Here is a 57,671-nt window from a genome sequence, read left to right on the forward strand (position 1 = left end):
CATTTCAGGGTCAAGTGCAGAAGTTGGTTCATCAAAGAGCATAATCTTAGGGTTTTTACACAAACTACGTGCTATTGCCACACGTTGTTGTTGTCCGCCTGAGAGTTGATTAGGGTATTTGTGTGCTTGATTGGCAATGCCTACACGCTCCAAATACTTCATAGCCATGGCTTCAGCTTCTTTACGCGGCATTTTTCTAACCCAAACAGGCGCTAAGGTAAGGTTATCTAAGATCGTTAAGTGTGGGAAGAGGTTAAAGTGTTGAAACACCATTGCCACTTCTTCACGAATTGCTTTTATCTTTTTAACATCATTGACAAGCTCGATGCCATCAACAATAATCTGTCCTTCTTGAAATTGCTCAAGATAATTGATACAACGAATAAGTGTTGATTTACCAGAACCGGATGGTCCACAGACAACAATGATTTCACCTTTATTGATTGTAAGGTTGATGTCTTTTAAGACATGGAAATCACCATACCACTTGTTTAAGTTTTTAATTTCTATGATTTCTTTTCTATCTTTCATCTTCTATCCTATCTCAAATTGGTATTAAAGCGTTTTTCAAGCTTTTGGCTAAAGTTAGACATCGAGTAACAAAAGAACCAAAAGATAAAGGTAACAAACACATAGCCTTCTGTCTCATAACCCAACCAATACGAATCAGCTGCACTCAAACGTACCATTGCAAGTAGGTCAAAGAGTCCAATAATAAGTACAAGTGTTGTATCTTGGAAGAGGGCAATGGAAACACCCACAAGGTTAGGAATAGCCACTTTTAGCGCTTGCGGTAAAATGACCAAAAACATTTTCTGCCAGTAAGAAAGTCCAATGGCATCAGCTGCTTCAAATTGACCTTTTGGAATGGACTGAAGTCCACCACGAATGTTCTCAGCGATATACGCTGATTCAAACAGTGCAATACCAATAAGAGCACGTAGCAACTTATCAAAAGACATACCCTCAGGGAAGAAGAGTGGCAAAATAATAGATGACATAAAGAGAATCGTAATAAGTGGAACACCACGAATAAACTCAATGTAAGTCACACTGATACTTTTAATAATAGGCAAGTGTGAAGCACGACCGAATGCTAAAAGAACACCCAATGGGAATGCCGCGACAATACCAACAGCTGCTACCATAATGGTAAGCATTAAGCCACCCCATTTATCAGTAGGCACTGCTTCCATTCCAAAAAAACCACCATAGACTAAGAAAAAACCAGCAATAAAATAGACATGCGCTAAGGCGATCTTTACGAACGGGCTTTTAAGGTATTTAAACGCTACAACCAAAACAAAAAAGAGTGCATAAACCGTATTGATTCTCCACCTAAGCTGTGAAGGATAAAAACCGTACATAAACATATCGATTTTCATACGTATAAAGACCCAACATGCACCTCCACTGACACAATCTTCACGTGTTGATCCTACAAAATTCGCATTGATGTATGCCCATTTGACAAAAGGAGGAATAATCCAAAAAAGGATCATGGCACCCAAGAGTGTTAAGGCGACATTGAGTGGCGTTGAAAAGAGGTTTTCTCTCAGCCAAAATGTCAATCCTTTTGTACTTGAAGGAGCTTTTCGTTCATTGATTTTGTTATAAATTGCCATCTTAACGCTCCTTAATCTTCATTTTATGGTTAAACCAGTTGAGTATAGCGGATACTACTAAACTGATGACGAGATAAACGAGCATTGTCATAGAGATAATCTCAATGGCTTGACCTACTTGGTTAAGTGAGGTTCCAGCAAAGACCGTAACAATCTCAGGATACCCAACAGCCGTAGCAAGTGAAGAGTTTTTAATGAGATTAAGATATTGATTAATAATCGGAGGAATTGCTATACGAATAGCTTGGGGTAAAACAACCAATTTTAAAGATTGATACGGACTAAAGCCCATAGAAGAAGCAGCTTCTTTTTGACCATGACTCACTGCTTCAATGCCCGAACGCACCGCTTCAGCAATAAATGTAGCCGTATAAATCGTTAGAGCAAAGGTAAGTGCTAAAAACTCAGGGGAAAGTGTTTTGCCCCCTTTAAAGTTAAAACCTCTAAGCTCTGGGAAACTAAAGTTAAGGTGTGCTCCACCTAGAAAATAAGCCAGTATCGGGAAGAGAATAAACATTCCCAAAACAAATGGAAGCACTGTAAAATCTTCTCCTGTTGTTTCTTTACGTCTATTCGCCCACATATTGAGAGCAATAGAAGCAAAAAGTGCGAGGAAAAGGCTTGCAAGCATCGTAAAAAAGGTTGCATTGTACTCAGGTAACGGAAAGTAAAGACCGCGATTGTTGATAAAAATAGTATCAAAAAAACTATAACTCTGTTTCGGACTTGGCATGGCACGAAGTACCACGTTATACCAAAAGAGTATTTGAAGTAGAAGCGGTATATTTCTAAAGAAATCGATATACGCTTTCGCCAATTTAGCAATGAGCCAGTTTTTTGAAAGCCTTAAAATACCTATAATAAGTCCTACAATCGTTGCTAATATAATACCTACAAAAGCAATGATAAGAGTATTGAGAAGTCCTACTATGAAAACGCGTCCATGGGTATCTTCTTCAGTATAAGAAATAGGGGATTGATCAATGCCAAAGCCTGCTGTTCCATTTAAAAAGCCAAAGCCAGTTTGAATACCTCTTTGTTCTATATTGGCAACAGTATTGGCTCCAATATACCACAAAAAAGCAACTAAGCCGATAACGGTCAATAATTGGAAAAGAATTCCTCTAATCTTTTGATTTCTCAAAAGTGCTAACATACGTGTCCTTTATGCTTTTAAGATTAAGGGCAGAGAGTTCTGCCCTCAGTGTTTTACTGTTTTTTAATCTACTATCTAAAAGGAGGTGCGTATTGTAATCCACCTTGATTCCAAAGAGCGTTATAACCTCTTTGAATTTTAAGCGGAGAACCTTCTCCTACAGTTTTTTCAAATGATTCACCGTAGTTACCAACTTGTTTGATGATGTTATAAGCAAAATCTTTTTTAAGACCTAAGTTTTCGCCCATTTGACCTTCAACACCTAAAAGACGTTTGATGTCTGGATTGTCAGATTTAAGCATTGCATCAACATTTTTGCTAGTCACTCCCGCTTCTTCTGCGGTTAACATTGCATAAGATACCCATCTTACGATATCAAACCATCTACCATCACCTTTACGAACGACTGGTCCTAAAGGCTCTTTAGAGATAACTTCAGGAAGAACGATAGAATCTTCAGGCTTCAATAATTTGATTCTCAAACCGTAAAGTTGTGATTGATCTGACGTTAAAACATCACATCTGCCACTCTCATAACCTTTCAATACTTGATCATTGGTATCGTAAGAGACGAGTTTATATTTCATTTTATTGGTTCTAAAGTAGTCGGCTACGTTAAGCTCTGTCGTTGTACCTGTTTGAAGACAAATAGAAGCGCCATCAAGCTCTTTTGCGCTTTTGACACCAAGCTTTTTAGTGACCATAAAGCCTTGACCATCATAATACGTTACGCCTGTAAAGTTTAGACCAAGAGAAGTATCTCTTGTTTCTGTCCATGTTGTATTGCGTGAGAGCATATCGATCTCACCTGATTGAAGAGCGGTAAGTCTCTCTTTTGCATTAAGCGCAATATATTTGACTTTTTTAGCATCACCTAGAACTGCTGCAGCAACTGCACGACATTGGTCAACGTCAATGCCTTTATAGACACCATCACTTCCTACTTCAGAAAAGCCTGGTAATCCACCATCAACACCACATTTAACAAAACCTTGTTTTTGTACTTCACTGAGTGTATCAGCACTAAGCGTTGAGCCTAAGCTCAAAACAGCAATTGTTGCTAAAGAGATTTTAGCGAGTTTAGATCGTAACATCATTATCTTCCTTTCAAAGTTGATATGCTTAGAATTCTAACACTAAATTTTCTTTTTTGGCGAAAAAACTGCCTATTTATTAATCAATATGTCACAGTGTGTAGAATCTTCATTCTTTTGTCGAATATTCGCTTTTTGCATATCAATTGGTCATTTTTTAATCACTTCTTGCATTGAAACCATTTTCACTTTTTTGTATAGTGATGCGTTGTTTTTTTAATATACAAAGCTTTAAATAAACGATTGTATAAGTGTTTTGTTTTAGTATCGCATATTCCTAAATTAGGGAAAATGTTGCTTTTATGTCACTTGAAACCTTAAAAATATTTTGGGGACATCTGGAAAAATCTAAAATACTTCTCTTTCCTGATTAAAAAACGACCAAATTAACATCTTGAGGAGCCTTCAATTGTTGTCATTTAAAGATAAGTTCATGATTTTGCCAAAATGGCTTAGAAATAAAACAATGCTCAGTGCTGTAGAAACTGCTTTTGATGGAATTGCGCAAACACGTAAGCGTATAATGATTGAATGGGCGAATGAAGTATGGCGAGAAGTGGAAAACACCGCAATTCTTTTAGAGCAAGAAGAGAGTGATGTACTTTCTATATTAAAAGAACAAGAAAAACTCAGCGAAGCAATCTTGGAGTATTATATTTTAGATACCGCTAAAAAAATGCTTTTTAGTTCGACCAAAAGAGTCCTTAAAGAGTATCGTTACGATGAAAGTGCTTTTGGTGAAGCTATTGACTATGTCTTTTTAGGTTCAACACAACTTCTATTTGGTCCTTATCTCGATGATGACACACTCTCCATCAAACCTAAAGCTTCGAGCTTTCATGATCGCGTGACTCTCTCTTTCATTAAAAGCTTTAAACAAAATGGCGAGAGTTATGTTCTGATAGCACGTGTTTCTAACGATACACTCAGCGATCTTATCCAGCGAGAGGCAGGGCATATCTTTAAAGAATCGGGCGATAATTACCTTTTTATGATCGAGCCTTATTTTAATAAAAACATTAAAACAGGTACAGCATTATCCCGTTCGCGTTTTGAAGACAATACGTTTAGCTTTGGTGAAAACCTCAAAGAAGGCGTGCATACAGAGCAGGGTATTATCTCTATTAAACAGCATACGGAATTTGAAATTGTTTTTAATGACCCAGCAACGAGTGCTCTCCACCCCGGTGTCGCCAATACAATTAAAAAAGGAACCAATCTCTTCTGTTCGTATCCAGGATACCCTGATTATCGTGGTATCCCTGTTATTGGTAAAGGAATTACCGTTACCCTTCCTTACAGCCTCGATAAATGGGGAATGATGTGTGAGGGTGATCTTTTAGAAGTTTATGACATTATGCAGTTTCGCCACAAAATCTATGCAAAAATGGGCTTGTTGATCGGTATTTTAATTCCAAGCAGTTATCTGCTTATCGCAACATTCCTGCCATTCTTAAGTCGCATACAAGAAGTTAGTGTTATTACCGTCGCTTCATTGTTGATGATTTTAGGAACTATAGGAAATGAGCTTTCTGAATTTTTTGGCAAATATGCTTCTTTGCGTGCTCTGTTGCAAGGCTTTGTTGAAGGGGATGGTGACATTACCAAGCGTGCCGACTTAAGTAGGTTTGCCAAAGATGAGAACAGGCGTACTGCCATCTGGATCAACAGTGTTATCGATATCTTTGATACGATTCTGAAAAAGACAAAAACATCGCTTCTGAACTTACTCAATCTTAACCAACACCTCACGAACACCATTGTGGTGACAGGTAAAAAGATAGAGCAGATTGGTGTGAGTATTCAAAACATCGTCACACACATTCAAATGCAAAACAACTCGATACAAAGTTCCGTCGATAAAGCGGATGCTATGAGTCAGAAAATCGCTCAAACGCAAACACAAGTAGCGCTAAGCCTTGGTAATGTAGAGTCTTCCATCGGCAATATTAAGTCAATCGCAGGAGAAACGACGCAGATTATCTTTACACTAGAGCAAAATGTAGCAGAAGTTTCATCGATGATTGAAACGATTAAAGATATCACCGATAAAACCAACCTTCTCTCCTTAAATGCTGCGGTAGAAGCAAGCAGGGCTGGAGAGCAAGGACGTGGTTTTGCTGTGGTTGCAGAAGAGGTAAGAAAGCTTGCTGATATGACCGATAAAGCAACCGTACGCATTGAATCAATCGTGAATAGCATCAATGGAAATGTCAATGAAGCGCTTTCCAGTATGCAAAATGTTAACAATACGGTTGATAAAGGCATCGAAATTTCAACGCAGTCTTTGCAGAGCATTGATGCGATTTTATGTGACCAAAAAGAGGTTATTTTGGCGATGAAAGATGATGTGTATAAAATCTATGAAGACTCTAAAAATACGATGACACACGCGAATGCCATCAGCAGTGAAGTTTGTGAGCTGACGCACCTTAACCATCAGGTTAAAACGATCTCAGACAGCGTAACACACCATGTTAATTCCCTGAGCAAAACTGTGGGGCAGTTTAAAACTTCATGAGCGTTCACAACCATTCAATTGTCTTTAAAGCCAATCGCATTATAATAAGTAAAAATTCAATTAAGGGTCATTTATGAGTTCTTGGACACGTGCATCATGGAGAGAAAAACCAATTAAGCAACAACCATTGTATACCAATCAAGAAATGCTGAAAAGTGTTGAGCAAGAACTGAGTAAATATCCACCTCTTGTTTTTGCAGGAGAAGTAAGACAACTCAAAGCCTCTTTGGCTGATGTTGTAGCCGGTAAAGCTTTTTTACTTCAAGGTGGAGATTGCGCGGAGAGTTTTGCAGAATTTAACGCTGTCAACATTCGTGATATGTTCAAAGTTATGCTTCAAATGGCGGTTGTTTTAACCTTTGCTGGAGGCTGTCCTATCGTTAAAGTGGGTCGTCTTGCGGGTCAATTTGCCAAACCACGATCATCGGATTATGAAGAGATGGATGGCGTTTCACTTCCAAGTTACCGTGGTGACATCATCAATGACATCGAATTTACAGAAGATTCGCGTATTCCAAACCCAAAACGTATGCTTAAAGCTTACAACCAATCCGCCGCAACCATGAACCTTCTACGCGCTTTTTCACGCGGTGGTTTGGCAGACCTACACCAAGTACACAAATGGACATTAGGTTTTGTTTCGGAGAGTCCTTTGGGGGAACGTTACCAACATCTTTGCGATCGTATCTCTGAGACATTGGCATTTATGGAGGCATGTGGCATCACTTCGGCAAATACTCCAAACATCAACGAAACAGTGGTTTATACTTCACATGAAGCGTTGCTCTTAAATTATGAAGAGGCACTTACGCGTCAAGACAGTATTACAAATGACTGGTATGACTGTTCAGCACACATGCTTTGGATTGGAGATCGTACACGTGATGTGGATGATGCACATGTTGAGTTCTTAACAGGTGTTAAAAACCCTATCGGCATTAAAGCAGGACCAACCATGACGGCTGAGGGTTTAATGAAGCTCATCAACAAACTCAATCCTGAAAATGAACCAGGACGTCTTAATATTATTGTGAGAATGGGTGCTGACAAAATCGAAAAAGAGTTCCCAAAATTGGTTCGTGCCGTCAAAGAAGCAGGTGCTAATGTTTTATGGAGCATTGACCCAATGCATGGCAATACCATCAAAGCATCGAATAACTACAAAACACGCTCATTTGATGAAGTGTTACGTGAAGTCAAAGGCTTCTTTAAAGTCCATGAGGAAGAGGGCACATTCCCTGGTGGCGTTCACCTCGAGATGACAGGTCAAGATGTGACAGAGTGCATCGGTGGAGCTCAAGACATTACCGAAGAAAAACTTGCTCATCGTTACCATACACAGTGTGACCCACGCCTCAATGCTAACCAAGCACTTGAACTTGCTTTCTTGATCGCTGACTCCCTAAAAGCCGCTCGTCAAAGATTTTTAACACACTAAAAACTTCTTTACATGTAAAGGTGAAAATCTTTACATGTAAAATATTTCTTCCTACATCATTAGCCTTTAAAGGATTTAAAAAATGTCAAAAAGTGTTAAAGCTGCATTATTTGCCAACGGTGTTATTGCAATTGCAAAAGGAATGGCAGCATTTTTCACAGGTTCAGCCTCTATGATGGCAGAAGCGATTCACAGCACGGCAGATTGCGGAAATCAAGCACTGGTAATGTTGGGTGAAAAGCAAGCCTCACGAGGACGCTCCGAATACCACTCTTTTGGGCAAGGAAAAGCAAACTTCTTTTGGTCTTTTGTCGTAGCGGTTGTTCTCTTTTTATTAGGTGGACTTTTTTCACTTTACGAAGGTTTTCATCGTATTCAAGATCCTCAACCCATTGAAAATCCTTTACTGATTTTAGGCATTATTGTTTTATCAATTTTACTGGAGTCAAGTGCTTTAAGGGTTGCCCTTAAAGAGAGTAATTCAAAATTAAAAGATATTTTCTCAACCATAAAACATAGCTCTTCATCGCATATCTTAGTTGTTCTTATTGAAGATTCTGGTGCATTGTTAGGTTTGATGATTTTGACATTAGGATTGGTTCTTTCAGAATTTGTTCATCCTATTTTTGATGGCATTGCAGCATTGATGATTGGCTCACTTTTGATAGGGTTATCTAGCATTTTATTTATTGAGCTCAAAAAACTGTTGATAGGCGAGAGTTTAGACAGACAAACTACCAAGCAGATCAAAGAGTTGATTAAAGAAGAATCAAATGTTTTGGTTCATATCAATGCTGTAAGAAGTATGTTTATAGGGTCTAACGAAGTTTTATTGATTATTTCAATGAATGTCAAAGACGATGCAACGGGACATGAAATAGAACAAGATATTAAAGAGCTAAAATACAAAATCCAGACAATGCTTAAAGAACATAAAATGCAAATTTATGTCGATGTTTTCGAGTTTTAAAAAGATGTTGATTATCTTCCGCTCAACCAATCGCTCTTAGAAAACGGATACTGTTTTTTAAACTCAGTCTCATCAAAATCAAACCGATAATTCTCAATATACGCTATGATTAAATGGTACGCATCGTTAATTTCTTGAAATTTAGCGGTGCTGCCATTTGGTGCGTCAGGGTGGAATTCTTTGGAAAGAGAGAGATAGAGTTTGTGAAGGGTTTTTTTATCGGTTTTGGCAACAACACCCAAGGTAAAAAGCGCTTTTTCAAAATCACTATACTCTAAACCTTGGGTCATCGTTGTTTCCTTTTACATCTTTTTGGCTTTTCGTTTGCGCTCTTTTTTCGCATGTAGCCAAAAATAGATAGCACCCGCAAAAACAATAAAAACAATCACAGCAATCGTGATAGTATGCAAATGCTCATTCAGCAACGCCTCGTTCTGACCAAAGAAATAGCCTAAAAACGTCAATATACTCACCCAAATACCTGCGCCAAAGCCTGTATAAAAACAAAAGATGCCAAGATTCATCCGAGCCAGCCCCGCAGGAAGTGAAATATAATGTCGAATGACAGGAATGAGCCTTCCCGTAAAGGTTGAAAACGAACCATGTGTTTTAAAGAATACTTCCACTTTTTCCAGTGTTTCAGGCGTAAAAAAGACATAATGTCCATACTTTAAAATGAGTTTTCGACCCAGCTTCACTGCTAAATAGTAATTCAGAAGCGCTCCCGCAATACTCCCAAATGTTCCAAGCGCAATGACAATCCATAACTCCATCTCGCCTTTAGCACACAAATACCCAGCAGGAATCATCACCACTTCGCTTGGAAGAGGGAAAATACTACTTTCAATAAGCATCATCACAAAAATACCAAGGTATCCTAAAGCACCAACCGTTTGTACAATCCAATCAATAATAGCGTGCATAAAACTCCAATTTTTTATTATTTAACAGTAACTTTCACTTCTTCGCCTTGCCACAAACCATGCTTGGTGCAGTAGCATTGAGCATTAAAATGGTACACATCTTTGTTCGGAACAATAGAAAATGCAACTTCTGCATTACCACGATGTTCATCCGCACTCACGATGCACGCGGCAAGTTCTACTTTAGCAAGCATATGTTCAGCGTCAAAGAGCGTAATGGTCGAAATATAATGGTTAAAATCATCAATATGCGCATGTTCACTTCCCACACGAACACGCACAAATACAGATACTCCTTTTTGAAGCACACCATCGCAGAAAATGTAAGGTGTATGTTTATCAATAAAATCTTTGCGAGCTTCACGCTCTTGCGGGCTAAATGTTTGCGATGTAAAAATTTTTGGCATAATTTATCCTTTTTTTTGCGTAAGGAAATCCTATAATGAATCCCTTTAAAAATTAAAGTATTTACGCTTTTAATTCAACCATTTTATCACTGCACCATGATGCTAAATTTTTATCGTGCGTGATGAGCAAAATGCCTACTTGGTCTAAAAACTGCATTAAAAGTTGCATGACATGTAAGCCTGTGATGTTGTCGAGTGCAGAGGTTGGCTCATCGGCTAAAAGAAGAGAAGGTTTCATCAACAAAGCTCTTAAAATGGAACATCTTTGAAGCTGTCCACCACTGAGTTGGTGGGGTTTTTGAGCCAAGACATCAGGATCAAGATCGAGCGCATGACAGAGTTGATGCAGATCATGCAAAGGAGCCACATCGCTGATTTGATTGATGATGGTGTAGGTTGGGTGAAACGATGTGTAAGGATCTTGAAAAATCTGTGAAAGTTTAGCCGCGGTTATCGTGCCACTTTTAGCTTTCAAATTTCCCGCCACAAGCTCAAAAAGCGTACTCTTCCCACTTCCACTTGCACCCAATATAGAAACAACTTCTCCCACCTTTACATGTAAAGAGAAATCATGGTACAAAAGCTTGGAATTTGGGTACCCAAATGTAAGGTTTTCTACGCGTAAAACCTCTTGGCTCATGCGCGAATCTGCCCTTTACCATAGACTTTAAACTTGTAGGTGGTCAGGTCATTGATGCCCATAGGTCCACGTGCATGAAGCTTGTTGGTACTGATGCCCACTTCCGCACCAAAGCCAAACTCGCCACCATCCGTAAAACGAGTTGATGCATTGACATAAACACACGCTGCATCCACTTCATTTAAGAAGCGCTCAGCTGTTGTGTAATTTTCACTTAAAATGGCTTCAGAGTGCGAAGATCCAAACTCGGCAATATGTGCAATCGCTTCAGCAACACTCTCAACGATCTTGATACTTAGAGCATTACTAAGATGCTCCGTGTGGTAATCTTCATCACTTGCAGGCTTTACATGTAAAAGTCTTTGCGTTTTTTCACAGCCTTTTATTTCTGCACCCGTAAGATCAAGCGCCTCTTTCATGCGTGGTAAAAAGCTTTTTGCAATTGCTTCGTGTACCAAAAGTGTTTCCAGTGAATTACATGCACTTGGGCGTTGGCATTTGGCATTGAGTACGATCTCAATCGCTTGCTCTAAATTCGCCTCTTTGTCCACATACGTATGGCAAACACCTTTGTCATGTTTTACCACAGGAACGGTTGCATTTTCGCTTACAAAGCGAATGAGTGCTTCTCCTCCACGAGGAATGATGAGATCGACGAATTTATCCATTTTAATAAGCTTCGCAACACCTTCACGACTGGAATCTGGCAGAAGCGAAATGATCTCTTTAGGAAGGTTGTGTTTTTCTAAAACCTCTTGCAAAAGAGAAGCGATGATGGCATTACTGTAAAATGCCTCTTTACCACCTTTAAGCACACACGCATTACCACTTTTAAAGCAGAGTGCAGCGGTGTCACTGGTGACGTTAGGACGACTCTCATAGATGATACCAACAACACCAATAGGAATGCTCACTTTTTCAATCCTGATGCCACTAGGAACAACCCAACCTTCAAGTACACGACCAACTGGCTCTTTCAAGCTCGCAATTTCGCGGATTGCATTTGCCATCTCAGAAATGCGTTTTGTATTGAGTAAAAGCCTGTCCACAAGGGCTGAACTTAGGTTGTTTTTCTTGGCTTCGTCTAAATCTTTTTGGTTTTCGGTTATGATGATGTCACAGTGTGCTTCCAAAGCATCTGCCATGTGTGCCAAAACATCTATTTTTGTTTTGGGATCAAGGGTCGCGATAATACGACTAGCAGATTTGGCAAGTTTGAGAAAAGTTTGCACGTTTCTTCCCTTAGAATGGAATTTAATGGGGATTTTACCACTTTTGTATTTAATATGTCATAAGTATGTTTGGAGTATAATCATTAGCATTAGAAGATAATCATACAAGGACATAAGAATGCAACAAATTTACGATTTAGTCATTATCGGTGGAGGACCTGGTGGTATTGGTGCAGCAGTTGAAGCTAAAGTGCTTGGTCTGCAACATATTATGATGATCGAAAAAGGCGAAAACCATTCCCAAACCATCCGAAAATTTTACAAAGATAACAAACGCGTTGATAAAAACTACAAGGGCCAAGAGATCGAGCTTAAAGGCTCTATCGATTTTAGAGATGGCACGAAAGAGAGTACGCTCAACTACTTTGATTCACTTTTAGATTCTGGTGAGATCGACTCAGCGTTTAACAGCGAAGTGGAGAGCATTACCAAAGAAGAGGGTGAATTTCACATCGTGACTACAAAAGCTGGATACCGCGCTAAAAACGTTGTTGTTGCTATCGGAACGATGGGCAAACCCAACAAACCTGACTACACACTTCCTATTTCCCTCAAAGAGCGCATCAACTTTAATCTTGATAAATGTTCACAAGGTGAAAAACTTCTCATCGTCGGTGGTGGAAATTCAGCGATTGAGTATGCGATTGAGCTATCAAAAAGCAATAACGTAACGGTTAATTACCGTCGCGATACCTTTAGCAGACTGAATGACATTAATCTTTCAATGATTCATGAATACAATGGAGAAGAAAAACTGCGTCTGCGCCTTGGCATGGATATTGTCTCTATTGAAAATGAAAATGGCTTGGTTAAAGTCAATTTTACCGATGGTTACCATACGATTTACGATCGCGTTGTGTATGCCATTGGCGGTACAACACCCGTTGATTTTCTTAAAAAATGTGGTATAACATTTGATGCTGATGCTAAACCAGAGTTTGATGAAAATTATGAGACTAAAACCAAAGGTTTATACTTAGCAGGTGACATTGCGGTTAAGAGTGGTGGTAGCATCGCTATTGCACTTAATCATGCGTACCAAATTATTTCACACATCTTAAATACAAAATAACGAAGGCATTTTATAAATGGCAAAAATTGCTCTCTCTTCTTCGCAGATTTTAAATATAGCACTTGGTATGGTCATTGTAGTGGGAAGTCTTGCAACAGCTCGATACGCTAATTTTGGTGGAGTCTCTTTTGATGAATTAGGCGAAAAATATATCAGCAAAAGTGATGTTAAATTTAGTGATCTTCCCCTTGATCTGCAAAAGCATTATATTGACAAAGAAGCGACCATTGAGCAGAGCAAAGATGGAAACCTCTTTGAAGATGAATATCTCGATGAGCAGGGCAAGCCTATTGCTGATTCAGAGTTAACCAAGCAAGATTTTAAACGCATGATTAATAAATTGCAAAAAACACTTTTGTTTGTCCAACATGACAATCTTTTAATGTCAAATGAGAAGAATGAGCTCTCTAAAAAATTAGACGAACAACAAATCGAGCTTGAAGAACAACGCAATCAATGGACAAATAAAAATACCGAACGCCTGAATGAAGCGGAGCAACAACATTACCGTAACATTAGCGATCTGACTGTAAAGATCAATGAGGTTCAAAAAGAGAATGTCGTTATTGCTCAAAAAGCAAACATTGAAGCCAATACGCTAAAAGGTCAGATCGAAGAGCTTAAAGCCAAAGCGGTCGAAGAGGAAGAAAAAAAGCATATAGCCATCAAAAAAGCGCGTGAAGATGAACAATCAAAACTCGTAGATTATAAAGAGAAGATTAAGTTTTTAAACGATCAAGTCACTCTTTTAAATGAGCAAATCAATACCAATAACGAAACAGCTAAAAACGCTTTTGCCCGCAAACAAGATGAGATCAATAAACTCAAAGAAGAGATTGTACAAGCGGCTAAAGAGCGAAATGATCTTATGAGTAAACAGACGCAAACATTGGTTATCAATGAGCAAAAACAGAAAGAAGAGATTGCGAAATACACTCAAACCATTGAACAACTTAAAGTCGATACTGAAAAACTCATTGCTAAAAATCGTCAAGACATGATGCTTCAAGATGAAGATCATGCGAAAAAAATGGCACTTCAAGAAGAGAAACTCAAAGGTGTCAACACCGAACTTGCCAGCGCTAAAAAATACGTAGATGCTTTGATGTTAGAGAATGAAAAAGACTTTAATAAATTTAGAACCTACCTTGAAGATGAGAAAAAACTTAACAAAGAGCTTTCATTGGCTAACAAAGCACTTGAAGAGGGTGCTCTAAACAATGAAAAAAGCCTCAATGCGTCTATCTTAAAACTCAAAGAAGAGATTGCGAAAAAAGAGGGCAATATCAAAGCATTGAACGATAAAATCGTACTTTTAAACAGTGAAAAACTAAATTTTGAAGCTGAAGTGAAAAAACGTGTCGATGAAAATGACAAAATTCACAATAAGAACTACAAAGTTTTCAATGAAAAAATTGCCAATTTTGATGCCTCTAAAAAAGAGTTGATCGACAAACTTGATAAACAACTCAATGAATACAAAGCCACCGCCAAAGAGAATAGCGAACGTGTACAATTTCACATCAATGAACTTAGTGCATCGAATAATGAGCTTAAACTTAAAAATGATGAAAAAGAAAAAGAGTTACAAGGTTTAAAATCACAGTTAATCGCAACTAAAACAGAGAGCCAAAAAGCTAAAGAGAGCAATGATGGTACACTGAAAGAACTTCGTGCCACTTTGGACGAGTTTAAAGCGAGTAGCAAAGCAAAAGAGAGCGACTATATCGCTAAGATCCAACTACTGCAAGCAGATATTAAAGAGAAAGAGGCGGCCATTGTCTCGAATAGAAAAGACGAGGCGCTTAAAATTGCAGCTTTAGAAAAAGAGATCAAAGTCAAAGCAATTGAGTTACAAAAAATTCAAACGGAAAATGCACGCAATGAAGGCGCACTACAATCTTTACATGTAAAGCTCAAAGATGCTGAAGACAACGCAACGAAAGCAACCAATAAAATTGTTGAAGAGCTTAAAGCCAAAGTTACAACATTTGAAAAAAACCGTATCAGTGAAGATGCAAAAATGGTCGGACTCAAAGATGAACTTCGTCGCAAAGAAATTGAGTATTTTGACATCCTTAAAGAAAAAGATAAAGAGCTGAAAGCAAAAGAAGCGACGTTGGTTGCGAACAAAGAAGGCACTAAAAAGATAGAAGCCCTTAAAGCTTCAACGGAAGAGAACCTCTCTAAGTTTAAAGAAGAGTTCAAACAAAAAGAGCTTCAACATTTAGCTGAGATTAAAGCTCTTCAGGGGGAAATAAAAGCAAAAGAGAGCCAGTTGTCTGCTTCCAATAAAGAAGAGACGCTTAAGAGCATAGCGTTGGAAAAAGAGCTGAAAGCAAAAGAAGCAGCGATGGTTGCAAACAAAGAAGAGATGAAAAAAGTTGAAGCCCAAAAAGCGGCGAGTGAAGAGAAACTTGCCAAGCTCAAAGAAGAGATAAAAAATCAACAACTTCAAAGCTTAGAGGCGACTAAAGCTTTACAAGCAGAGCTCAAAGCAAAAGAGAGCCAAATATCCTCTTTCAATAAAGAAGAGACCCTTAAAAGCATCGCTTTAGAGAAAGAACTCAGAGCTAAAGAGGCAACCATTGTTGCCAATAAAGAAAACTATAAAAAGACAGAAGTACTCAAAGCTTCATTAGACGAAAACATAGCAAAACTCAAAGAAGAGTTCAAGCAGAAAGAACTTCAGTATTTAGAGGCAACCAAAGCACTGCAAGCAGAGCTGAAAGTGAAAGAGACACAACTTGGGTCAAGTAAAAAAGATGAAACACTTAAAATTATAGCACTTGAAAAAGAACTCAAACAAAAAGAGAGTACTTTGGCGCAAAACCAAGAGGAGTTTAATAAACGCATTGCTTCGAATGAGCAAACCATTAAAACCTTGAATGAAAAGCTAAAACTCTTAGAAACCACAACACCGAAAGTAGCTGTTGCTAAGACTTCCGCACCTGCACCTAAAGGCGCAAAACTTACGATGCTCGACAAAGTTACATGTACAGATATGGGAACAGGGGTTAATGCCATTTCTGAAACGTGCAAACAAGAAGTTCAAACGTTCCTAGCGAAGTACGATAGCTCGTATTTCTTTGAGGTTGCGCCGATTGTCGATAATGGAGGTTTTGCCTCACTCAAGCTTATCAAAAGTAAAAAAATGGGAGTGGAAGATACTGAGATTGACCGCATTAGTGGTCTAGCCAATATCGGTCTTGGAAAAGCCAGAGCAAAAGCGGGTGGAGAATTAGTCGAGTCTTACGTAGGAGAAGGCGCTAAGATCAGTTATGCTCTTTCAAATATTGAGCAAGATAAAGCACGAGGCTTCCAAATCAGGGTGTACCATTAAGCATGAATTTATTTCAACCTGAGAAAGGATACCGTTACAACAGTGACACACTTCTGCTCTATGATTTTATAAGCGCTGTTCATCCCAAAGGTGAAGTTTTAGACGTAGGGTGTGGCTGTGGCATTTTGGGGCTTTTGCTGAAACGCGATTTTCCAAGTGTTAAAATGCACCTTTTGGATATCCAAGAGCAAAATTGCACCATTGCAAAGGCAAACGCAGAAGCTAACAACATACCAATCGAAAGCTTTACATGTAACGATTTTTTACAGACAAAATTTGAGCATAAATTTGACATGATCGTATCCAATCCTCCTTTTTACCATAAGGGTGGTGTTATAAGTGATGATGATACACTTTTCTTAAGTCGACATAGCAGTGCACTTCCCTTTGTTGCCTTCGCGCAAAAAGTCACTAAAACGCTCTCCAATCGGGGATATTTTTGTTTCTGCTATGATGCCAAACAGATAGACAGCCTTATGGCAGCACTGCTTGGAAATGGACTCAATGTAGAAGATCTCTGTTTTGTGCATTCAAAAGAAGATAAAGAAGCATCATTGGTGCTCATTCGAGCGCGCAAAAATTCTAAAACGCTTTGTAAAATTCATCCACCACTTTTCATCTACAGAGAAGAGTCGTTTACTCCACGAGTACAGGCAATCTTTGATCGATCAAAAACACAGAGTGTGACATGGAAAAACTAATGAAAATGGATGGATACCCTTATGCGTTTGATCCTAAAGCCTGTCAAAGTTGCTCTGGAAAATGCTGCATTGGAGAGAGTGGATACATATGGGTAAGCCAAGAGGAGATAAGTGCTATTGCACAAAAACTTTCTTTGTCAAAAGAAGAGTTTATCAATAAGTATTTACTAAAAATTCGCTATCGTTTCACGATTAAAGAGATCGTGTATGAAGGCGGTTATGGTTGCGTCTTTTTTGATATGGAAAAAAAGATGTGTCGTATCTACGACGTACGCCCACAACAGTGCCGTACATTCCCATTTTGGGAGTATTTTAAAGAAAACATTGACGAGGTAGTTACAGAATGTCCCGGTATTATTCGCTTATAGTCGTTCTTTTTTTATTGGTGGGATGTGCCACCAAAGAGGTTGTTGTTACGAAGGAAACCACTAAAAAGGTTTTTGAAGAAGAGGATAACCTTATTTTACAAGCATTAAATTACCAACAAAATGGCGATTATGTCAATGCACGCAAAATTTACCATACGCTTTATGAACAGAGTCAAAAGAAAGTTTACCTTACTGAAGATGCAGGACTTGCCTTTATTTTGGATGATCCGGATGCACGTGAGCTGATTATGCAAGGCATTCGTAAATATCCCGATGAAAAAAACTTTAACCGCTTACTGGTGGGTCAATTTGTTAAAGAAAAGCGCTATGAAGATGCTGAAAAAGAGATTTTAAAACTTATTGCATACGATAAAAGTGTACAACATCTCAGCATTGCTGGTAATCTTTATTTACAGATGAAAGCATATGACTTTGCCCTAAAATACTTTGAAAGTGCCTACAAACAAGAGCAAAATGAAGATTTAATGCTCAATATTGTCGAGCTTTTATACCGCTTCTTAGGTCGTAAAGATGATGCTGTAGCATACTTAGAAACGTATGCCAATATGGAAGGCTGTGGAAATCACACCTGTTACAAACTCATTGAAATTTACGGACGTGATCGTAATGTACAAGGCTTAATTGCAACCTATAAAAAACTCTATAAAGAGCAACAAACCGAAGAGATCGCAAAAAAAATAGTAGAACTTATGATGTACATTAAAGATGTCAAAGGGGCTACTACATTTTTAGAAAAAGCACAAATTAACCAAGATATTCTCTTGCAAATCTACGCAACACAGAAAAAATTTACAGAGGCCTACAACTTGGCTGAAAGACTCTATACAGAGAGTAAAAATCTTGACTATCTAGGGAAAATGGCTATATATGAGTATGAACTGAACAAAGCAAAACTCTCACCCGAAGTCATACAGTCTATTTCTCAAAAGTTTAATGAAGTAACCAGCTTGCTTAAAGATTCTGTGTATCTTAACTACTATGGCTATCTGTTAATCGATCATAACATTGACATTCCTAAAGGTATTGCATTGGTTCAAGAGGCACTTAAGTTAGAGCCAAATTCACCGTATTTTCTTGATTCCCTTGCATGGGGTTATTATAAACAAGGTCAATGCGATGAGGCCTATAATATCATGAAATATTTTGGTGATAATGTCATGGAAGAAGAGGTTGCTGTGCATATTGAAGCGATCAAAAAATGTTTGAAAGAGAAACAAGCGCAATGATTTTAGATGAAATTATAAAACGAACCCGTGAAGATTTAGAGAAGAAGAAAAAAGAATATACCATTGATTGGTTGGGCAGAAGTCTTGCCTTTAACCCTTTTATGCCTCGTGATGTTAAGCCTTATCTCAAGGCAACACCGGATAACCCGTATCGCATTATTGCGGAGGTCAAAAAAGCAAGTCCGAGTAAGGGTATCATTAAAGCTGATTTTGATCCACTCGCCATTGCTAAAGCATATGAGTTAGGAGGGGCTGATGCTATCTCTGTTTTAACGGAGCCTCACTATTTTCAAGGAAATCTTGAGTATTTAACCCAAATTCGCCGTTATGTGCCGACACCTCTGTTACGTAAAGATTTTATTGTCGATGAGTACCAGATACTTGAAGCTCTTGTTTATGGGGCTGATTTTATTTTATTGATCGCAAAAGCGCTCTCGAAAGCTGAATTGAAGCATCTTTTAGAGTATGCATTACGACTTGGGCTTGAAGTTTTAGTCGAAATACATGATAAAGAAGATCTTGTAAAAGCAATCTTTGCAGGTGCAAATATTATTGGTATTAACCACCGTAACTTGGAAACTTTCGAGATGGACATGAGCTTAACGGAAAAACTTATGCCTCTTATTCCTCAAGGAAAGATCATTGTTGCAGAGAGCGGATTGAACGATAAAGAGACGATTAAGCACTTAAGTAAAGTTGGTGCAGATGCCTTTTTGATTGGTGAGTATTTTATGAGAGAACCTGACATTCAAGTTTCATTAGAAGCCATGAAAAAGGTAGATTGATGAATTATATGTATGCGCCTTGGCGTGATGTGTATTTTACAGATAAACCAGAAGGATGTGTCTTTTGTAATATTACAGAGCATCCTGAACTTGATGAGAAGCATCATGTTTTGTACCGTGATGAGTGCTGTTTTATTGTTATGAATCGTTACCCGTATTCTCCAGGGCATTTTATGGTCATCCCTCATCATCATACTGATTCTATAGAAGAGCTTGAGCCTGAAGTTTGGTTGCATCTCTCTTTTATAGTCCAGCGCTGTGTCAGAATGCTCAAAGAGGGCATTGGAGCACAAGGTGTGAACTTGGGTATGAATCTTGGTAAAAGTGGAGGAGCGGGCATTGCAGAGCATATTCACTACCATGTCATCCCAAGATGGCTTGGTGACACCAATTTTATTACAACCATTGCTGACACAAGAGTCTATGGAACTGATTTTGAAAAAATCTACCAACATCTTAAAGGGCTTGTACCAGAGTATCTTTCATGTTAAGTGACTTAGAAGTTGATGACTTTATCGCTCATAAATCAACTTTTGATCTTTTAATCGATGCGCGAAGTCCCAAAGAGTATGCTGAATCACACATTCCAAATGCTCAAAATTTCTATGCGTTGAATGATGCTGAACATCAAGAAGTAGGCACACTCTACAAGCAAGTCTCACGTAACGATGCAAAAATACTAGGAGCGCGTTACATTTGTCAAAATGTAGCCCTTCATCTTCAAGAGATTGCAAAGTCCTATAAAATAGGCTCACGAATAGGTATTTATTGTGCAAGAGGAGGGCTTAGATCTAGCTCAATAGCCATCATCCTCTCCCACATTGGCTACCAAGTCTACAGACTTCAAGGTGGCTATAAAAGTTACCGTGTGCATGTGCTTTCTTATCTTGAAAATATCCCCCACCATCGTTTTATCCTCCTTGGCGGAAATACGGGATGTGGTAAGAGTGAACTCTTGCAAACACTTCAACCTTCCATCGATCTTGAAAATCTTGCCAATCATCTAGGCTCTAGTTTTGGAAGTATCAAAGGGGCACAACCAAGCCAAAAAGCTTTTGAAAATAGTTTATGCGAAATTTTATGTAAAATTGATCCCAATGCCTATATATTCATTGAAGCAGAAAGTAAACGAATGGGGAAATGCACCCTTCCTTCCCTTTTACATGCACGTATGAAAGAGAGTTTTCGCATCGAAATCACGGCTCCTCTAGCACAACGCGTTGAACGTATATTAAAAGATTATGAGAGAATTACACCTGAGTTTTTTAATCAAGCTATGCATATGATCGCACCTTATATTAAAAAAAGCGTGAAAGAAGAAGTGCAAAAAGCGTATGAAAGTCATGATCTTGCAGCAGTAGCGCAGACTTTACTTACACAGTATTATGATGTGGTCTATAAGAAACCCCATCATGTTGATACGATCCTTGATAATGCAGATGCAAATGTCACTATTGAAGCACTTCAAGCTTTACATGTAAAGCTTACCAACGCCTAAAAATGGTGCATGTGGTAGTGTGAGTGTTGGAAGTCTTTGTGTTTATGCGCGTGAAGATGGAGCAAATTTCCCTCTATTAAGGTCTTTTTATCACGCATAAGTGCTTCAATCTCACCATTGTAAATGAGTTGATGCTTGTCATTGAGCACAAGCGCTTTATCCCCAAGCTCATACGCTAAAGAGATGTTATGCGTTGAAATGAGTGTGGTTATATTCATCCCGGAGAGCAGATCCACAAACCATCCTGTTGTTTTAGGGTCCATATTGGCGGTTGGTTCATCCAAAAGCAAAAACTGTGGTTCTAGCGCTAAAATAGCACACAACATGACTTTTTGTTTTTCACCACCACTGAGTTTGAGAGGTGAGCTTTGAAGATGGTGTGTTAAACGAAATTTGTCAGCTATTTCACGTACACGTTCGTCCACATTGGTGATGTCAAACTCGCGTAATCCAAAGGCAATTTCATCATAGACCGTCGGATTGAACATCATGGTTTCAGGATTTTGAAATAAAATACCTATCTCTTTACGAAAGTTTTTACCAACACTTTTTTTAGTGATTAATTGATCTTTATAGAAGTAATTTCCCTCTCCAAAATAAAGCCCCGCAAGAATGCGAAGGAGGGTGCTTTTACCACTTCCATTGTTACCCAGTAAAACGACTTTTTCGCCTGCTTTGATCTCAAATGAGAGTTTATCTAAAACGCATTTTGTTTCGTACTGATATGCTAAACTTTCAATCTTTATCAAAAAACCCCCTTGCCTTAAGTGCCAAACTTTTTTCCTCGCTATCATACAACGCTTTGGTAAAAAAATAACCAAAAACAGAGGTAATAAACTCTTTTTGAGAGCGTTCACTCATCTTTTTTATGAGCCTGCTTTTCAAAGAAAGCATAAAATTTTCATAGCTTTTTTGGTAGCTGTAAATTTGTGAAAGTGAAATGCTCAGAAGAAAACTCAGCGTCTTCGAAAATGAGAGAGCAAGAGCAATATTGACATAATGTGAAAAAAGCATCGTTGAGAGCGTCAAGTCAAAGACCCGTAAGTTAAAAAGAAGGAGATACTCCATCCACGGCTTTTGATTGAGAAGGGAAATAATCAAAAAACCCACACTAATGGCAATGTTAAAAAAGAAAATGGATTTGAGGGCTTTTTTGAGTATCTTAAACCACGCTGTTCGCGCTAACAAAAGTAAAAGAATCGCAAAAAAGCCTAAAAGATAAAAGGAGTGGCTAGAGAGAATAATCGCTAGCCCTAGAAGATAGAGGCAAAAGAGGATTCTATCGCGCAAGCTTTTTCCCAAGCAGATAAAAAATTCCAAAAATAAGCGCAACGCCTAGCATGCCTGAAAGATAGTACGCCAAAATATCGTTCATACCTTCTATCGTATAATCAGGAGCTAAGGCTTTTACATGAAAAGCATTGAGAATCCCTTCAGGAATGAAGCCTAACGCCTCTTGATAATATTCATTTTCCCATTCTGCCCATGCAGGGTTTTCGCTAATCAAACCAAGAGGAATCAGAATAAATAGAATAATCATTGGATAGAGAATTTTTTTCATGCGCTTGCTCCTTTATAGATACGGTTTTTTAGAATATAGCGATAGGCAATACCTGTAAAGATACCTTCCACTACACCAAAAAAAAGAATATGAGAACCTACAACAGCAGGAAAGGTAATCGCAAACCCAAAAGGAAAATAGAGAGGCTGAGCATCTACTGTGGCGATTAAAGGCTGAATACCAAGTAAAAGAGTAAGAACGATAGAGGCGCACACAATACCAATCCAACCACTGATATAAGGTGCAAAAGATTTCTTTTTTAAAATTTGAAAAACATAGTAAGAAGAAAAAGAGGAGGCAAACGCCATCATAAGTGCATTTGCTGCGAGTGTTGTAACACCACCATCACCAAAGATAAGCGCTTGAATCAACAAAACTAAACTCACACATAACGAAGCGACCCAAGGCCCAAAGAGTATGGCAATGAGTGATGCCCCAACAGCATGTCCACTCGTACCACCTGGAATGGGTATGTTAAACATCATAATAATAAAACTAAGCGCACTCAATGAAGCGATGAGTGGTAATGTTGTCTCATCAAGCTGTTCTTTGAGTTTTTTAAACGCAATCATCCACAGTGGCAAAGCAGCAGCATAGGTTGCAATACATGTAATAGGGGAGAGATAACCATCTGGAATATGCATTGTAAGTAACCTCCAAAAATGTAAATCCAAATAATAATTGAGCAATATATAAATATTACTCAATTAAATCTAGTATTATTATTACATCTCTAGTCTTAGTATTACTTGAATTAGAATGTTAAAATTGCTTTTCCTGTTGCGAGTTTGACAGCTTCGTTAACGGCATTGACATAACTTAACATGGAAGGATTACCATCTTTATAGGCGATGTCAAACGCTGTTCCATGGTCTACTGAAGTTCTCACAACGCCTGCATTAAGGCTTACATTAATGCTTTCATCAAAATAGAGTGTTTTCAAAGGAATCAATCCTTGGTCATGATACATACAGACGTAATAGGTAAAATTTTCACGATTCGCTTTTGAAAAAGCAGTATCTGGCACAAGAGGTCCAAAAAAGACTTCACGCTCTAAAAAGTGATTGGCTTTTAAAATCGCTTTTTCGATCTCTTCATCTTCATCCCCAATGACACCATGATCTCCAGCATGAGGATTAAGCCCCAAAACACCGATACGCTCGACGCCAAGTTCTTCATAAACTTTCAGTAAAAAAGGTTTTAGTTTTTTCGCTTTGATTTCATGGGGAACATCACGAAGGGGGATGTGGTGCGTGTAGAGAATGGTAAACATCTCTTCGCATCCTAACATCATAATGGCTTCGCATCCTAGAAGATCACTGAGTGCATCCGTATGTCCTTTGTATTCCAATCCTGCCATTGCCCATGACTCTTTGTTGATGGGTAGGGTGACAATACCACTGACTTCATTACTTTTTGCCAATGCAACGGCTGTAATAAAGGAGTCGTAAGAGCTTTCACCCGCTTCAGCCGAGCAAACACCCGCTTCAATCTCAAAGACTTTTCCACAGTCACGTATCTCAAAGTCACTGGGGACATCAAGCCCTAAAAGAGCGGCTCCCCAACCTAGCATATTTTCATTGATACAGTAGATAGGATAGCAATGTTTTCGAACTTCTGCGTGCGCTCTAAGCGCAAGTTCCAAGCCAATACCGTTTAAATCACCTATACTGATTGCTATTTTTTTCATCGTACTAATCCTAACATCTCTTTGACCGCTTGCTCAAAACCCACAAAAATAGAGCGTGCAATGATACTTTGACCAATATTGAGTTCAACAATCTCTTTGATATCTAAGATACGCTTCACATTTTGGTAATTCAGACCATGTCCCGCAGCCACCTTAATTCCTAATTGGTGAGCCACTTTTGCGGCTCTTTCAAGTTCATGCGTTGCTTCAATGAGCTTTACATGTAAAGCTTCACGATTGAGTTCAAGCTCTTGAATGCTATGACGTGAGCGAGAAAGGTTAGAGTAGAGCATCGCATAAATATTGGCATAAAGACCTGTATGAAGTTCAATCCACTCCGCTTTTATCTCTTTAGCCGCTTCAATCATTGCACTGTTTGGATCAATAAAGAGTGAAAGCTCAATGTGCTCTTTTTTAAGTCTTTGCGCGATCTCTTTGATAACTTCTTTGTTTTTAACGACATCAAGTCCACCTTCCGTCGTCACTTCTTCACGTTTTTCAGGCACAAGTGTCGCACGGTGTGGTTGTAACGCTATGACTTTATCAATAATTTCAGGTGTAATAGAACACTCTAAATTGATCGGAAGCTGGGAAATTTCAATAATCTTTTTAGCATCATCATCATTAATATGACGTCGGTCTTCTCTTAAATGAATCGTGATTTGATCTGCTCCAGCGCGTTTAACTAAAGAGATGGCATCCAGTGGATCTGGGTCATTGATCTTGCGTGCTTCTCTGAGCACTGCAATATGATCGATATTTACGCCTAGAAGCATGGGGTGTCCTTCGTTTTTTAAGGATTATTATAGCCAAAATATAATTTCTAAAAAGTTTCAATGCCTATTTTGGGATATGAATACGCGTATTCTCAAAAATTCCATACTCAAAATCAGGATGACACGCAAAACAGTTAGAAGCATTTTTTACATGTAAAGATTTAAACACCCTTTTTTCAATACTTTGATGTACTTCGCGCCAGTAGGGAACTTTACTCATGGAAATAGGGCGCATGTCACCTAAAGACTCCAATGTTTTAACGGCAATTTTATGCGTAGACGTTTCAGCACAGTGACTTAAAAGGTACGCTTTAATGCTCATTTGCTCACTTTTGGTAATGTTATTCTCTGTAATTTGCTCGCCAAAATGATTATCTAGCCCATCCATAAGACGTACCCATGAGTCATACGGTAACATAAAAGGTGGATAGATTTTGTGACATTTGCCACATTTTTCATAAAAGCTACTGTTCTCCGCTTGAAAATTTCGCTTTTCAAACCTGCTTTTTGTGAAAAATGTTTCATCTGAACTTGCTACAAAATAGAGCATGCCTAAAGACAATCCTATAACGGCATAAGAAAAAAGATGACGTATGATGGAAACTGTCGCATCTGTGCCTTCAGCTTTTTTATATCCAGAAAGCATTGCAAAAACCATATTGGTTTTATGATAAAACTGCTCGATTAATACACCTATGATATGAATGATAGCCCATGTAAAAAGTACATAAGAGAGTATTTCATGCGAGACTAAAAGGGATGAAGAAAATCCAAAATAACGTACATTCAAACTTGAAAAAATGCCACTGGCTTCTTGTGTTCCTTGCAGTAAGAGTCCGCTGAGAACGATCAAACTTCCAAGACCTAAGACAATGAGTGTAAACCAACTGGATGCAGCATTGTGTCCTGCATAGATTTTGCGCCATCTGTTTTGAACTTTTTGAACAAAATAATCCTGAAGTTCTTGATAACTTAGTTTAAATGTTTTGAACGTTGCATAATTGGGTCCAACAAATCCCCAGATGAGTCGAAAAAGTAACACTACACCAAAAATAAGACCAAAAGAGAGATGCCATCTAAAAAGAGCATGCTGAAAAGAGGTTAGAAAAGAGAAGAAAAACGAGGTTGCAATAATCCAATGAATAATGCGAGTACACAGCGGCCAAACAAAAACTTCATGAGGTCTTTTGTTCATGTATAACTTTCAGATGTTTTTTGATGCATTATTGCACCAAAAAACATCATGTTCAAATTTTTATTTAGCAACGCTAAACGTATTATGAAGGTAGTTAGCCATCATTTTAACATCGTAGTCGTAACCTTTTTCAGCCAATTTTTTCATGTTATGCTCCATAACATCATGTTCGGTTGCAGTAGATTGCCCACCAAGACCACCATTTTTAATGTCAAAGAGAGACATTTCAAGCTCTTGCACAGTTTGTTTTGTAAGAGCAGGTGCTTTTTTCTCAGCAACACCTTCACCTTTAGGACCATGACAGTGCAAACATGTCTCAGCATAGACTTGCGCAGGGGTGTATTTGTACTTGACACTATCCGATTTTGGTTTATCGCCACATCCACTTAAAACAACTAAGGCAACGGCGAAAGAGAGTACTAAATTCATTTTTTTCATAAGTTTTTCCTTTTTATGTATCGTAAACAAAATTAGGCTCTACCAGAGAGCATGCCATAAATTGTCATAGGTTTAAGTGCATAGACTTTAAGTAACCACCAAATCCAGCGCTCTTGTGTCGGATCAAGAGGGAAGGATGGAGCAGGTTTAGCTGTCCAATTAAATTCAAGCAGTGCTACCGTTCCAATGCTGGTGATCAACGGACAAACCGTGTAACCATCATAAGCAGCTGGAAGTTTTTCTTGCTTTTCCATCACTGCGATTAAGTTTTCCGCAACAACGTTGTATTGTTTACGCGCACTTCCTCCTGTTTTACCCATAGGAACTGCGGCAACATCTCCTAATGCAAAGACATTTTTGTAAGTCACATGTTGAAGTGTTTCTTTAACAACAGGGACCCAGCCTTTACTTGAGCCAATAGGTGATTTACCAACAAGATCAGGCGCTTTTTGAGGAGGCGTGATATGGATAAAGTCATACTTTTTCTCAACATTTTTACTCATTGAGATCATGGTGTATTCTTTAAGGTCCTCATCATACTCGCCTTTTTCAAGCCATTTTTTTTCAAATGTTGCTACTTTATTTGCTGTATCAATTGCTACTAAATTGGTTTTGAATTCCCATTTAAAGTCTCTGGCTTTAAATTGCTCAAAGATAGCAGTATTGTATTCAGGCACACCAAACATCTTGTCACCACTTGGACAAAAGGTTAATTCTACTTTATCTCTTACACCTGCTTTTGTGAGTAAATCATGGGTAATATACATAATTTTTTTAGGAGCGCCACCACATTTTATAGCCGTATCAGGATCTGTAAAAATTGCTTGAAGTTTTTCAGTACCTTTGTGCGCTTTTGCTTTCGCAATGAGTTCTTCAATACCTTTTTTTGTATCAACAGCGCCATCTGCAAAATAGATAGAGTAAACGCCATCTTTACCTACTTTTTTACGCACAACATCATTAGCGCCCGAAGAGGTGATTTCACCTTCAAGCCCTTTAATAGCCCCGAAATTAAGCATTAATCCCATTGCAACAATTAAATAGTCGTAGCTTATTTCTGTACCATCTGCTGTTTTAACTTTGTTGTTTGTCGGATCAAAACTGACTACAGAATCTTTAATCCATTTAACACCTTTGGGTATAAAATTTGCGGTTTCATACTCAATGTCACTTTTTTGCCATACTCCAGCAGCAATTAGAGTTTGCCCAGGCTGATACGAAACTGATTTTGGATTTGGCTCAATAAGCGTAATATCAGGACTAGAAAGTCTTTGCGTAAGTTTTGCCGCTGTTGCAACACCTGCAAGACCACCACCTACAATAACAATTTTGCCCGTTGCATTGGAGCTAGAAGCTTGAGCTTCTGTTGCAGTTGCCGCACTCGCCAAGACACTTGCAGCAATTGGTGATGCTGCCAAAAATTTCATCGCATTACGGCGAGACATTCCACCTTCATGCTTCTCAATCTCAAAGAGTATCTCCTCAATGATTTTGTCTGATTTCATAGTTTGCCCATCCTTTTTGTTGTATGTTTCCCCATTCTACTTCCAATAATCTGAGTCTTTCCTTGGTTAAAAAAATTATACCTGATTATTTTAGTTGTTTATAATCTTCTAAAATTGTATCGATAATGTAATGTTATTCAACCTAGGATTAAGTTTTTTTTCTCTAAAATCATTTATTCAATTTTTTTAGCTTATAAGTAGGAACGATGTTCAAAAAAGAAATTCTTATTTTTGTTTCCATTTTTTTATTTCTTGCTTTAGGAATGCACATGAATCAATGGCTGACACATCCTCTGACTCATTTAAACAATTTAAGTGCAAACAAGATGCCGTATCATCCACTTCTTTATACAACGATTGTCTACATTTTTACTGGGCTTATCCGCGCTGTTTTAAGTGCCGTTATAAAGCTTTTTAGAAAAAGATAGATTGCAATGATTGGCTGTGATTTAGGCTCAAATACGCTACGTATTGTCCAAATAGAATGTCAAAGTAAAACGCGTATTAAAGCGTTTGAACGCATTGTTCGTACGGCAAAAGATTTACATGTAACGGGTCTCATTAGTAAAACTTCCAAACAAAATATCTTTAATGCTCTTCATGAAGCTTCAAAGCTCTTTGATTTTAAAAATGAACGCTGTTTTTGTGTAACGACTGAGGCTATGCGAATTGCGTCAAATGCTAAAGAAATCTTAGAAGAGATAGAGGCAACTTTTGGGCTTACATTTCAGATTATATCCGGTGAAAAAGAGGCTTATTTAACATCACTCGCTGTCGAAAATGCTCTCAAACGTGAAGGTTATGAGCACCAAACTTATGCGTTATTTGACCTTGGTGGAGGTTCAACAGAACTTACCTTTTGCAAAAATGGCACAAAACAATCTCAGAGCTTTCCCTTTGGGATTATCAATGTTGCAGAGCGTTATACACACGATCGTATGCAGCATGTAACCCGTATCGTTGAATCCATCAATCCATTTACTCAAGCGCAACCTCACATTTCTTCCACTTTTTTACAATTAGTAACAACTGCAGGGACACCAACAACTGTAGCCGCTTTTTTAGAAGGGCTTGACTATGCCCATTATGATGCCAATGTTGTCAATGGAAAAGTTTTACATGTAAACGATTTTGAAGAAGCGTATGAGCGTTTATCTGCAATGAATGAAGAGGAAGCAGAGCGTTACACAGGTACAAATCGCAGAGATTTGGTTGTTGTAGGCATTTTGATTGTTAAAGCAATTATGCGAAAATTAGGATTTGAGAGATGTATCGTTATTGATGATGGTCTGAGAGAAGGGGTAGCACTTGAACAGTGTTACAATTTGAACAAATCATAAAATACGCCCTAAAAATGAGCCTTCTTTAATCTTTATTTGCTATAATAACCCACTTTTTTTACAAGAAGTATCCTGTAAAAATTAATAATTCTGTCAACATAGTTGACAAGCTTTAGTACCATAGCGGTTAGCGTAGTCAAAGAAGCTTTGCTTTTTTGGCGTAATCAAATTATGTAAAGGAGAGGTCATGGAGTTAAGCGGTTCCCAGATGGTCATAGAAGCACTACGTAAGGAGAATGTCAGCGTCGTCTTTGGCTATCCTGGTGGTGCTATAATGAATGTTTATGACGAAGTTTATAAACAAAATTATTTTAAACATATTCTTACACGACACGAACAAGCAGCGCTGCATGCAGCTGATGGTTACGCACGTGCAACCGGAGAGGTAGGTGTTGCGTTTGTCACCAGTGGTCCTGGATTTACTAATGCAGTCACAGGACTTGCAACGGCTTATATGGATTCTATTCCTATGGTTGTTATCAGCGGTCAAGTTCCTATTAGTATGATTGGAACCGACGCGTTTCAAGAGATCGATGCTGTAGGCATTAGTCGTCCATGTGTCAAACATAATTATTTGGTTAAAGATGTTAAAGACTTGCCACGTATTTTAAAAGAGGCATTTTACATTGCACGAAGCGGCAGACCTGGTCCTGTTCATGTGGACATCCCTAAAGATGTCACGGCACAGATTGGTCATTTTGCGTATCCGAGTGAAATTAAAATGCAAACCTATAAACCAACCTATAAAGGCAATCCACGCCAGATCAAAAAGGCGATTGAAGCGATCCAAGCTTCCAAGCGTCCTGTTCTTTACATCGGTGGTGGAGCGATTAATTCAAACGCTAGCGAAGAAGTGCGAGAATTTGCTAAGCTCTGTGGTATTCCTGCCGTTGAAACCTTAATGGCACGTGGTGTTATGGGTGATGAAAACCCACTGCTTCTTGGAATGTTAGGAATGCACGGCTGTTACAGTGCCAATATGGCAATGAGTGAAGCAGACCTTATGATTGCATTTGGTCCACGTTTTGATGACCGTGTTACAGGTAAACTGAGTGAATTTGCAAAACATGCCAAAATCATTCATGTCGACATAGATCCTAGTAGCATTGGTAAAATTGTACCGATTGATTACCCCATTGTAGGCGATCTTAAAAACGTTGTTGAAGCGATGATCCCTCTTGCAAAAGAGCAGATTGATGAGAATAAATATAAACCGTGGCGTGATCTGTTAAAGCGTTACAATGAAATTCATCCACTCAAATACGAAGACTCGAATGAGATTCTTAAACCTCAATGGGCAATTGAGCGAGTAGGGCAATTACTAGGCGATAAAGCAATTATTTGTACCGATGTTGGTCAACATCAAATGTGGGCAGCACAGTTTTATCCATTCTCTTATCCTCGTCAATGGCTAAGCAGTGGCGGACTTGGAACGATGGGTTATGGTCTTCCAGCAGCCATTGGTGCCAAAGTTGCAAAGCCTGAGAAGACGGTTATTAACTTTACAGGTGATGGCTCAATCTTGATGAACATTCAAGAGTTGATGACCGCTGTTGAAAACAAAGTGGCTGTGGTTAATATCATCCTAAACAACCAATTTTTAGGAATGGTTCGCCAATGGCAAACTTTTTTCTATAACAAGCGTTACTCATCAACAGACCTTTCTGTCCAACCTGATTTTGTTAAACTGGTTGAAAGTTTTGGTGGACGTGGTTTTAGAGTTAAAACTAAAGATGAGTTCGATAAAGCTCTCAAAGAAGCCATTGAAAGTAACTGTGTTTGTATGATTGACGTACAAGTAGATCGCTTTGAAAACGTTTTACCGATGGTTCCAGCAGGTGGAACGCTTTACAATATGATGCTTGAGTATAAGGAGTAGGGAATGGAACATATCAGAAGAGTTTTATCTGTTATCGTTTTAAATGAAGATGGCGTTTTATCGCGTATATCAGGTCTTTTTGCAGGACGTGGTTACAACATTGACTCCCTTACCGTGGCTCCAATACCAAAAACAAATCTATCAAGATTGACCATTGTTACCTCCGGAAGCACGCCTGTTTTAGAGCAAATTGTTAAGCAGTTGCATAAATTGATACCAACCTATAAAGTTATTGAATCGGGTCAATTTGTTGAGAAAGAGATGGCATTGGTTAAAATTCCTTTGAGCGAAGATTTTAATGGACTTGATGCGATGCTTAAAGCTTATAATGGAACGATTGCAAGTAGTGGTGAGGATTTTATCGTTGTCATGGTTGCTGATGATTACGATCGTATCGACAATTTTTTAAAAGCAGTTAAAAAATACAACCCAACCGACATCGTTAGAAGCGGCTCAGTCGCAATGGATATTTAATGAAACTAAGCCTTCTTGCTCAAGCGATTTCGCTTGAATTTTCGGGTTTCGATATGGAAGTTACCTCCTTTTCAACACTGAAGGAGGCGACTTCCTCTCACATTACTTTTTTTGAAAATCCTAAATTCTTAACTGACTTGGAAAATACAAAAGCGGGTGTGGTTATCCTTTCTCCATCTTACAAAGAGCATCTTCCAAAAACTTCTCAAGCACTTTTCAGCGACAATCCACATTTAAGCATGGCATATGCCAGTGCCTATTTTGCCAAAAAAGCTTTTGATACATCCATTCCAGCAAAAATTCCAGCAAAAAGTCACATTGCACTACATGTGGTTATTGGTAGTAACACCGTCATCGAAGAAGGTGCTGATATTATGCCGAATGTCACCATTGGTGCGAATGTTTGTATTGGTAAGAATGTCAAAATTTTCCCGAATGTTGTGATTTACGATGATTCAATTATTAAAGATAACTGCATTATTCAAGCAGGAGCAATTATAGGAAGTGATGGTTTTGGCTATGCTCATACGAAGATGGGTGAGCATATTAAAATTCATCATAGTGGCAATGTCATTCTTGAAGAAGATGTGGAAGTGGGTTCTAACAGTACGATTGATAGGGCTGTTTTTGGATCAACCATCATCAAGAAAGGGACAAAAATTGACAATCTCGTTCAGATTGGACATAACTGTGAGATTGGTGAATACAGTATTTTGGTAGCACAAACAGGTATTTCTGGCTCGACAAAATTGGGTCGAAATGTTGTTATGGGTGGGCAAAGTGCTACGGCTGGACATTTGGAAATTGGTGATTTTGCAACGATCGCAGCACGCGGTGGCGTTTCAAAATCAATTGAGGGCGGTAAAATTTACGGTGGTTTCCCACTTTCTTTACAAAGTGAGTGGCTTAAAACACAAGCAAAAATAGCTAAATTTTTTAAAAAGAATTAAAAGGATCACGTCATGGGCGGAAAAAATACTATACTTACTAAATTTCCATTAGCAGGAACCAAAAATGGAATTATCTCAGTTTCTCATTTGGAAGAACCTTACGGAAGTGGGTCATTTGCTGTTGTGAGTATTGGAATTGCTTTGAAGAAAAATGGAGAAGAACCTGATTGGAAAGCGCACATTCCTTATGAGAATCTTGATGAACTTATCAGCGCACTTCAAGATGCAAAAGCACGTTTTGGAACAGAGTCAAAATAATTTTTAGAGTTTTACATGTAAAGCTTTTACATGTAAAACTCATTCTCTCTTTAAATTGAATCAATATACTCTTCAATAGCCACTGCGACACGTTTTGAAAATGCTACTGCTTCAACAACCGTTCTAGCTCCCGTTACAACATCACCCGAAGCAAAAACACCTTCCATTGTTGTTCGTCCACTTTCATCTGTCACAACCAAGCCTTTTCCATCGACTTCAATTGCTTTTGCCGTTTGAACAATATTATCTTTCGGACTTTGACTAATCGCAATCAAAATAGAATCTGCTTCCAGTAAACCTTCTTCACCACTGTCATCAGTACTGCTGTAAATAACACCTTTTTCGGTAATTTCTACAGGTTGTTTGTAAAGATCGAATTTAACACCATCAATTTTGGCACATTCAACCTCATGATGCGATGCGGGGATATCTTCCATACCTTTACGATACATAATGATCACTTCACGAGCGCCATGTCTCACAGCCGTTCTTGCAACATCCATGGCAACATTTCCAGCGCCCAAAACCACAACGGTATCACCAAGACGGTACACAGAAGGATTTTTAAGATAGTCAATGGCAAAATGTACATGCCCTAAGCTTTCACCTTTGATACCTAACTTTTTAGGAGACCAAACACCTGTTCCAATAAATACGGCTTTAAAATCATCGCGAAATAGATCACCCACAGTAATATTTTTACCAACAGTAATATTGGGACGAATCGTGACATCTAATTGACGCAATTTTGACTCAATCGTGTCTAAGATATCTTTGTTCAATCTAAAATCAGGAATACCGTAGCGTAGTACACCGCCGATTTTATCGTGCGCATCGTACATGGTAATGTCATACCCTTTCGCACCTAAAATAACCGCAAGAGAAATACCAGCTGGACCACTGCCAATAATAGCCACTTTTTTGCCATTTTTAACAGGCTTTTCAAATTGAAGATCATTCATATAGAGATCTGAAATATAATTTTCAATGCTTCCTACGCTAACAGCTGTTCCTTTTTTATTGAGAATACAGTGACCTTCACAATGTTTTTCATGTGGGCATACCATAGAGCAGATAACGGAAAGAGGGTTGTTTTCGAAAAGCATTTTTCCTGCTTTTTTAATATCTCCTGCTAAAAAGAGACGAATCATCTCAGGAATGGGAGTCCCAACAGGACATCCTTTAACACAAGATGGCTTTTTACAGCCTAAGCATGTTTTAGCAAGTGTGATGACATATTTATTCATGTCTAGCCTTTATAATATATGTATGTAAAAATAATGTCAGAATTGTACCAAAACCATATGACTTTTGTGTAATTTTTTAAAAGAAGAGGGCACTTTTTAAAAAGTGCCCTTCAGTAGGATCTATTTGTAGTTTTCAACAAACGCTTTAATGCGTCCAATACCATCTTTGATGGTAGCATCATCAGTTGCAAAAGAGAGTCTAAAGTAACCATCGCTTCCAAAGCCAAGACCAGGAACTACAGCAACGCCCGTTTCTTCAAGAAGCTTTGAGCAAAACTTCATTGAATCATGTTCCACAGCTTTGGTGTTCACATAAAGATAAAAAGCACCTTCTGGTTTCATGACTGAAAGACCTTTGATGTTGTTCAGTAACTCATACGCCATATTTCTGCGTTTCTCAAAAGCTAGGCGCATATTCTCAATATCATCATCTACAAGACCATTAAGTGCTGGAATAGCAGCTTTTTGTGTAATAGAGTTGATATTTGAAGTACTTTGACCTTGAAGATCAACAATGGCATCAACAATTTCTTTAATAGGACAGGCAAGATATCCAAAACGCCAACCAGGCATCGCAACCGATTTACTTAATCCATTGACGGTAATGGTTCGATTAAACATATCTTCACTAATAGAGGCAACTGAAGTAAATTTAAGATTATCAAATAAAATCTTCTCATACATCTCATCCGAAACCACTAAAACATTTGTTCCTTTAAGAACTTCAGCCAAACCTTCAAGTTCTGCTTTTGAATAAACAGATCCTGTTGGATTAGAAGGAGTATTAAAAAGAAGCACTCTTGTTTTTGGTGTAATAGCAGACTTAAGCTGTGCTGGTGTAATTTTAAAACCAGTTGCCTCATCTGTCTCAATATAAACAGGTGTACCACCAGAATATTTAACAATTTCAGGATACGTCACCCAATAAGGAGAAGGAATAATCACTTCATCGCCCTCATTAAGAATGGCTTGAAAAATGTTAAACAATGAGTGTTTTGCACCAACATTGACTACAATTTGAGAAGGTTTGTAGTCGAGGTTATTTTCACGCTTAAGTTTTCCAGCAACTGCTTTAAGCACTTCAGGCGTACCTGCTACAGCAGTGTATTTTGAGCAACCAGCTTGAATGGCTTCAATCGCAGCATCTTTCACACGTTGTGGTGTGTCAAAATCTGGCTCTCCTGCAGAAAAGCTAAGAATATCTTTTCCTTGAGCTTTTAGGTCTCTTGCTAAAGCTGTAATGGCTAAAGTCAAAGAGGGTGATAAGACTTGGATTCTTTTTGATAGCATGAAACATTCCCCTATAAAAATATCGTGCAGATTATAGCGAAATATTAATCATTTCTTCCCAAAAAATTTTTATTCTTTAACAGATTCCAAATAGCATTTGTAAATAGCTTCGAGCTCATCATCTTTGATTTTGAGATCTTTATTGGTTGTTAAAACGGCTTCTTCTAAAATCTTGATACGTTTAAACATATAGATAAAAAGCTCTTTGTTGATGTCTGGGATTTTATTGTGTGCCATAGGGCTTTTATCACGCCCTTTTTCAATGACACGGGCTGGAACACCAACCGCAGTTGAATCATCAGGAATGCTTTTTACCACAACCGAATTCGAACCGATACGGCAATTCTCACCAATGAGAATATCGCCTAAAATTTTAGCACCTGAACCAATAACGGTATGATTCCCAATGGTTGGATGGCGTTTGACACCACGATCTAAACTCACACCACCTAATGTAACGCCTTGATAGATCAAAACATCATCACCAACAATGGCTGTTTCACCAATGACAACGCCAAAAGCGTGGTCTATAAAGACACGACGACCTATAGAAGAAGCCGGGTGAATGTCTGTGTTGGTAACAATTTGAGAAATACCCATAATAGCACGAGCAAGGGTTTTAAAACCCTTTACATGTAAAGCATGTGCGATGCGGTAATTTGCTAAAGCCCATACACCGGGGTAGTTAAAAAAAAGCTCTACTTTAGAGTTAATCGCTGGGTCATGCAGAATCGGTTGGGAAAAATCTTCTTTAATTTTTTCCCACAAAGAGACGGAGTTCATTGCGTATTATCCTCATTATTAATCGTTTTAAGATAACCGTTGTCATTTAAGAAAAGATAGATTTCACCCAAAATATGCTTTTTCTCTTTTTCACTAATAATATCAGAAGCTTCAATACGATCATTAAGGTTCTCTTGTACCTCTTTAATATCATAATCAAGATCTTCTAATATATCACTAATACTTTGAGATTCAAGGATGTTCTCGATCTTATAACCATCGTCATCAATGATAATAGTAGCTTCTGTTGGATGAGTAAAAAGGTTGTGTTTCATACCCAATACTTCTTGATAAGCACCCACTAAGAAAAAGCCTAAGAAATAGTCACGATTTTTGATGTCAACATCGTGCAAGAAAAGCGGCGTTTCCGTATTGAAACCAATTTCGCCATCACTATCGCAGGTAATATCCCACAAAGATGCTGAACGTGTTGGTACTTCATCTAATCTATCAAGAGGCATCACAGGGAAGGTCTGACCAATACCCCAAAAATCAGGCAAGCTTTGGAAGAGCGAGAAGTTAACCAAGTAACGCTCTTGCACACGATCTTGAATATCTAAAATCTCACTAAATTTCTTATCAGCAACCAAACCTACCGCTTTTTTGATAATAAGATTGACTAAAATCTCAGTATTTGAGCGATCTTGAAGGTCAATATAACCCAAATCAAAGAGGGTTAGTAAAGATTCCATATGATCGATACTATCATGCAAAAATTCAAGTGCATTTTTACGGTTGATCGTTCCTAGAAGATCATACAACTCTTGTACAAGAGGAGGGTTGACCTCTTTAAGCCTTAGTTTTTGATCGGTATATTCTTGTGAAAAGAGTTCCAAAACAGGCGCAATAAGCACTGCATGGTGCGCGGCAACAAAGCGACCAGATTCAATGAAGATGTCTGGTTCATGAACCCCTTTTTGAGTTGCAATATCTTTAAGCAAATAAACAACGTCATTGGCATACTCACTAAGAGTATAGTTTTTATGCAGTGTCGTTTTATGCTGTGAATACTCTACCGCCAAACCACCACCAAGGTTAATCGCTTTAAGATGCGTTGCCCCCATACGACAGAGTTCTGCGTAAATATTTCCTGCTTCACGAAGCGCTTTTTTCAAAGGAGCGATATCGGTGATTTGCGATCCAATATGAAAGTGAATCATCGTAAATTTATCGAGTAAATTAGCATCACGGAGCATATTAACAGCTTCTAAAAGCTCTGTAGAAGTCAAACCAAACTTGGAGTTAATACCGCCACTTTTTGCCCAAATACCGATTCCTGAGCTATGAAGGCGAATGCGCAGACCAATGTTAGGCACACACCCAAAACGATCTTTTGCTATCGAGATAATGCTCTCAAGCTCATTGAGCCCTTCAATGGTCAGCGTAATGTCATGACCCATCTCCGCAGCAATAAAGCCCAAAGAGATCATCTCATTGTCTTTAAATCCATTGACCGTAATGGGAGCATGAGGGTTATTATATGCCATCGCTAAAATGAGCTCAGCTTTACTTCCCGCTTCGAGACCATAGTTATATTTTTGACCGATTGAAACAAGGTTTTTGACAAAATTAGGAAATTGATTGACTTTAAGAGGGTAAACAGCACTAAAATTGCCTTCGTAACCAAACTCTCTTTTCGCATCAGCAAAACTTTTATAAATCATACGGATCTGTTTTTGGATTAGGTGAGGAAATCTCAGTAGAATAGGACCACGGATACCGTCTCTTCGTATCTCTTGAATGATCTCTATTAAAGAAGGCTCGCAGCCTGTGTTGACTTTTACCTTACCATCTTCGATAAAAAAGTTATCGTTTCCCCATGTTTTAATTCCGTAGTCCAATGTTTTGCTCCTTAAAAATGCACAATATTAATAATTTTTTCTTCTTTGCTTTCAAGATCTTTAATCCAAATTGTCTGCTTTGAAAGCTCGTCTTCACCGATACATACACAAAATTTTACATATAATTTATCGGCGACTTTGAGGTGGTTTTTCAAAGATTTGGCATCATAACTTGTTAAAACTTTATCCGTTTTTCGTTTACGATCTACCAGTTCAAAAACAACATCGAGCGCCTCATCACACAACGCTCCAACATAGTAGCCTTCGCGTGCAACTTCTGGCATTTTAACAAGTTCCATCAAACGCTCGATCCCCATTGCAAAACCAATCGCAGGCGTTGATTTTCCATCCAGAAATTCAACCAAACGATCATAACGTCCGCCACCTGCAATTGCACTTTGCGCACCAATTTCGTTGCTTACAAATTCAAAGGCTGTTTTGGAGTAATAATCTAGTCCACGAACCAGCTTAGGATTGACCACATAAGAGACACCGAATTGGTCCAAAATACCTTTGAGTGTTTCAAAATCATCTTTACATGTAGAACATAAATGATCCACAATTAACGGAGCATCACTGAGCAATGTTTTGCAGTGTTCATTTTTACAATCAAGCACACGAATAGGATTGGTAAGCTTTCGTCTTTCGCAATCCTCACATAAACCCTCACGTGTTTCTAAAAATTTGACAAGTGTTGTGCGATACTGTGGCATACATGCTGGACATCCAAGAGAGTTAATCTCTAAGCTAAAACCAATACCAAGCGCTTCAAACATTGCTCTAATCATCAAGATAATCGTTGCATCTTCCCTGACATCGCTTTCGCCAAAACTTTCAGCACCAAACTGGTGAAATTGTCTTAAACGACCTTTTTGCGGTCTTTCATAGCGAAACATCGGGCCATGATAAAAAAAGCGTCTGTTTCCACCCGCTTTATCAAACTTTTGTTGTACAAAAGCTCTTACGATGCCAGCCGTACCTTCCGGGCGTAAACAGACATCATTTTCACCTTTGTCTATGAACTGATACATCTCTTTACCCACAATGTCACTGCTCTCACCGACACTGCGTTTAAAAAGAGCTGTCTCTTCTAAAATAGGTGTTTCAATAAATGAAAAACCATACTGCTGCGCAATACGCGAACAGGTTTCAATCATATACAAATACGTTTCACTTTGTGGAGAGAGGGTATCTTTCATTCCACGTAATGCATTAATCATTTAAAAATTCCTCAATCTGGTTATAAATTGCTTCGATTTCTAAAGAAGCATCTACTTCTAAGACCTTAATCGGTAAGGTTTTAACAACGCGACGCATTATATCTTGAATCTGTAACAAATAGCTTACACCGCGCTCTTCAATCGCATCGTGCTCTTTCGTTCCAAGTCTTGCTTTTATAAGCGCTTCATTCGTTAAAAAAAGTACAATTTTTTCAGGATAGCTCTCTTCAAGTGCCAAACGGTTCATTTGGAGTAAAAACTCACCATCTACATCGCTATGATTGGCACATGCATAGGCAATCCCCGATAAAAAACCACGATCACTAATAACCAAGCGCTCATTGCGAGCTGGTTTAACAACCGTATCATAGTGTAAAGCGCGATCTGCTAAAAAAAGAAACAACTCTGCATTAAAAGAGCCCTTTAATGCTCCACCCAACAACATTTCGCGAAGTTTCATCCCTGATGGTGTTCCACCAGGCTCTTTGGTAGCTAAAACCGTAGTATTTCGTTTGGCAAACAGTGCAACTTGTGTACTTTTACCTGTGGTATCAATTCCTTCAAAAATCACATACATGTAAATCTACTTTGTAAATAAGGTAAAACGGTAGGTGGAACTAAATGCGAAACATCACCCCCATGCTTTGCGATGGATCGCACAACAGATGAGCTAATAAAGGCATTTTTGAGGCTTGGCATCAAATAAACCGTTTCAATTTCACTCCACAATGAAGCATTGGCATACCCCATTTGAAGTTCAAATTCAAAGTCACTTACCGCTCTAAGGCCACGTATCATCACACGGATATTTTTTTCTTTCGAAAAACTCACCAAAAGATTATCAAACGGTTCGACTTCAACCCCTTCTAAATCTTGAATAGCAGCTTGTACCATCTCAACACGCGTTTCGATGTCAAACATGGGATGTTTTTCTTCGGAAATTGCCACAGCAACCAAAACTTTATCGAAAAGCTTTTTAGCACGTTTTATAACATCCATATGCCCATTGGTAATAGGATCAAATGTTCCTGGATAAATCGCTACTCTCATGCTCCCTCCCAACGTTGAAAAAGATTGTGCTCAATCCCTAAAAGATCAAACCATTTACCAATCAAAAAATTCTCCATCTCTTCAAGGCTCGAAGCTTTTGCATAATAACCCAAGATTGGAGGTGCAATATGTATACCAAGCATGGAAAGTTTGAGCATGTTCTCTAACGCAATCGCGGAAAAAGGCATTTCACGAGGTGCTAACAGAAGAGGGCGTTTTTCTTTGATCATGACGCTCGCAGTTCGTGTTAAAAGATTATCCGCAATACCATGCGTAATTTTTGCCAATGTGTTCATACTACAAGGAATAATCGCCATAGCATCACATTGAAAAGAACCCGAAGCTGTAATGGCTCCTATGTTATCATCATCGAGTAAAAATGTATTGGCTTCTTTGGCAAAAACGACTTTAGCGTGATCGGAAATAATAACGTACTTTTCTATGTCACGAGGAAGTGCTTTAAGAAAAGAGAGGCCAAGTTCGACACCACTGGCACCACTAATGCCTACAATGATGCGTTTCATTCGAGAATTACCGCTTCTTTTGTCGATACAATTTTTGCATTCAAAATTTTACCTTGCTCTGTTTTAATCTTAACAACATCACCGATATCAGCATCTTCAACAAGCGTTGCTTGTACTTCTATCTGCAAGCCACCTTCTTTTAATAGGGCTCTTATACTATCTTTTTTCGAGAGTGTTTTTTTTATATCAAAATGATAATCTGCGATAACTTGCCCCTCTTTAATACTGGTTTTAATCATAGCATTTTGGGGTATTTCGTTTAAAACAGCTCTTGTCGGAATGCCTTCTAAACTCATCAAAATGCTCTCGTAGTCATCGTTTGTAAGGATTTTACCGTTAAGCAAATTACGTTTCGCTTTAAATACCAACATCTTAGCATTCATCTCATAGTTAAAATAGAGTTTTCTCTCTTTATCTCCCACTTTAAAAATGGCGACAAAAGAACCACTGTTTTTTTTGAGTGTTGTCTCAGGGATATTCACGCCAACGAACTGATAGCGTTTAAAATCAACAGGAAGTGACGATTTAGCAGAAATGCGGGGTTTCTCTTCGATAAGTACCGTAGGGGAAGCTTCTTGAAATTTCTTCAAAAAGGCATCTTCAATAGCATTGGATTTACCCATCAACGTGCAGTTACGCTTAAAAATAACAACACCATCACTGCTGTCAATAATAGTCACATTGCGATCGTTAAATGCTGTGCGTATAACATTTGAGGGGATTGTGTATTGCATACGATCTTTTGGAACCTGAAGAATAACAGGATTATCACTGCTTTGATAACCAAAAAAAGAGGCTCTAAGCGTGTCTTCTTCAATACAATAGGTTTTATCGATATAAAGGGATTGGGCAAAAAGGGAAGATATAAAAAGAAGTAAAACCAAAATGGAGCGGGAAACGAGGTTCGAACTCGCGACCCCGACCTTGGCAAGGTCGTGCTCTACCACTGAGCTATTCCCGCAAATCGGACGGAATTCTACCAAAAAAAACCCTTTATGTCAATCTATTTGAACTAGAATTGTAGCACAAATAGATTTTAAAGGGCTTAGAGAGCAACTTTAGACCTTGAAAATAGTGATTTCTTGCTCTAATTCTACGGTAGAAAGATTTAAACGGCTGGAGATATTCATCAAGTCATCAGCAATCTTTTTATTTTCATGTGCAAGCCCTGTCGCTTCCTCAACGCCTTGTGTCAGTTGATCAATCTCTTTAGAAATACTCAACGCCTTCTCATAGGCTATCGTGGTAATTTCCAAGCTTTTGGCTGTCTTCTCTTTGGTTTCATTTGCCATCGAAGAGATTTTAATAGCATTTTCATTAAGATGTACTACTTTTTGGCTATTTTCTTTGATATTTTCACTTGCACTTGAGACACTTTGAACCACAACACTGATCGTGACATCGATTTCACAAAGTGACTTTTGAGTACGCTCAGCGAGCTTTCTCACTTCATCGGCAACAACGGCAAACCCTCGACCATGCTCTCCTGCACGTGCTGCTTCTATGGCAGCATTAAGCGCTAGAAGATTGGTTTGGTCTGCAATATCTTTAATCATCTCAAGAACAGAGCGAATTTGAGTTGTCTGTTCTGCTAGATTGTGCATTTGTGAAGATATATGTTGCTCATCTTGGCTGACATGGTTAATGCTTTCAACAATCTCATCCAGTGTTACGATCATTTGATCCAACATGACATAATCTTCTTTCATATATTCAGCAGAGGCTTCTGAAATGTCGCGAGACTCTTGTAATTCGTTGTTGATCTTCGTGGTCAGTTTTTTGACATTATCTACGATACGATCTTGATTTTGGGCAACACGCGTAATCGTATGTGCCGATGTTTGCATACTTTTATTTGTTTCCAAATTGGAAGCCATCGTCAGCTTTGCTTTAATCAAAGCTTGCTGTAACGTAGAGAGGAGGGTGTTGAGATTTTCACTGATATTGCCCATTTCATCTTTATTTGCAACGACAATAGGACGATTGAGGGCTAAATCTTGTGTAATGTCTGACAAGTGATCACTAATCCGTGCAATTCCTTTAACCAAATAGCGTGTAATCGCAAAAAGAAGTCCTGAGGTAATGAGTAAAATAAGCGAAGAGATACCAATAACAAGGTAAAGATTGTTGTGCAATTTGGCACTAATCTCAACACTGATATCTTTGACACGTTGGTTCGTAAATTTAGAGATATTATCAAAACGTCCACTAATGTATTTACAATCTGCCTCAATTTCAACTGCCATATCACCAATATCTTCTCGGTTATCTTTTTGATAGAGCTCGTAGATACGTTGATATTTAGGAGCGATTTTTTGACTGTAACGCTCATACGCTTCATTCAGATGTTTTTTGAGCGTCGGTTCTGTATAAAAGTCACTTTGTAGTGCTTTATCAAAAAAGGCTTTCATGTTTTTTTCAACAAGCGGCAAACGCTCTTTAGCTTGTCCTGTTGGTAAAAATTCACTGGTCACATGAATGAGATCATTTAAAATCATCTCAAAATTATCACGTGCAACAGTAATTTCATTGTCTGGAACCACATTTTTTTCGTAAATGGTTTCCAAAGAAGTTTTGCCAATGAGGCTAGCGTTAATACTCACATACGAGAGGATTACCAAACCAAGAACGGTTACAATCGAGATAAAAAGTAGTTTTGTCGAGATCTTTATTTCGTTAAACATCACATTCCCTTAGAAGAGCACTTTGTCAATTTCGTGACGCAATATTATCTAAAAAAATATCAAAAGGTCAAGTTTTTTAAACTAAATCTATATCTAAGGGAGACAAATGTTAAAAATAAATATTAAAGTAATAAAATTTTGATATCTTTTCCAGCTTCAACACTGCCAATTTCTTCGTCACTAATCCAAAGTGCATTACTGTTTACAAGGGGTTTTACCATACCTGAGCCGTATTTATTTTCACCAAAAACATAAAATTTCCCATCGTTCAAAGTGCCTAAAACAAGGTTGACACGACCTGATTTTACATTAAATTTCTCTACATTGAGGGCACTTGTTGCATCAAAGTTAAAGTTTTTTTCACCTTGAAGTTTTTTAAGTAATGGAATTAAAAATAAGAATGCATTGACATAAGCGGCCAGAGGATTTCCAGGCATGGAAGCTACAATGGTTTCACCCATTTTGCCCATCATGGTAGGTTTTCCTGGCTTAATATTAATGCCATGAAATGAAGCAGAAAAACCATTATTAAGAAGTGCTTGCTCTACAAAGTCAGCCTCGCCCATACTCACACCACCACTCGTAACTAAAACGTCGTACTGTTTCATGCGAGAAAAATAAGCAGTTGCTGCTTCTAAATTATCTGGTATGACACCACAGTAATGCGCAATAAAGCCATGTTCAGCGAGTAAAGAACGTAAGGCAAGGGCATTGATATCGTAAATTTCATCTTCACTGGCATTTTCCCAAGGTGATTTGAGTTCATCGCCTGTAGAAAAAATAGCAATCTGCAATTTTTTATAAACTTGCACCATGCTAATACCTTGTGATGCAAGCAATGCAATTTGACGAGACCCCAAACACACACCTTCTTCTAAGATGACAGAACCAATGCGCTCTTCTTCACCTTTAAGACGTAAAGCATTGCCTTTTTTAATGGAAGTTGGAAGAACAGCTTTTAAGTCATCGTAAAAGATGCAGTCTTCAAAAGGAATGATTGTATCGGCATCATCCGGCACTTTTGCACCTGTCATGATTTTATAGCACTCATTTTCACTTAAACATGCTTCTACGACATTGCCTGCAAAGATGGTTGCTTTGATGCGAAGTTCACTTAAGCCTTCTTTGTGCTTGAGCGCAAATCCATCCATGGCAGCATTGTTGTAAGAGGGGAGATTTTTCTTACATGTAATCTCCCGAGCCAATGTTCTACCCAGAGCATCAAATATACTCACCCAGACGACATCAGGCTTATTGGATGCGAGAGAAAGGCTCAGTCTTATCGCCTCATTAAAACTGACCACTTGCTCTTTTTTCATTTTTTATTCCTCTAGTCTTTCGATGTGAGCGCCTAATTTAGAAAACTTGCCCTCTAAATCTTCATACCCGCGATCAAGGTGATAAATTCTGTGAATTTTGGTGGTTCCTTCCGCTACAAGTGCCGCTAAAATAAGCGCTGAACTCGCCCTCAAATCCGTTGCCATAACATCAGCTGCATTGAGCTTCATTTTGCCTTCAACCGTTGCACTATGACCTTTGAGTTTGATGTTTGCACCCATACGCGAAAGCTCACTGACGTGCATAAAACGGTTTTCAAAGAGACGCTCATCAATGATGCTCGTTCCTTTGGCTTGCGTACACAGTGTCATAAATTGCGCTTGAAGATCGGTTGGAAAACCTGGGTATTCGGTTGTTTCAATGTCTGAAGGTAAGATTTTGTCCGCTGGATGAATGGTCAATGTTGTCTCTGTCTCATCAATTTTGAAGCCCATTTGTTCCAATTTTAAGATAACCGCATCAAGATGTCTTGGATTGACATCGGTAACCGTAATTTTCGACTTTGTGATTGCACCTGCACACAAATACGTTCCCGCTTCAATACGATCAGGGATAACACGAAAATCTTGAATATCTAAAAGTTTGCCACCACTTCCTTTGATAACAAGTTTAGAGGTACCAATACCTTCAATACTTACTCCAGCTTCGGCTAAAACTTCACACACTTGAACGACTTCTGGCTCTTTTGCTACATTAAACAACGTGGTTGTGCCATGCGCAAGGGCTGCTGCCATAATGATATTTTCGCTTCCCGTAACAGTCACTTTATCAAAAATAATAGTTGCACCTTTAAGTCCTTTAGGCGCTTTGGCTAAAACATAACCTTGTTTAATCTCGATGATGGCACCCATTTGCTCCAAAGCTTTTAGGTGAAGATCAATAGGGCGCTGTCCAATAGCACAACCACCAGGCAAAGAGACTTCACAGTGTCCAAAACGTGCAAGTAATGGTCCAAGCGTTAAGATGGAAGCTCTCATTTTACGAACGATATCATAATTGGCACATGCAGAATTAACTGTTGTGGCATCGACATCAACCACATTTTTATCTTTACATGTAAAGGTTGCACCCAAATTGGAAAGAAGTTGTAATAAAGTTTTAACATCCGCCACTTGTGGCATATTGGAAATCGTAATTTTTCGTTTTGAGAGGAGGGTTAACGCTAAAAGGGGGAGTGCAGCATTTTTTGCCCCTGAAATAGAGACGCTACCGCTAAGTTTTTGCTTCCCTTCGATCGCTAAATAATACATCATTCGACTGTTCCTTTTAAAAGATAAAGTATTGTAGTTAAAAAATGATTAAATTTTCTATGAATTTTGGTAGAATGTAAATTCAGATGATTATGAGGAAATCCGATGCTTTTAGAACAATTCTTACACGAAACTCGTTATCTTTCCATCGCACATCTCTATTTTGATGAAGAAAAATTAACAATCTTGCATCATGCAAAAAATGAACATTCCCATTTTCAATCTTTTGATCTCAACAAAGATCTTAAAGCTGTTCCTATGGCAGATATTTTATTTATTGAAATTGGCGAGAGTACCAAAGAAAAACTCAAACTTCTTGTCAGTATTTTTACAAAACATCAGCCCATTATCTCCTATATTTTCGCAGACGATGTTGAAAATAGCCTTCTGCTCAAATTTGCACTGCATTTTGGTCTTACAGATGTTCTACCACTTAAAAATGATGAGAATTTACTCTTGTCTATCTTTACTAAAAATCCTACAAAACTTGATAATAAACTCTATATTTTTCAAAAAATAGAACTTGAAAAAAAGATCGAACACTTTTTTCCTTTTTTTGTTTTTCATGGTGAAAAACTCACTTATGCCAATGCAAAAGCTAAAATGCTCTATGAAACAAATGATCTAGCAGACATCCAAGCAAAAATAAACCATGACGATGAACTCTGTCAAGCTCTCAAAGAAAATGAAGATGCCCAAGGTATCATTATCATCGAAGCAGCTTCGGGGCAGAAAGAAAGCCATTTGTGTGTCATCAAATCCTTTCCGCAAAGCAGTGAAAAAATAGTGACATTGATTAGCTATGATCCCCAAAGTGAACCAAAAAACTGTTCTACAATACTGAATAGATTTGACTTCATTGATAAACTTAAAGATCGCCTTGCGCAGCAAAGTGTAACAAATGTAGCCGTTTCACTCATTTTTATCAATATTTCAAACCTTGAAAAGCTCAATAAAACGTTTACAAGCACCACCATTTATGATTCCTTTAAAAATTTAATGGCAAAACTTTTTCAACTTAAAGAGGCACACCAAGAGCTCATTCAATGGAGTCCAAATCTATACATCCTTATGGGAGAAGAGGACAACTTTGAACATGCATGTGAACAGACAAAACATTTGCAACAAGAGCTCATTCTCGCTACTGAAAATGAAAAAATAACCCCTATTATTCTTACTTCTGCTTTTCACGTCGAATCAGATGATCTTAATGAAGTCTTAGAGTATATCGAGAAGATTAATACAAAAAACCTTTTGCCTCACGATATTGCAAGGATTCAATATTTCGAGTTGGATTATTTTGACAATATCATTGATGAACAAGAACAGATCGCTTATTTGATGCACAATTGTGTCAATAATAAAATCCCCATTAAGCTTCTTAATATCTACAAAGGCCTCTGCATCAATACCAACTCGCACATCCAAAAGATGTTACCTGAGAACAGTTACCAATTAACCTGTGAAAACCTTCAAGGTTATGCGATGCAATTAGAAGGTGAAACCGTTTTACAAGCACCCAACTTCCCAAAAGACATCAAAGCGGATGTCGCTATGGTTGATATTAAACACTCTTTAGTCATTATGAAAAATCTCAAATTTATGAGAAATAGTGCCAATAGCAGACAGCACACACGTGTGCAAACCAACATTCGCACACCAGTACTCATCAAATATGGACATCTTTCCTCTGCACAAGGTGAAATTCTTGATATTTCAGTTAATTCCATTGCCATGAAAGTTACGAAGTCATTATCTGAAGATGAGTTGATGTATCAAAAAGTAAAACTGAATTTTTCACTGCCAAATGAAGAGGGTGAGAATGGTTATGTGCTTATGAATATCGAAGCAAAAGTAACCTACATCACGCAAAAAAATGGCGCTAGTAAAATTGTGGTAATGATGGAAAATCTTCCTAAACCGTATGATGACTACTTACTACGCTATATGTACAATCGCCAAAAAGAGCTGATTTTTGAGATTAGAAAGGCAACAAAAGCTTATAATTAAGGGTTTTTACCCTTAATTATAAATGGTTAATGATGCTCGCGTTATACGCCGCGCCAAAGCCATTGTCGATGTTGACAACACTCACACCACTCGCACAACTGTTGAGCATAGAAAGAAGTGCTGCGACACCTCCAAAGCTTGCACCATAGCCTACACTGGTTGGTACAGCAATGACGGGTTTATCGACCAACCCGCCGATGACACTTGCAAGTGCTCCTTCCATACCAGCGATGACAATGACCACTTTAGCATTTTGGATGACATCTAAGTGTGCAAACAAACGGTGAATGCCCGCAACGCCCACATCAACCACTTTTTTGACATGGTTTCCCAAGATACGAGCCGTCTCGTACGCTTCCTCAACCACATAAAGATCGGACGTTCCAGCTGCTATGATGGCGATGTAACTATCAGGTGGTGTTGTAATCTCACGCTCAATGGTTATGGTTCGACCCATCAAATTGTATTTAGCTTCTGGTGCGATGGCTAGAACAGCTTCATACGCCTTGTCATTGGCACGCGTAATGAGAATGTTGTTTTCTTTTGCCAAAAGTCTTTGGGTGATTTGAGCAATCTGATCAGGTGTTTTACTCTCACCATAAATGACTTCGGGATAGCCCAAACGAACACCTCTGTGGTGATCTATTTTGGCAAAGTCCAACTCTTCAAAGGGCTCACCTTTGATTTTTTGCATCGCATCGGCAATGCTCACATCGCCATTTTTAACCGCTTCTAAAAGCTTTTCGATTCCTTGTCCGCACATCTTAAGCGCTCTTTTCACTGCGTGATTCTGCGATAGAACCTTGTCGGTATCCCTCTAAATCAAGCGTTACATGTAAAAAACCAAGTGACTTCAAATGATCTCTCAGCTCTTTCATACGTGCATCATTCACAAAGCGAATCATTTCGCTCTCTGGCATCTCAATACGTGCCAATCCATCGACGTAGCGTACACGAATATGCCCATAACCTTGGGATATCATATACCCCTCAGCATCGGCAACCATCAACAAAGCTTTATCGTTAATGGTCTGATTGTAAGGAAAACGTGTAAGCAAACACGCATAAGAGGGTTTATCCCACGTGCTAAGACCAATCTCTTTTGAAAGGGCTCGAATCTCACGTTTGGTCAGCCCAGCATCCAATAGGGGTGTTTTGATACCCAGTTCGCCAAGTGCAACACGACCGGGTCTAAACTCTTTTGTATCATCCACATTGCTTCCTTCGGCAACCGCACTAAAACTTTTTTGCTGTGTAAAATCAAGAAGTGAAGAGAAAAGGGCATGTTTACAAATATAACAACGATTGTTAGGATTGCTCTTAACCGCCTCAATCCACGGCTTTTTAACCACTTCGTGTTGTACACCAATCTCTTTGGCAATACGCACGGCATCAGCAATCTCCCAATTTGCAATATACGGCGTTGAAGCAGTAATCCCAATGGCTTTATCTCCTAAAACATCGTAAGCAGTTTTAAGTAAAAAACTACTATCGACACCGCCTGAAAAGGCAACCAAAAGACTGTCATAGGAAGCAATAATCTCTTTTAAATGTTCGTATTTTTTATACATCTCTTTTTCTCTCTTTCATCGCAACGGTAACACTTTCATAGACATGTAAAATGGGAAGCTGGTATTTTAGCGCTGCTTGTTTGCATTCTTCGTATTCGGCTTTGTATTTGAGCATTTTTCCACCCATAAAGACACATTTCACATGAATCTCTCCGTAAGGCGTTGTAACACTGATAATCTCACGATCTAAGGCTACTTTTTCAACACGTTGACGTCTAAGCCCTATGGATGTCGTCTCCGAAAAGATCACCTCCATCGCCTCAGCTTCTTTCTCAGCGCTAACTAAAACACTGAGTTTCACGCCCAAACGGTTTTTCTTCGTTGTAATCGCTGTTGTATAGACATCTTTCACGCCTATTGCAAACAATCTTTCTTGTACGTAAGAGAGTATTTCAGGGCTCATATCATCAAGATTAGTCTCTAAAACAATCTCTTCATCCACGGGCACGGCATCTTCTTCGATTTCACCTAAAAGCACACGCAACACATTAGGAATCGCAAAATCTTTGTGACCAATGCCATAACCAATCTTCTCGATCATAAAAGATGATTTTTCACAAAATTCGTCTACATTGGCTTTAATGATCGCAGCGCCTGTGGGTGTTGTTGTCTCAGAGGGTACACGACCCAAAGTCACAGGTACATTTTTTAAAATCTCAAGTGTCGCGGGAGCGGGAACAGGCAGTGTACCATGAGCACACTGCACAAACCCACCACCTAGCTCAATTTTAGAAGCGATAATTTTGTTTACATGTAAAGCTTCCAAACAGATCGCAGAGCCTACAATATCAACAATAGAATCGATTGCTCCCACTTCATGAAAGCCTACATCTTGAGGCTCTTTACCATGTATTTTTCCTTCAGCTAATGCCACGCACCAAAACATTTTTAAACTTCGCTCTTTAACGGCATCACTTAAAGCGCTCTTTTGAATCAACGCTTCAATGCTCTTAAAGGTACGATGTTCATGATGATGGCGCGCATGAGAATGAGAGTGCGGATGAACATGCCATCCACTCTGCTGATGTGGTGTCAATGTGACATTCACTTTCGTTCCGCTAATGCCCATTTTAGACGCTCGTTGTATATCAAGACTAAACGCAGCATCTAAAGAAAGCTTGGAGAGCTCTTGCTTTAGGTAGTCACTCTCTACACCCAAATCAAGCATCGCTCCAAGGTGCATATCGCCGCTAATACCGCTAAAGCAGTCATAATATAAAACTCTCACTAGACCTCTTTTTTACGTTATTTTGTCACAAGTTTTGGAACAGTAATCGAACCAAATGGAAGCACAATGATGCTTGCATCTGCACCTTTTTCTTTGATCGCTTCTGCAAGTGCTACATGTAAATCATGGTAAGGCTTTAAGTGTACCGCTTTCATCTCTTCATCCGTGAGTTCACTCACCGCCCAACTTTGCGCCCAAAGGTTAATCTCAGCCATTTTAGCCGCTTTGTGATAGCCTAGTTTATAACCGCATTTGATTTTATCCAGTACCGCTTGTGCTGAGTGTGCTGAACTCATCAGTTTGAAAAATCCTTCCTCACCAATACCTGTACGGCATTTTGCAACCATGATAAGAATACCATTTTCTTTCAGTGCGAGCTTGCCGTTATCAAGAGCTTTTTGAGATTGGTAAAGGTCAATGTCCATCGGATACGGAGCAACAGAGATAACGATGTCTGCTTTTTGAGGAATATTGACACAAAAGACTTCATCGGCTTTATCAATGCCTGCATAAAATGAATCACTGAGATCGCCAGCTCTTACAGCACAAATATCGTGATCGCTATCAAGTACAGTCATAATGGCAAAGACATCAATGTGTTTTAAAACACCCATGGCATCCATCATATCTTCATGCACAGGATTGCCTTTTAGGCTAAGCGCTTGTGCATTGGGGTGAAGGGCTAAAAGGTGATTTTGTTGAATCGTATCATACGCCGCAACACCTGGTAAAAAGGCTTTTCTACCTCCTGTATACCCTGCGAAGTAGTGTGGTTCAACCGAACCAATAGGACATACTTTTTTTGCCTCTGCTACAATTTTATTGAGATACATCTCTGTGCCATTGGTTGATTTACCAAGATAGACCATTTCATCGTTATGAGAATCGTGACTCCAGAGACGATTTTTAGCTTTTAAATCCTCATAAATCTCTTTACCTAAGATAAAATGCCACTCTTCCTCTGTTGGCGCTCTATGACAGCCTGTTGCTACGATAAAGAAAATATCTTTATCTTTGATCTTTGGATAGATACGAGCAAGCACTTTACGCGTTGGAGTAGGGCGAGTACCATCATTGACAATAAATACAATACGCTCATCTGTATCGATAAATGTATCAAAAGCCTCTTTACCAATAGGGTGAGCTAGAGCTTCATCAATCGCATGATTGTAGTCAATCTTAGGGACACTATTAGGATTGTAGACACCTATAAGCTGTTTTTCGTTAATATCCAACTCGAATTTTTCATCTTTTCCATATCCAACACTAACTTTCATACATTATCCTTTATCACCATTTATATATTTTCTAATTTAGACTTCAATGCCACCATAATTTCATCAAAATATTACCTTCAAAACTTAACTATTGATACATGATATTTTATCACCGATAAATCAATGTTTATAAAAATTTTTATCGAAAAGAATGACGCACACAAAAAGGCCAAGAAGATTTTGATAAAAATTTTATTTTGAAAAAGAACGCAAGAGAGAGCCAAAATAGGCTCTCATACTTGAATGTGTCAGAATGATGTTACAGACTTTTACAAAAGTCCGTAACATTTGACCTTTTGTTTCTCATAAAACTCGTTTTATGAAGCTTTAGGAGGTGTCGGGGATATATCCCTGACCTTAAACAATGGGTTTTACTCATTGTTTAAGATACCGTTACGCAAACTGCGTAACATCAAATACTAAAATACTTCGTATTGTGCACGGCCAATTTTATAAAGGTCTGCACCAAAAGTGTCATTAATAACCGTAAGAGGGAAATCAACAACTTCAAGTTTTCTAATAGCTTCAGGACCCAATTCTGGGTATGCGATAACTTCAGCACTTTTAATTTGGCGTGCAAGAAGTGCGCCCGCACCACCTGTTGCTCCAAAATAAATTGCTTTAGATTTAACACAAGCGTCAATAACATCTTGGTTACGTTTACCTTTACCAATCATACCTTTAAGACCTTGCTCATTGATAAGTTTTGGAGAGTATGAATCCATTCTGTAAGAAGTTGTTGGGCCTGCACTACCAATTGGGTCACCCGGTTTTGGAGGAGTTGGTCCAACAAAATAAATAACCGCACCTTTCATATCAAAAGGAAGAGGTTGTCCTGCATCTAAAAGATCAACCAATTTTTTGTGTGCTGCGTCACGTGCTGTGTAAACAACACCTGTTAAATAAACAATATCGCCCGCTTTTAGTTGTACTACATCTGCGTCACTAAGTGGTGCTGTTAAATGATAAGTTTTGCTCATAATTTTCTCCTTATAGCTTGATATGCATGTGTCTTGAACTATGGCATTGAACGTTAACGCTCACTGGCAAGCTCGCAATATGGCATGGATTTTTTTCAATATGAACACCTAGAACTGTGTTTGTTCCGCCCATACCCATAGCACCGATACCCAAGTTATTAAGAAGTACCATTAACTCTTCTTCCATTGATTCTAAAACGGGGTCTGTATTTTTGCTTCCAAGCTCTCTAAAGAGTGCATGTTTTGAAGAGATAACCGCTTTTTCAAATGTTCCACCAATACCAACACCAACAGTAAGTGGAGGACATGGATTTGGACCTGCATCAGAAATGACTTGTTTAACGTATTCAATAATACCTTTTCTTCCTTTTGCAGGAGGAAATACAGTTGCGCGAGAAACGTTCTCAGAACCGCCACCTTTTGCAGCATATTCGATGTCTAAGCCATCACCCTCAACAAGGTCAAAATGAATGATTGCTGGGAGGTTATAGCCTACTTCGTCTTTTAGGTTAGCTCTTGTGTCCCAATGACAGGTAGAAGCTCTTAAATAACCCTCTTTATAGCCTTGTTCAGTTCCTTCGTTGATTGCTTTTTTCAAGCTACCACCAACAACTTTAAGATCTTCGCCCACTTTAATAAAGAAAACAGCTAAGCCTGTATCTTGGCAAAGAGGTCTTGCTTCATTTGCTGCGATATCCGCATTTTCCAAAATCTGCTTAAGAACTTGTTTACATACTTCACTCTTTTCAGTTTTATATGCAGTTTCTAATGCATTATAAGCATCTTTAGGCAAGTTTGTTGCACTGTAAAGAATCATATCCTTTACACTCTTGACGATATCTTCGTACTTGATTTCTCTCATTTTTCATCTCCGAAAAAGTTGGTTTTGGTCACACATAGTACTAAGCGTAGAGGTGCTTTGTTGAGTTTACATTTAAAAGGAGGGCACCTCTACAGATCTTTACATGTAAAAATCTGTAAAAGTGTACATCCCCACGAAGGGAATGTACCTTTAGCATTATACGAAAATAAATACACCTACAAGTAAAACGGCAAGGTAAATTGCTGCGAATAGTGCACCTAATGCCCACCAACGTGCTTGGCTGATATAACCAGCACCATACCAAATTGGTGAAGGACCTGTTCCATATGGAGTGATGATACCCATAATACCAAGGCTACCTGCAAGTAAAATCATAAATGATGGTAATTGCTCAGGAGCGATAAATTTAACAGCGATCAATGCAAAAACAGGCACCAACGCTGAAACGTGCGCTGTAACGCTTGCAAAGAAGTAATGTAATAAGAAGAATACAACAAGCATTGCAATCATCAATGAGATTGGAGCAAGACCTGATAATGAACTCTCTGCCAAAGTACCGATCCATTTTAAGATACCTACTTTTGCTAAACCACCGGCAAGTGCAACAAGAGTGGAGAACCATACTAAAACGTTCCAAGCACCTTTGTTACCAATAATATCGTCCCAAGAGATTACATTACAAAGGACCATTAAACCAACAATAGAAATCGCTGCGGTTGTAGCATCAATATGTAGTTCTTTACCAAAGATCCAAAGGACAAGTGCAAGTACAGCAAACAACAACATCATAATCTCTTTGAAAGAGACAGATCCCATTTTTTTAAGCTCATTAGCAGCCCAAATTGGTGCTTCAGGAGATTTTTTTTGTGTTGGAGGATACACAATGTATGCTAATAATGGAGTCAACAAGAAAAGTGGTAACATCAAAGGAATCATGATAGTTGCCCATGCACCCCATTCAATCGTTACTTTAGCACTTTTAGCAATAAGATCAATCGCTAAAAGGTTTGGAGCAAGTGCTGTGAGGAACATTGAACTGGTTACACATGTTGAAGCCATTGCTACCCATGTAATATATGCACCGAGCTTTCTTGGCTCATTTTCAGGAGTAGAGTTGAAGATTTGTGGGATGTTGATCGCGATAGGGAAAATCGTACCACCACTTCTTGCTGTGTTTGAAGGCATAAAAGGAGCCAACAATAAGTCAGCGAATGCTACCGCATAACCAAGACCGAGTGAGCTTTTACCCATAAATTTAACCATGATAAGAGAAATTCTTTTACCAAGACCGGTTCTTTGATATCCCGCTGCAAACATAAATGCTGCAAAGATCAACCAAATAATAGAGTTGGAAAAACCAGAAAGCGCCCACTTAATACCCTCAGCAGGTTTTGGATCAATAATGCCCATTAAGGCAACTAAACATACACCAATCCAACCTACAAGTGCAGCAGGGACTGGTTCAAGAACAAGACCTACAACAACTCCTAGAAAAATTGCCATAAAGTGCCAAGCATTAGCACTTAAACCTTCAGGGGCTGGGATAAACCAAACAACTAACACTACCAATACTGGGATCAGCATGGATATTGCTTTTTTCGACATCGCGAAACCTCCATAAATAAATTTTACTCAACATCTCGTAATTAAGACTGGTGTAATTATATGGCGATAAAAGAGATATAAATGAGACTTTTTTGATAGAATTACGAAAAAACATCACTTTATACTTATATAAATCTTAAAAAATATAACTGTATTGTTTTTTTATAGCTAAATTTTATAATTAGGCTTTTTTGATAGAATTAGAAAAAAATTATGACTGGATACTTATGAATATAGTAAAAATTATAATTGTACTGTTTTTTTACAGTTCAATTGCATATGCTAACGAGATTTTATTGCTTCATTCCTATAATAAAGGGCTCAAATGGAGTGACGGGATTTCACGTGGAATTGAAGATGTCATGCTAAAACATCCTCAATATGAACTTACCACAGAGTATATGGATAGCAAAAAGATCGAATCCCAATTTTATTTTGAAGAATTACTTGATCTTTATAAGAAAAAGTTTCGTCATCGAAGTTATAAAGCGATCATTGCTGCAGACAATTACGCTTATGACTTTGTTCTTAAATACCACCGTGAACTTTTCCCAAATACTCCTGTCGTTTTCTGTGGTGTTGAGAATTTCAACCCAAAAGATTTAGACAACTATTTGAAACAATATGTTACGGGTGTTGTAGAGTATAAAGATATACGTGCGAACTTAGATCTTATCTATCAGCTCTTTCCTGCAACAAAAATGGTTTATATTATCAGTGATGATGCTTATTCTTCTTTGGTCATTAAAGATCAGATTATTGAAGAGTCAAACCATTTTAAAGATAAATTCCGTGTTGTTTTTGACAATCAGATCGATTTTAATACCATTGACGAAAAAATAGCCAAACTTCCAAAGCATAGTGCGATTCTTTTTACCAGTTTTTACCGCGATATAAATGGACAATATGTACCGTATCATAAACTGCAATCATTCTTTCAAAGATCAAATTACCCTGTTTTTGCTCTCAACCATATCCATGTCGGAGAAGGGGTCATTGGTGGGTACATGGTTAATCCATATGAACAAGGAACCCTTGCAGCCAAAAAAGCGTTTGAGCTTATTAATGGTAGGAAGATAACATCCGTTCCTGTTGATAAACCTGCAAGCAACTACTTTTTTGATAATAATATATTACGTAAATTTGGCATTCCGCTCAGTGACATTCCAAACCCCTCCGAAGTTCTTAATGGTGTCGAGAGTTTTTACGAAAAACACCGCAAGTTCGTTGAAAATGCTTTTGCACTGATGCCATTGCTTCTTTTGTTAACCACTATTTTGGTTCTAAACATTATTAAACGTATTTCATTGGAAAAAGAGCTTTTGCGCCAAGGGAAATTGGACTACGTTCTTTTAAATAACATACAAAGTGCCATCTTTTGGAAAGCCAATGATGGAAAAATCTTAGGGTGTAACGATCAATTATGTCACATTTTAGAGCGCGATAAAATAGATATCATTGGAAAACACGTTAAAGAGATTATGCCTGGCATTTGTGACGCGATTCAAGAAGTACCACTGGATTGTCCAAGCAGTGCCGAAATTGAGATGCACATACCTTTCAAAGATAAAATTATCTTTGCAGTGCGTAGAACATACTATACAGATGAAAACAACCAAGAAGCGGGTGTTGTAACGATTCTAACGGATATTACAGAGAAGAAAAAGATTGACACGGAGCATAAACGCCATGAACAGTTTGTCATCCAACGCTCCAAACAGTCTGAAGTAGGGGAGATGATCGCTAGTATTGCCCATCAATGGAAAACACCTTTGGTTGAAATTTCTGCTATTGCGCAAGAACTCATCTACAAACGTCGTAAAAAACCGCTCAACGAAGAAGATACGCAAAAATTTGTAGATGA

General features: G+C 38.4%; 55 protein-coding genes, 1 tRNA gene and 1 pseudogene (2 of these 57 only partly in view). 19 read left to right on the forward strand and 38 right to left on the reverse strand.

Annotation, left to right across the window (positions count from 1 at the left end; translation table 11 throughout):
• The 4 genes from SAR02S_RS05230 to SAR02S_RS05245 all read right to left on the reverse strand — a co-directional run.
• Positions 1–531: the 5' portion of an amino acid ABC transporter ATP-binding protein gene (locus SAR02S_RS05230; protein WP_041957597.1), read on the reverse strand. It extends 216 nt beyond the left edge of the window; only the first 531 of its 747 coding nucleotides appear in the window; it begins with the start codon at positions 529–531; its stop codon lies off the left edge, out of view.
• A gap of 8 nt (positions 532–539) precedes the next feature.
• Entirely contained in the window at positions 540–1,625 is a 1,086-nt protein-coding gene (locus SAR02S_RS05235) for an amino acid ABC transporter permease (RefSeq protein ID WP_041957599.1), read from the reverse strand.
• Position 1,626: 1 nt separating this feature from the next.
• Positions 1,627–2,781: an amino acid ABC transporter permease gene (locus tag SAR02S_RS05240; RefSeq protein ID WP_041957601.1), complete on the reverse strand. Its 1,155-nt coding sequence runs from the start codon at positions 2,779–2,781 to the stop codon at positions 1,627–1,629.
• A 71-nt stretch (positions 2,782–2,852) separates the two neighbouring features.
• On the reverse strand, positions 2,853–3,875 hold the full coding sequence (locus SAR02S_RS05245; protein WP_198133084.1) for an amino acid ABC transporter substrate-binding protein: 1,023 nt from the start codon (positions 3,873–3,875) through the stop codon (positions 2,853–2,855).
• 433 nt (positions 3,876–4,308) lie between these two features.
• Here SAR02S_RS05245 and SAR02S_RS05250 point away from each other — a divergent pair, with 433 nt between their 5' ends.
• The 3 genes from SAR02S_RS05250 to SAR02S_RS05260 all read left to right on the forward strand — a co-directional run bounded on the left by SAR02S_RS05250 (position 4,309) and on the right by SAR02S_RS05260 (position 8,804).
• Positions 4,309–6,396: a methyl-accepting chemotaxis protein gene (locus SAR02S_RS05250; protein WP_052433540.1), complete on the forward strand. Its 2,088-nt coding sequence runs from the start codon at positions 4,309–4,311 to the stop codon at positions 6,394–6,396.
• Positions 6,397–6,469: 73 nt separating this feature from the next.
• Entirely contained in the window at positions 6,470–7,834 is a 1,365-nt protein-coding gene (locus SAR02S_RS05255) for a class II 3-deoxy-7-phosphoheptulonate synthase (protein WP_041957605.1), read from the forward strand.
• A gap of 82 nt (positions 7,835–7,916) precedes the next feature.
• Positions 7,917–8,804 (forward strand): cation diffusion facilitator family transporter, encoded by an 888-nt coding sequence (locus tag SAR02S_RS05260; protein ID WP_052433541.1) that lies wholly within the window; start codon positions 7,917–7,919, stop codon positions 8,802–8,804.
• A gap of 11 nt (positions 8,805–8,815) precedes the next feature.
• On the opposite strand, the gene SAR02S_RS05265 is transcribed toward SAR02S_RS05260, so the two are convergent.
• The 5 genes from SAR02S_RS05265 to SAR02S_RS05285 all read right to left on the reverse strand — a co-directional run bounded on the left by SAR02S_RS05265 (position 8,816) and on the right by SAR02S_RS05285 (position 12,006).
• Positions 8,816–9,094 carry a DnaJ domain-containing protein gene (locus SAR02S_RS05265; RefSeq protein WP_041957607.1) on the reverse strand — a complete coding sequence of 93 codons (279 nt, stop codon included), beginning with the start codon at positions 9,092–9,094 and terminating at the stop codon, positions 8,816–8,818.
• A 12-nt stretch (positions 9,095–9,106) separates the two neighbouring features.
• A complete protein-coding gene (locus SAR02S_RS05270; protein ID WP_041957608.1) occupies positions 9,107–9,727 on the reverse strand; it encodes a DedA family protein in 621 nt (206 codons plus the stop codon).
• A 17-nt stretch (positions 9,728–9,744) separates the two neighbouring features.
• The gene (locus SAR02S_RS05275; protein WP_041957609.1) at positions 9,745–10,134 is read right to left on the reverse strand and encodes a desulfoferrodoxin family protein; all 390 of its coding nucleotides are present in this window, start codon (positions 10,132–10,134) and stop codon (positions 9,745–9,747) included.
• A gap of 61 nt (positions 10,135–10,195) precedes the next feature.
• The gene (locus SAR02S_RS05280; protein WP_041957611.1) at positions 10,196–10,774 is read right to left on the reverse strand and encodes an ATP-binding cassette domain-containing protein; all 579 of its coding nucleotides are present in this window, start codon (positions 10,772–10,774) and stop codon (positions 10,196–10,198) included.
• Entirely contained in the window at positions 10,771–12,006 is a 1,236-nt protein-coding gene (locus SAR02S_RS05285) for a glutamate-5-semialdehyde dehydrogenase (RefSeq protein ID WP_041957612.1), read from the reverse strand. Before SAR02S_RS05285 ends, SAR02S_RS05280 begins: the two co-directional genes overlap by 4 nt.
• Before the next feature lie 118 nt (positions 12,007–12,124).
• On the opposite strand from SAR02S_RS05285, the gene SAR02S_RS05290 reads away from it, so the two are divergent.
• The 8 genes from SAR02S_RS05290 to mnmH are packed head-to-tail and all read left to right on the forward strand — an operon-like array spanning position 12,125 to position 21,020.
• A complete protein-coding gene (locus SAR02S_RS05290) occupies positions 12,125–13,078 on the forward strand; it encodes an NAD(P)-binding domain-containing protein (RefSeq protein WP_041957614.1) in 954 nt (317 codons plus the stop codon).
• Between the two features lie 16 nt (positions 13,079–13,094).
• Positions 13,095–16,421, forward strand: coding sequence for a hypothetical protein (locus SAR02S_RS13185; RefSeq protein ID WP_052433542.1), 3,327 nt, complete (start codon positions 13,095–13,097; stop codon positions 16,419–16,421).
• 2 nt (positions 16,422–16,423) lie between these two features.
• Positions 16,424–17,122 (forward strand): tRNA1(Val) (adenine(37)-N6)-methyltransferase, encoded by a 699-nt coding sequence (locus SAR02S_RS05300; RefSeq protein WP_041957616.1) that lies wholly within the window; start codon positions 16,424–16,426, stop codon positions 17,120–17,122.
• Entirely contained in the window at positions 17,110–17,490 is a 381-nt protein-coding gene (locus SAR02S_RS05305) for a YkgJ family cysteine cluster protein (protein ID WP_041957618.1), read from the forward strand. Before SAR02S_RS05300 ends, SAR02S_RS05305 begins: the two co-directional genes overlap by 13 nt.
• Positions 17,466–18,737, forward strand: a complete 1,272-nt coding sequence (locus SAR02S_RS05310) for a tetratricopeptide repeat protein (protein ID WP_041957620.1) — start codon at positions 17,466–17,468, stop codon at positions 18,735–18,737. The genes SAR02S_RS05305 and SAR02S_RS05310 overlap by 25 nt, the downstream gene beginning before the upstream one ends.
• The gene (gene trpC / locus SAR02S_RS05315; RefSeq protein ID WP_041957621.1) at positions 18,734–19,522 is read left to right on the forward strand and encodes an indole-3-glycerol phosphate synthase TrpC; all 789 of its coding nucleotides are present in this window, start codon (positions 18,734–18,736) and stop codon (positions 19,520–19,522) included. The genes SAR02S_RS05310 and trpC overlap by 4 nt, the downstream gene beginning before the upstream one ends.
• Positions 19,522–20,013, forward strand: a complete 492-nt coding sequence (locus SAR02S_RS05320) for an HIT family protein (protein WP_198133085.1) — start codon at positions 19,522–19,524, stop codon at positions 20,011–20,013. The genes trpC and SAR02S_RS05320 overlap by 1 nt, the downstream gene beginning before the upstream one ends.
• Positions 20,007–21,020, forward strand: coding sequence for a tRNA 2-selenouridine(34) synthase MnmH (gene mnmH, locus SAR02S_RS05325; protein ID WP_041957623.1), 1,014 nt, complete (start codon positions 20,007–20,009; stop codon positions 21,018–21,020). Before SAR02S_RS05320 ends, mnmH begins: the two co-directional genes overlap by 7 nt.
• On the opposite strand, the gene SAR02S_RS05330 is transcribed toward mnmH, so the two are convergent.
• The 9 genes from SAR02S_RS05330 to SAR02S_RS05370 all read right to left on the reverse strand — a co-directional run bounded on the left by SAR02S_RS05330 (position 21,017) and on the right by SAR02S_RS05370 (position 28,185).
• Positions 21,017–21,769, reverse strand: coding sequence for an energy-coupling factor ABC transporter ATP-binding protein (locus SAR02S_RS05330; RefSeq protein WP_041957625.1), 753 nt, complete (start codon positions 21,767–21,769; stop codon positions 21,017–21,019). The two genes, mnmH and SAR02S_RS05330, sit on opposite strands and share 4 nt — an antisense overlap.
• Positions 21,756–22,310 (reverse strand): hypothetical protein, encoded by a 555-nt coding sequence (locus SAR02S_RS05335; RefSeq protein WP_052433543.1) that lies wholly within the window; start codon positions 22,308–22,310, stop codon positions 21,756–21,758. Before SAR02S_RS05335 ends, SAR02S_RS05330 begins: the two co-directional genes overlap by 14 nt.
• Entirely contained in the window at positions 22,300–22,581 is a 282-nt protein-coding gene (locus tag SAR02S_RS05340; protein ID WP_041957626.1) for a PDGLE domain-containing protein, read from the reverse strand. Before SAR02S_RS05340 ends, SAR02S_RS05335 begins: the two co-directional genes overlap by 11 nt.
• Positions 22,578–23,225, reverse strand: coding sequence for a cobalt transporter CbiM (gene cbiM / locus SAR02S_RS05345; RefSeq protein WP_041957628.1), 648 nt, complete (start codon positions 23,223–23,225; stop codon positions 22,578–22,580). Before cbiM ends, SAR02S_RS05340 begins: the two co-directional genes overlap by 4 nt.
• A 110-nt stretch (positions 23,226–23,335) precedes the next feature.
• The gene (gene pdxA, locus SAR02S_RS05350) at positions 23,336–24,271 is read right to left on the reverse strand and encodes a 4-hydroxythreonine-4-phosphate dehydrogenase (RefSeq protein ID WP_041957630.1); all 936 of its coding nucleotides are present in this window, start codon (positions 24,269–24,271) and stop codon (positions 23,336–23,338) included.
• Positions 24,268–25,047: a pyridoxine 5'-phosphate synthase gene (locus tag SAR02S_RS05355; RefSeq protein WP_041957631.1), complete on the reverse strand. Its 780-nt coding sequence runs from the start codon at positions 25,045–25,047 to the stop codon at positions 24,268–24,270. Before SAR02S_RS05355 ends, pdxA begins: the two co-directional genes overlap by 4 nt.
• Before the next feature lie 64 nt (positions 25,048–25,111).
• Positions 25,112–26,242 (reverse strand): cytochrome b/b6 domain-containing protein, encoded by a 1,131-nt coding sequence (locus SAR02S_RS05360; RefSeq protein WP_041957632.1) that lies wholly within the window; start codon positions 26,240–26,242, stop codon positions 25,112–25,114.
• A 60-nt stretch (positions 26,243–26,302) separates the two neighbouring features.
• The gene (locus tag SAR02S_RS05365) at positions 26,303–26,680 is read right to left on the reverse strand and encodes a c-type cytochrome (RefSeq protein WP_041957633.1); all 378 of its coding nucleotides are present in this window, start codon (positions 26,678–26,680) and stop codon (positions 26,303–26,305) included.
• Between the two features lie 32 nt (positions 26,681–26,712).
• A complete protein-coding gene (locus SAR02S_RS05370; protein ID WP_041957635.1) occupies positions 26,713–28,185 on the reverse strand; it encodes an NAD(P)/FAD-dependent oxidoreductase in 1,473 nt (490 codons plus the stop codon).
• A gap of 206 nt (positions 28,186–28,391) precedes the next feature.
• Here SAR02S_RS05370 and SAR02S_RS05375 point away from each other — a divergent pair, with 206 nt between their 5' ends.
• From SAR02S_RS05375 to SAR02S_RS05400, 6 genes are all read left to right on the forward strand, one after another.
• Positions 28,392–28,613 (forward strand): hypothetical protein, encoded by a 222-nt coding sequence (locus SAR02S_RS05375; RefSeq protein WP_041957637.1) that lies wholly within the window; start codon positions 28,392–28,394, stop codon positions 28,611–28,613.
• Between the two features lie 6 nt (positions 28,614–28,619).
• Entirely contained in the window at positions 28,620–29,525 is a 906-nt protein-coding gene (locus SAR02S_RS05380) for a Ppx/GppA phosphatase family protein (protein WP_041957638.1), read from the forward strand.
• 187 nt (positions 29,526–29,712) lie between these two features.
• Entirely contained in the window at positions 29,713–31,404 is a 1,692-nt protein-coding gene (locus SAR02S_RS05385) for an acetolactate synthase large subunit (RefSeq protein WP_041957640.1), read from the forward strand.
• A 12-nt stretch (positions 31,405–31,416) separates the two neighbouring features.
• Positions 31,417–31,878, forward strand: a complete 462-nt coding sequence (ilvN, locus tag SAR02S_RS05390) for an acetolactate synthase small subunit (protein ID WP_025344773.1) — start codon at positions 31,417–31,419, stop codon at positions 31,876–31,878.
• Positions 31,878–32,828 carry a UDP-3-O-(3-hydroxymyristoyl)glucosamine N-acyltransferase gene (gene lpxD / locus SAR02S_RS05395; RefSeq protein WP_041957644.1) on the forward strand — a complete coding sequence of 317 codons (951 nt, stop codon included), beginning with the start codon at positions 31,878–31,880 and terminating at the stop codon, positions 32,826–32,828. Before ilvN ends, lpxD begins: the two co-directional genes overlap by 1 nt.
• A gap of 12 nt (positions 32,829–32,840) precedes the next feature.
• On the forward strand, positions 32,841–33,086 hold the full coding sequence (locus SAR02S_RS05400; protein WP_041957645.1) for a hypothetical protein: 246 nt from the start codon (positions 32,841–32,843) through the stop codon (positions 33,084–33,086).
• A gap of 50 nt (positions 33,087–33,136) precedes the next feature.
• Here the strand turns inward: SAR02S_RS05400 and SAR02S_RS05405 are convergent, their stop codons facing one another.
• The 13 genes and pseudogenes from SAR02S_RS05405 to murA form a co-directional block, all read right to left on the reverse strand.
• Positions 33,137–34,333, reverse strand: a complete 1,197-nt coding sequence (locus SAR02S_RS05405) for an NAD(P)-dependent oxidoreductase (protein WP_041957647.1) — start codon at positions 34,331–34,333, stop codon at positions 33,137–33,139.
• 120 nt (positions 34,334–34,453) lie between these two features.
• Positions 34,454–35,623, reverse strand: a complete 1,170-nt coding sequence (locus SAR02S_RS05410) for a pyridoxal phosphate-dependent aminotransferase (RefSeq protein WP_041957650.1) — start codon at positions 35,621–35,623, stop codon at positions 34,454–34,456.
• 69 nt (positions 35,624–35,692) lie between these two features.
• On the reverse strand, positions 35,693–36,406 hold the full coding sequence (gene cysE, locus SAR02S_RS05415) for a serine O-acetyltransferase (RefSeq protein ID WP_041957652.1): 714 nt from the start codon (positions 36,404–36,406) through the stop codon (positions 35,693–35,695).
• Positions 36,403–38,247, reverse strand: a complete 1,845-nt coding sequence (gene speA, locus SAR02S_RS05420) for a biosynthetic arginine decarboxylase (protein WP_041957653.1) — start codon at positions 38,245–38,247, stop codon at positions 36,403–36,405. Before speA ends, cysE begins: the two co-directional genes overlap by 4 nt.
• Positions 38,248–38,258: 11 nt before the next feature.
• Complete coding sequence (gene hisS / locus SAR02S_RS05425) at positions 38,259–39,467, reverse strand: histidine--tRNA ligase (RefSeq protein WP_041957655.1); 1,209 nt, start codon at positions 39,465–39,467, stop codon at positions 38,259–38,261.
• Positions 39,460–40,044, reverse strand: a complete 585-nt coding sequence (gene tmk / locus SAR02S_RS05430) for a dTMP kinase (RefSeq protein WP_041957657.1) — start codon at positions 40,042–40,044, stop codon at positions 39,460–39,462. Before tmk ends, hisS begins: the two co-directional genes overlap by 8 nt.
• Positions 40,035–40,517: a pantetheine-phosphate adenylyltransferase gene (gene coaD, locus SAR02S_RS05435; protein ID WP_041957659.1), complete on the reverse strand. Its 483-nt coding sequence runs from the start codon at positions 40,515–40,517 to the stop codon at positions 40,035–40,037. Before coaD ends, tmk begins: the two co-directional genes overlap by 10 nt.
• Positions 40,514–41,041, reverse strand: a complete 528-nt coding sequence (locus SAR02S_RS05440; protein ID WP_041957661.1) for a UbiX family flavin prenyltransferase — start codon at positions 41,039–41,041, stop codon at positions 40,514–40,516. Before SAR02S_RS05440 ends, coaD begins: the two co-directional genes overlap by 4 nt.
• A complete protein-coding gene (gene flgA, locus SAR02S_RS13350; protein ID WP_156961448.1) occupies positions 41,038–41,775 on the reverse strand; it encodes a flagellar basal body P-ring formation chaperone FlgA in 738 nt (245 codons plus the stop codon). The genes SAR02S_RS05440 and flgA overlap by 4 nt, the downstream gene beginning before the upstream one ends.
• Before the next feature lie 152 nt (positions 41,776–41,927).
• A tRNA-Gly gene (locus tag SAR02S_RS05450) sits at positions 41,928–42,002 on the reverse strand.
• Positions 42,003–42,270: 268 nt separating this feature from the next.
• A pseudogene (locus tag SAR02S_RS13725) lies at positions 42,271–42,618 on the reverse strand (methyl-accepting chemotaxis protein); the annotation flags it as partial.
• Between the two features lie 1,229 nt (positions 42,619–43,847).
• Positions 43,848–45,044: a molybdopterin molybdotransferase MoeA gene (locus SAR02S_RS05460; RefSeq protein WP_041957666.1), complete on the reverse strand. Its 1,197-nt coding sequence runs from the start codon at positions 45,042–45,044 to the stop codon at positions 43,848–43,850.
• 3 nt (positions 45,045–45,047) lie between these two features.
• On the reverse strand, positions 45,048–46,316 hold the full coding sequence (gene murA, locus SAR02S_RS05465) for a UDP-N-acetylglucosamine 1-carboxyvinyltransferase (protein WP_041957668.1): 1,269 nt from the start codon (positions 46,314–46,316) through the stop codon (positions 45,048–45,050).
• 102 nt (positions 46,317–46,418) lie between these two features.
• On the opposite strand from murA, the gene SAR02S_RS05470 reads away from it, so the two are divergent.
• Positions 46,419–48,323: a PilZ domain-containing protein gene (locus SAR02S_RS05470; RefSeq protein WP_041957670.1), complete on the forward strand. Its 1,905-nt coding sequence runs from the start codon at positions 46,419–46,421 to the stop codon at positions 48,321–48,323.
• 16 nt (positions 48,324–48,339) lie between these two features.
• Here the strand turns inward: SAR02S_RS05470 and larB are convergent, their stop codons facing one another.
• The 7 genes from larB to SAR02S_RS05505 all read right to left on the reverse strand — a co-directional run bounded on the left by larB (position 48,340) and on the right by SAR02S_RS05505 (position 55,807).
• A complete protein-coding gene (gene larB / locus SAR02S_RS05475) occupies positions 48,340–49,086 on the reverse strand; it encodes a nickel pincer cofactor biosynthesis protein LarB (protein WP_041957672.1) in 747 nt (248 codons plus the stop codon).
• 1 nt (position 49,087) lies between these two features.
• On the reverse strand, positions 49,088–49,894 hold the full coding sequence (larE, locus tag SAR02S_RS05480; RefSeq protein WP_041957674.1) for an ATP-dependent sacrificial sulfur transferase LarE: 807 nt from the start codon (positions 49,892–49,894) through the stop codon (positions 49,088–49,090).
• Positions 49,887–51,122: a nickel pincer cofactor biosynthesis protein LarC gene (gene larC / locus SAR02S_RS05485; protein ID WP_041957677.1), complete on the reverse strand. Its 1,236-nt coding sequence runs from the start codon at positions 51,120–51,122 to the stop codon at positions 49,887–49,889. The genes larE and larC overlap by 8 nt, the downstream gene beginning before the upstream one ends.
• Positions 51,123–51,139: 17 nt before the next feature.
• Positions 51,140–52,399 carry a lactate racemase domain-containing protein gene (locus SAR02S_RS05490; RefSeq protein WP_041957679.1) on the reverse strand — a complete coding sequence of 420 codons (1,260 nt, stop codon included), beginning with the start codon at positions 52,397–52,399 and terminating at the stop codon, positions 51,140–51,142.
• A 419-nt stretch (positions 52,400–52,818) separates the two neighbouring features.
• Entirely contained in the window at positions 52,819–53,379 is a 561-nt protein-coding gene (locus SAR02S_RS05495) for a Fe-S-containing hydro-lyase (RefSeq protein ID WP_041957681.1), read from the reverse strand.
• Positions 53,380–53,389: 10 nt separating this feature from the next.
• Positions 53,390–54,241 (reverse strand): fumarate hydratase, encoded by an 852-nt coding sequence (locus SAR02S_RS05500; RefSeq protein WP_041957683.1) that lies wholly within the window; start codon positions 54,239–54,241, stop codon positions 53,390–53,392.
• 156 nt (positions 54,242–54,397) lie between these two features.
• Positions 54,398–55,807, reverse strand: a complete 1,410-nt coding sequence (locus tag SAR02S_RS05505; RefSeq protein ID WP_041957684.1) for a DASS family sodium-coupled anion symporter — start codon at positions 55,805–55,807, stop codon at positions 54,398–54,400.
• 296 nt (positions 55,808–56,103) lie between these two features.
• Between SAR02S_RS05505 and SAR02S_RS05510 the strand changes: the two genes are divergently transcribed.
• Positions 56,104–57,671, forward strand: the 5' portion of a protein-coding gene (locus tag SAR02S_RS05510) for a sensor histidine kinase (protein ID WP_232293995.1). 550 nt of this gene lie beyond the right edge of the window; only the first 1,568 of its 2,118 coding nucleotides appear in the window; its start codon is at positions 56,104–56,106; its stop codon lies beyond the right edge, outside the window.

It is taken from the genome of Sulfurospirillum arsenophilum NBRC 109478 (genome assembly GCF_000813345.1).
Taxonomy (GTDB): Bacteria; Campylobacterota; Campylobacteria; order Campylobacterales; family Sulfurospirillaceae; genus Sulfurospirillum; species Sulfurospirillum arsenophilum.

Bases quoted from the DNA above. Each gene is read 5' to 3' on its own strand.
- SAR02S_RS05235 (WP_041957599.1), bottom strand. From the start codon at position 1,625: ATGGCAATTTATAACAAAATCAATGAACGAAAAGCTCCTTCAAGTACA.
- SAR02S_RS05240 (WP_041957601.1), bottom strand. From the start codon at position 2,781: ATGTTAGCACTTTTGAGAAATCAAAAGATTAGAGGAATTCTTTTCCAA.
- SAR02S_RS05245 (WP_198133084.1), bottom strand. From the start codon at position 3,875: ATGTTACGATCTAAACTCGCTAAAATCTCTTTAGCAACAATTGCTGTT.
- SAR02S_RS05250 (WP_052433540.1), top strand. From the start codon at position 4,309: ATGATTTTGCCAAAATGGCTTAGAAATAAAACAATGCTCAGTGCTGTA.
- SAR02S_RS05255 (WP_041957605.1), top strand. From the start codon at position 6,470: ATGAGTTCTTGGACACGTGCATCATGGAGAGAAAAACCAATTAAGCAA.
- SAR02S_RS05260 (WP_052433541.1), top strand. From the start codon at position 7,917: ATGTCAAAAAGTGTTAAAGCTGCATTATTTGCCAACGGTGTTATTGCA.
- SAR02S_RS05265 (WP_041957607.1), bottom strand. From the start codon at position 9,094: ATGACCCAAGGTTTAGAGTATAGTGATTTTGAAAAAGCGCTTTTTACC.
- SAR02S_RS05270 (WP_041957608.1), bottom strand. From the start codon at position 9,727: ATGCACGCTATTATTGATTGGATTGTACAAACGGTTGGTGCTTTAGGA.
- SAR02S_RS05275 (WP_041957609.1), bottom strand. From the start codon at position 10,134: ATGCCAAAAATTTTTACATCGCAAACATTTAGCCCGCAAGAGCGTGAA.
- SAR02S_RS05280 (WP_041957611.1), bottom strand. From the start codon at position 10,774: ATGAGCCAAGAGGTTTTACGCGTAGAAAACCTTACATTTGGGTACCCA.
- SAR02S_RS05290 (WP_041957614.1), top strand. From the start codon at position 12,125: ATGCAACAAATTTACGATTTAGTCATTATCGGTGGAGGACCTGGTGGT.
- SAR02S_RS13185 (WP_052433542.1), top strand. From the start codon at position 13,095: ATGGCAAAAATTGCTCTCTCTTCTTCGCAGATTTTAAATATAGCACTT.
- SAR02S_RS05300 (WP_041957616.1), top strand. From the start codon at position 16,424: ATGAATTTATTTCAACCTGAGAAAGGATACCGTTACAACAGTGACACA.
- SAR02S_RS05305 (WP_041957618.1), top strand. From the start codon at position 17,110: ATGGAAAAACTAATGAAAATGGATGGATACCCTTATGCGTTTGATCCT.
- SAR02S_RS05310 (WP_041957620.1), top strand. From the start codon at position 17,466: ATGTCCCGGTATTATTCGCTTATAGTCGTTCTTTTTTTATTGGTGGGA.
- trpC (WP_041957621.1), top strand. From the start codon at position 18,734: ATGATTTTAGATGAAATTATAAAACGAACCCGTGAAGATTTAGAGAAG.
- SAR02S_RS05320 (WP_198133085.1), top strand. From the start codon at position 19,522: ATGAATTATATGTATGCGCCTTGGCGTGATGTGTATTTTACAGATAAA.
- mnmH (WP_041957623.1), top strand. From the start codon at position 20,007: ATGTTAAGTGACTTAGAAGTTGATGACTTTATCGCTCATAAATCAACT.
- SAR02S_RS05340 (WP_041957626.1), bottom strand. From the start codon at position 22,581: ATGAAAAAAATTCTCTATCCAATGATTATTCTATTTATTCTGATTCCT.
- cbiM (WP_041957628.1), bottom strand. From the start codon at position 23,225: ATGCATATTCCAGATGGTTATCTCTCCCCTATTACATGTATTGCAACC.
- pdxA (WP_041957630.1), bottom strand. From the start codon at position 24,271: ATGAAAAAAATAGCAATCAGTATAGGTGATTTAAACGGTATTGGCTTG.
- SAR02S_RS05355 (WP_041957631.1), bottom strand. From the start codon at position 25,047: ATGCTTCTAGGCGTAAATATCGATCATATTGCAGTGCTCAGAGAAGCA.
- SAR02S_RS05360 (WP_041957632.1), bottom strand. From the start codon at position 26,242: ATGAACAAAAGACCTCATGAAGTTTTTGTTTGGCCGCTGTGTACTCGC.
- SAR02S_RS05365 (WP_041957633.1), bottom strand. From the start codon at position 26,680: ATGAAAAAAATGAATTTAGTACTCTCTTTCGCCGTTGCCTTAGTTGTT.
- SAR02S_RS05370 (WP_041957635.1), bottom strand. From the start codon at position 28,185: ATGAAATCAGACAAAATCATTGAGGAGATACTCTTTGAGATTGAGAAG.
- SAR02S_RS05375 (WP_041957637.1), top strand. From the start codon at position 28,392: ATGTTCAAAAAAGAAATTCTTATTTTTGTTTCCATTTTTTTATTTCTT.
- SAR02S_RS05380 (WP_041957638.1), top strand. From the start codon at position 28,620: ATGATTGGCTGTGATTTAGGCTCAAATACGCTACGTATTGTCCAAATA.
- SAR02S_RS05385 (WP_041957640.1), top strand. From the start codon at position 29,713: ATGGAGTTAAGCGGTTCCCAGATGGTCATAGAAGCACTACGTAAGGAG.
- lpxD (WP_041957644.1), top strand. From the start codon at position 31,878: ATGAAACTAAGCCTTCTTGCTCAAGCGATTTCGCTTGAATTTTCGGGT.
- SAR02S_RS05400 (WP_041957645.1), top strand. From the start codon at position 32,841: ATGGGCGGAAAAAATACTATACTTACTAAATTTCCATTAGCAGGAACC.
- SAR02S_RS05405 (WP_041957647.1), bottom strand. From the start codon at position 34,333: ATGAATAAATATGTCATCACACTTGCTAAAACATGCTTAGGCTGTAAA.
- SAR02S_RS05410 (WP_041957650.1), bottom strand. From the start codon at position 35,623: ATGCTATCAAAAAGAATCCAAGTCTTATCACCCTCTTTGACTTTAGCC.
- cysE (WP_041957652.1), bottom strand. From the start codon at position 36,406: ATGAACTCCGTCTCTTTGTGGGAAAAAATTAAAGAAGATTTTTCCCAA.
- hisS (WP_041957655.1), bottom strand. From the start codon at position 39,467: ATGATTAATGCATTACGTGGAATGAAAGATACCCTCTCTCCACAAAGT.
- tmk (WP_041957657.1), bottom strand. From the start codon at position 40,044: ATGTATGTGATTTTTGAAGGAATTGATACCACAGGTAAAAGTACACAA.
- coaD (WP_041957659.1), bottom strand. From the start codon at position 40,517: ATGAGAGTAGCGATTTATCCAGGAACATTTGATCCTATTACCAATGGG.
- SAR02S_RS05440 (WP_041957661.1), bottom strand. From the start codon at position 41,041: ATGAAACGCATCATTGTAGGCATTAGTGGTGCCAGTGGTGTCGAACTT.
- flgA (WP_156961448.1), bottom strand. From the start codon at position 41,775: ATGCAATACACAATCCCCTCAAATGTTATACGCACAGCATTTAACGAT.
- SAR02S_RS05460 (WP_041957666.1), bottom strand. From the start codon at position 45,044: ATGAAAAAAGAGCAAGTGGTCAGTTTTAATGAGGCGATAAGACTGAGC.
- murA (WP_041957668.1), bottom strand. From the start codon at position 46,316: ATGATGTATTATTTAGCGATCGAAGGGAAGCAAAAACTTAGCGGTAGC.
- SAR02S_RS05470 (WP_041957670.1), top strand. From the start codon at position 46,419: ATGCTTTTAGAACAATTCTTACACGAAACTCGTTATCTTTCCATCGCA.
- larB (WP_041957672.1), bottom strand. From the start codon at position 49,086: ATGTGCGGACAAGGAATCGAAAAGCTTTTAGAAGCGGTTAAAAATGGC.
- larE (WP_041957674.1), bottom strand. From the start codon at position 49,894: ATGTATAAAAAATACGAACATTTAAAAGAGATTATTGCTTCCTATGAC.
- SAR02S_RS05490 (WP_041957679.1), bottom strand. From the start codon at position 52,399: ATGAAAGTTAGTGTTGGATATGGAAAAGATGAAAAATTCGAGTTGGAT.
- SAR02S_RS05495 (WP_041957681.1), bottom strand. From the start codon at position 53,379: ATGAGCAAAACTTATCATTTAACAGCACCACTTAGTGACGCAGATGTA.
- SAR02S_RS05500 (WP_041957683.1), bottom strand. From the start codon at position 54,241: ATGAGAGAAATCAAGTACGAAGATATCGTCAAGAGTGTAAAGGATATG.
- SAR02S_RS05505 (WP_041957684.1), bottom strand. From the start codon at position 55,807: ATGTCGAAAAAAGCAATATCCATGCTGATCCCAGTATTGGTAGTGTTA.